Annotated in this window: 44 protein-coding genes (1 of these 44 only partly in view); 13 read left to right on the top strand and 31 right to left on the bottom strand. The window is 40.1% G+C overall.

Annotation, left to right across the window (positions count from 1 at the left end):
* Window positions 1-12 precede the first annotated feature (12 nt).
* The 6 genes from atpH to HUW51_RS06570 all read left to right on the top strand — a co-directional run bounded on the left by atpH (window position 13) and on the right by HUW51_RS06570 (window position 6771).
* The gene (gene atpH, locus HUW51_RS06595; RefSeq protein WP_185273193.1) at window positions 13-573 is read left to right on the top strand and encodes an ATP synthase F1 subunit delta; all 561 of its coding nucleotides are present in this window, start codon (window positions 13-15) and stop codon (window positions 571-573) included.
* Between the two features lie 2 nt (window positions 574-575).
* Window positions 576-2156: a F0F1 ATP synthase subunit alpha gene (gene atpA / locus HUW51_RS06590; RefSeq protein ID WP_185273192.1), complete on the top strand. Its 1581-nt coding sequence runs from the start codon at window positions 576-578 to the stop codon at window positions 2154-2156.
* A 117-nt stretch (window positions 2157-2273) separates the two neighbouring features.
* Window positions 2274-3170: an ATP synthase F1 subunit gamma gene (gene atpG / locus HUW51_RS06585; RefSeq protein WP_185273191.1), complete on the top strand. Its 897-nt coding sequence runs from the start codon at window positions 2274-2276 to the stop codon at window positions 3168-3170.
* Between the two features lie 200 nt (window positions 3171-3370).
* Window positions 3371-5053, top strand: a complete 1683-nt coding sequence (gene pafA, locus HUW51_RS06580; RefSeq protein WP_228466945.1) for an alkaline phosphatase PafA — start codon at window positions 3371-3373, stop codon at window positions 5051-5053.
* Between the two features lie 97 nt (window positions 5054-5150).
* The gene (locus HUW51_RS06575; protein ID WP_185273190.1) at window positions 5151-5714 is read left to right on the top strand and encodes an inorganic diphosphatase; all 564 of its coding nucleotides are present in this window, start codon (window positions 5151-5153) and stop codon (window positions 5712-5714) included.
* Between the two features lie 193 nt (window positions 5715-5907).
* On the top strand, window positions 5908-6771 hold the full coding sequence (locus tag HUW51_RS06570; RefSeq protein WP_185273189.1) for a UbiA prenyltransferase family protein: 864 nt from the start codon (window positions 5908-5910) through the stop codon (window positions 6769-6771).
* Window positions 6772-6808: 37 nt separating this feature from the next.
* Here the strand turns inward: HUW51_RS06570 and HUW51_RS06565 are convergent, their stop codons facing one another.
* The 5 genes from HUW51_RS06565 to HUW51_RS06545 form a co-directional block, all read right to left on the bottom strand.
* Window positions 6809-8329, bottom strand: coding sequence for an NAD(P)H-hydrate dehydratase (locus tag HUW51_RS06565; RefSeq protein ID WP_185273188.1), 1521 nt, complete (start codon window positions 8327-8329; stop codon window positions 6809-6811).
* A 92-nt stretch (window positions 8330-8421) separates the two neighbouring features.
* Window positions 8422-9624 (bottom strand): NADH-quinone oxidoreductase subunit D, encoded by a 1203-nt coding sequence (locus tag HUW51_RS06560; protein ID WP_185273187.1) that lies wholly within the window; start codon window positions 9622-9624, stop codon window positions 8422-8424.
* An 87-nt stretch (window positions 9625-9711) separates the two neighbouring features.
* Window positions 9712-10263 carry an NADH-quinone oxidoreductase subunit C gene (locus HUW51_RS06555; RefSeq protein ID WP_185273186.1) on the bottom strand — a complete coding sequence of 184 codons (552 nt, stop codon included), beginning with the start codon at window positions 10261-10263 and terminating at the stop codon, window positions 9712-9714.
* A 60-nt stretch (window positions 10264-10323) separates the two neighbouring features.
* Window positions 10324-10890, bottom strand: coding sequence for an NADH-quinone oxidoreductase subunit B (locus HUW51_RS06550; RefSeq protein ID WP_185273185.1), 567 nt, complete (start codon window positions 10888-10890; stop codon window positions 10324-10326).
* A 32-nt stretch (window positions 10891-10922) separates the two neighbouring features.
* Entirely contained in the window at window positions 10923-11429 is a 507-nt protein-coding gene (locus HUW51_RS06545) for an NADH-quinone oxidoreductase subunit A (RefSeq protein WP_185273184.1), read from the bottom strand.
* A gap of 222 nt (window positions 11430-11651) precedes the next feature.
* On the opposite strand from HUW51_RS06545, the gene HUW51_RS06540 reads away from it, so the two are divergent.
* Window positions 11652-13094, top strand: a complete 1443-nt coding sequence (locus HUW51_RS06540; RefSeq protein ID WP_185273183.1) for a thioredoxin-like domain-containing protein — start codon at window positions 11652-11654, stop codon at window positions 13092-13094.
* A gap of 142 nt (window positions 13095-13236) precedes the next feature.
* Here HUW51_RS06540 and HUW51_RS06535 read toward each other — a convergent pair whose 3' ends face one another.
* From HUW51_RS06535 to HUW51_RS06465, 15 genes are all read right to left on the bottom strand, one after another.
* The gene (locus HUW51_RS06535) at window positions 13237-13776 is read right to left on the bottom strand and encodes a PglD-related sugar-binding protein (RefSeq protein WP_228466944.1); all 540 of its coding nucleotides are present in this window, start codon (window positions 13774-13776) and stop codon (window positions 13237-13239) included.
* The gene (locus tag HUW51_RS06530; RefSeq protein WP_185273182.1) at window positions 13773-14726 is read right to left on the bottom strand and encodes an MraY family glycosyltransferase; all 954 of its coding nucleotides are present in this window, start codon (window positions 14724-14726) and stop codon (window positions 13773-13775) included. The genes HUW51_RS06535 and HUW51_RS06530 overlap by 4 nt, the downstream gene beginning before the upstream one ends.
* A complete protein-coding gene (locus tag HUW51_RS06525) occupies window positions 14723-15628 on the bottom strand; it encodes an NAD-dependent epimerase/dehydratase family protein (protein ID WP_185273181.1) in 906 nt (301 codons plus the stop codon). Before HUW51_RS06525 ends, HUW51_RS06530 begins: the two co-directional genes overlap by 4 nt.
* Before the next feature lies 1 nt (window position 15629).
* On the bottom strand, window positions 15630-16838 hold the full coding sequence (locus HUW51_RS06520) for a glycosyltransferase family 4 protein (protein ID WP_185273180.1): 1209 nt from the start codon (window positions 16836-16838) through the stop codon (window positions 15630-15632).
* A 160-nt stretch (window positions 16839-16998) separates the two neighbouring features.
* The gene (locus HUW51_RS06515) at window positions 16999-18102 is read right to left on the bottom strand and encodes a glycosyltransferase (RefSeq protein WP_185273179.1); all 1104 of its coding nucleotides are present in this window, start codon (window positions 18100-18102) and stop codon (window positions 16999-17001) included.
* Window positions 18103-18550: 448 nt separating this feature from the next.
* Window positions 18551-19774, bottom strand: a complete 1224-nt coding sequence (locus HUW51_RS06510) for an alginate lyase family protein (protein ID WP_185273178.1) — start codon at window positions 19772-19774, stop codon at window positions 18551-18553.
* A 171-nt stretch (window positions 19775-19945) separates the two neighbouring features.
* Window positions 19946-21241 carry an O-antigen ligase family protein gene (locus HUW51_RS06505; RefSeq protein WP_185273177.1) on the bottom strand — a complete coding sequence of 432 codons (1296 nt, stop codon included), beginning with the start codon at window positions 21239-21241 and terminating at the stop codon, window positions 19946-19948.
* A gap of 114 nt (window positions 21242-21355) precedes the next feature.
* A complete protein-coding gene (locus tag HUW51_RS06500; protein WP_185273176.1) occupies window positions 21356-22276 on the bottom strand; it encodes a glycosyltransferase family 2 protein in 921 nt (306 codons plus the stop codon).
* A gap of 123 nt (window positions 22277-22399) precedes the next feature.
* Window positions 22400-23287: a glycosyltransferase gene (locus HUW51_RS06495; protein ID WP_185273175.1), complete on the bottom strand. Its 888-nt coding sequence runs from the start codon at window positions 23285-23287 to the stop codon at window positions 22400-22402.
* Between the two features lie 212 nt (window positions 23288-23499).
* On the bottom strand, window positions 23500-24960 hold the full coding sequence (locus tag HUW51_RS06490) for a lipopolysaccharide biosynthesis protein (RefSeq protein WP_185273174.1): 1461 nt from the start codon (window positions 24958-24960) through the stop codon (window positions 23500-23502).
* A gap of 278 nt (window positions 24961-25238) precedes the next feature.
* Window positions 25239-27581, bottom strand: coding sequence for a GumC family protein (locus HUW51_RS06485; protein WP_185273173.1), 2343 nt, complete (start codon window positions 27579-27581; stop codon window positions 25239-25241).
* 15 nt (window positions 27582-27596) lie between these two features.
* Window positions 27597-28376, bottom strand: coding sequence for a polysaccharide biosynthesis/export family protein (locus HUW51_RS06480; protein ID WP_185273172.1), 780 nt, complete (start codon window positions 28374-28376; stop codon window positions 27597-27599).
* Between the two features lie 1490 nt (window positions 28377-29866).
* Window positions 29867-31117, bottom strand: a complete 1251-nt coding sequence (locus tag HUW51_RS06475) for a TCR/Tet family MFS transporter (RefSeq protein ID WP_185273171.1) — start codon at window positions 31115-31117, stop codon at window positions 29867-29869.
* 303 nt (window positions 31118-31420) lie between these two features.
* Entirely contained in the window at window positions 31421-31789 is a 369-nt protein-coding gene (locus HUW51_RS06470; RefSeq protein WP_185273170.1) for a hypothetical protein, read from the bottom strand.
* Between the two features lie 245 nt (window positions 31790-32034).
* Entirely contained in the window at window positions 32035-41709 is a 9675-nt protein-coding gene (locus HUW51_RS06465; protein ID WP_185273169.1) for a malectin domain-containing carbohydrate-binding protein, read from the bottom strand.
* An 877-nt stretch (window positions 41710-42586) separates the two neighbouring features.
* Between HUW51_RS06465 and HUW51_RS06460 the strand changes: the two genes are divergently transcribed.
* The 3 genes from HUW51_RS06460 to lysS all read left to right on the top strand — a co-directional run bounded on the left by HUW51_RS06460 (window position 42587) and on the right by lysS (window position 45919).
* Window positions 42587-43300 (top strand): hypothetical protein, encoded by a 714-nt coding sequence (locus tag HUW51_RS06460; RefSeq protein WP_185273168.1) that lies wholly within the window; start codon window positions 42587-42589, stop codon window positions 43298-43300.
* 155 nt (window positions 43301-43455) lie between these two features.
* A complete protein-coding gene (locus HUW51_RS06455) occupies window positions 43456-43827 on the top strand; it encodes a VOC family protein (protein WP_185273167.1) in 372 nt (123 codons plus the stop codon).
* Window positions 43828-44380: 553 nt separating this feature from the next.
* Window positions 44381-45919, top strand: coding sequence for a lysine--tRNA ligase (gene lysS, locus HUW51_RS06450; protein WP_185273166.1), 1539 nt, complete (start codon window positions 44381-44383; stop codon window positions 45917-45919).
* 267 nt (window positions 45920-46186) lie between these two features.
* On the opposite strand, the gene HUW51_RS24540 is transcribed toward lysS, so the two are convergent.
* Together HUW51_RS24540 and HUW51_RS24855 are read right to left on the bottom strand one after the other, a co-directional pair.
* Window positions 46187-46543 carry a YtxH domain-containing protein gene (locus HUW51_RS24540; protein ID WP_228466943.1) on the bottom strand — a complete coding sequence of 119 codons (357 nt, stop codon included), beginning with the start codon at window positions 46541-46543 and terminating at the stop codon, window positions 46187-46189.
* 154 nt (window positions 46544-46697) lie between these two features.
* Entirely contained in the window at window positions 46698-47099 is a 402-nt protein-coding gene (locus HUW51_RS24855) for a YtxH domain-containing protein (protein WP_185273165.1), read from the bottom strand.
* Window positions 47100-47373: 274 nt separating this feature from the next.
* Here HUW51_RS24855 and HUW51_RS06435 point away from each other — a divergent pair, with 274 nt between their 5' ends.
* Together HUW51_RS06435 and HUW51_RS06430 are read left to right on the top strand one after the other, a co-directional pair.
* Window positions 47374-47595 carry a Kazal-type serine protease inhibitor domain-containing protein gene (locus HUW51_RS06435; RefSeq protein ID WP_185273164.1) on the top strand — a complete coding sequence of 74 codons (222 nt, stop codon included), beginning with the start codon at window positions 47374-47376 and terminating at the stop codon, window positions 47593-47595.
* 58 nt (window positions 47596-47653) lie between these two features.
* Window positions 47654-48022 carry a cupin domain-containing protein gene (locus tag HUW51_RS06430; RefSeq protein ID WP_185273163.1) on the top strand — a complete coding sequence of 123 codons (369 nt, stop codon included), beginning with the start codon at window positions 47654-47656 and terminating at the stop codon, window positions 48020-48022.
* Between the two features lie 107 nt (window positions 48023-48129).
* On the opposite strand, the gene HUW51_RS06425 is transcribed toward HUW51_RS06430, so the two are convergent.
* From HUW51_RS06425 to HUW51_RS06390, 9 genes are all read right to left on the bottom strand, one after another.
* Window positions 48130-48942, bottom strand: a complete 813-nt coding sequence (locus HUW51_RS06425; protein ID WP_185273162.1) for an enoyl-ACP reductase FabI — start codon at window positions 48940-48942, stop codon at window positions 48130-48132.
* 267 nt (window positions 48943-49209) lie between these two features.
* A complete protein-coding gene (gene recN / locus HUW51_RS06420; protein ID WP_185273161.1) occupies window positions 49210-50862 on the bottom strand; it encodes a DNA repair protein RecN in 1653 nt (550 codons plus the stop codon).
* Window positions 50863-50865: 3 nt separating this feature from the next.
* Complete coding sequence (locus HUW51_RS06415) at window positions 50866-51093, bottom strand: hypothetical protein (protein ID WP_185273160.1); 228 nt, start codon at window positions 51091-51093, stop codon at window positions 50866-50868.
* Window positions 51094-51330: 237 nt separating this feature from the next.
* Window positions 51331-52239: a type IX secretion system protein PorD gene (gene porD, locus HUW51_RS06410; RefSeq protein WP_185273159.1), complete on the bottom strand. Its 909-nt coding sequence runs from the start codon at window positions 52237-52239 to the stop codon at window positions 51331-51333.
* Window positions 52232-52888, bottom strand: coding sequence for a phosphopantothenoylcysteine decarboxylase (locus tag HUW51_RS24850; RefSeq protein ID WP_317175619.1), 657 nt, complete (start codon window positions 52886-52888; stop codon window positions 52232-52234). Before HUW51_RS24850 ends, porD begins: the two co-directional genes overlap by 8 nt.
* Window positions 52875-53435 carry a flavoprotein gene (locus HUW51_RS24845; protein ID WP_317175618.1) on the bottom strand — a complete coding sequence of 187 codons (561 nt, stop codon included), beginning with the start codon at window positions 53433-53435 and terminating at the stop codon, window positions 52875-52877. The genes HUW51_RS24850 and HUW51_RS24845 overlap by 14 nt, the downstream gene beginning before the upstream one ends.
* 8 nt (window positions 53436-53443) lie before the next feature.
* Complete coding sequence (locus HUW51_RS06400; protein WP_185273158.1) at window positions 53444-53767, bottom strand: DNA-directed RNA polymerase subunit omega; 324 nt, start codon at window positions 53765-53767, stop codon at window positions 53444-53446.
* 213 nt (window positions 53768-53980) lie between these two features.
* Window positions 53981-54817, bottom strand: a complete 837-nt coding sequence (locus HUW51_RS06395; RefSeq protein WP_185273157.1) for an outer membrane protein assembly factor BamD — start codon at window positions 54815-54817, stop codon at window positions 53981-53983.
* 77 nt (window positions 54818-54894) lie between these two features.
* On the bottom strand, window positions 54895-56529 hold the full coding sequence (locus tag HUW51_RS06390; protein WP_185273156.1) for an OstA-like protein: 1635 nt from the start codon (window positions 56527-56529) through the stop codon (window positions 54895-54897).
* 51 nt (window positions 56530-56580) lie between these two features.
* Here HUW51_RS06390 and tilS point away from each other — a divergent pair, with 51 nt between their 5' ends.
* Window positions 56581-57671, top strand: partial view of a tRNA lysidine(34) synthetase TilS gene (gene tilS / locus HUW51_RS06385; RefSeq protein WP_185273155.1) — the 5' portion only. 232 nt of this gene lie beyond the right edge of the window; the window shows 1091 of its 1323 coding nt (coding positions 1-1091); it begins with the start codon at window positions 56581-56583; its stop codon lies off the right edge, out of view.

The following is a 57671-nucleotide window of genomic DNA, read 5'->3' as shown; positions in this document are numbered from 1 at the left end:
AATCAATAATATATGTCCAACGTTAGAGTTGCTTCCCGCTATGCTAAATCGCTTATTGAATTAGCGGAGGAAAGAGGTATTCTGGAGAATGTTTATCAGGATATGTTGCTTTTTAACCAAACTGTAACCGCTAGCCGCGATTTAAGTTTAATGCTCCGTAATCCTATTGTAAAGCACAATAAGAAGCTGGCAGTATTAAAAGCAATATTTACCGGTAAAGTAAACGATCTAACTTTATCATTCTTTACCATTATAACAGAAAAAAACCGGGAAGCTGTACTTGGCAGCGTCGCTACGGAATTTTTAACTCAGTACAATTTGTTGAAAAAAGTACAAAAAGCCCAGGTTACTACGGCCACTCCGCTTACTCCAGCTTTACGGGCTGAGTTTAACCAGTTGGTGATAAACCGCACTGGCATGAGCACAGTAGTTCTGGAAGAAGTAGTAGATCCAAGCTTAATTGGGGGCTTTGTTTTACGTATTGGCGATGTGCAAATTGATGATTCGATTAGTACCAGCTTACTACGTTTAAAAAATAAATTAAAAGATAATTCTTACACTAGTCAATTATAATCATGGCAGAAGTTAGACCTGATGAAGTATCAGCGATATTAAGAGAACAGTTATCCAATTTTCGAACCGAAGCCGAGTTAGAAGAAGTAGGTACTGTATTGCAGGTAGGGGATGGGGTAGCTCGTATCTACGGCCTGTCTAAAGCCCAGTCCGGTGAGTTATTAGAATTTGAGAATGGCCTGCAAGCTCTCGTTCTGAACTTAGAAGAAGATAATGTAGGAGCCGTAATGCTCGGCGACTACAGTGATATAAAAGAAGGTGCCACTGTAAAACGGACCAACAAAATTGCCAGCATCCAGGTAGGTGATGCCATGGTAGGCCGAGTAGTTAATACCTTAGGTCAGCCCATTGATGGTAAAGGCCCGATTGCCGGTCCTTTGTACGATATGCCTTTGGAAAGAAAAGCGCCCGGCGTAATCTTCCGTCAGCCGGTAAATGAGCCAATGCAAACGGGCATCAAAGCAATTGACTCCATGATTCCAATCGGACGGGGTCAGCGGGAGTTAATTATCGGTGACCGCCAGACTGGTAAATCAGCCGTTGCTATTGATACCATCATCAATCAAAAAGAATTCTATCAGCGGGGCGAGCCAGTTTATTGTATTTACGTAGCCGTAGGTCAGAAAGCCTCTACGGTAGCGCAGGTAGTAAACGCGCTTACGCAAGGTGGAGCCATGGATTACACTATCGTGGTTTCTGCTTCAGCATCTGACCCAGCGCCAATGCAATTCTTTGCTCCTTTTACCGGTGCAGCTATTGGTGAGTTCTTCCGCGATACAGGCCGTCCGGCACTAGTAGTATACGACGATTTATCAAAGCAAGCCGTAGCTTACCGCGAAGTATCTTTGTTATTACGTCGTCCGCCAGGACGGGAAGCGTACCCAGGTGACGTATTTTATCTGCACTCTCGTTTATTAGAGCGGGCGGCTAAAATAAACGCTTCTGACGAAATCGCACGTAATATGAACGATTTGCCGGATTCTATCAAACCTTTGGTAAAAGGAGGTGGATCGTTAACAGCTTTACCAATTATTGAAACCCAAGCAGGTGACGTTTCGGCTTATATTCCGACTAACGTAATTTCCATTACTGATGGTCAGATATTCCTGGAAACCAACTTATTTAACTCGGGTATCCGTCCGGCTATTAACGTGGGTATTTCGGTTTCGCGGGTAGGAGGTAATGCCCAGATTAAGCCTATGAAAAAGGTAGCGGGTACTTTAAAGCTGGATCAAGCCCAGTTCCGGGAGTTAGAGGCTTTTGCTAAATTTGGTTCAGACTTAGATGCCTCTACTAAATTAACCATTGAACGTGGCCGTCGGAATTTGGAAGTTTTAAAGCAACCACAATTCTCGCCAGTGCCAGTTGCACAGCAAGTTGCTATTATCTATTGCTGTACCAATGGTTTAATGGATGATGTGCCTGTAAACGAAGTTCGGCATTTTGAGCAAGAGTTTCTGCGCAGCATGGAACTGAACCACAAAGAAGCATTGAATCAACTACGTGCCGGTAAATTAGAAGACGTGGCAATCACGGCTATTAAACAAGTAGCTAAAGAGGTTTCTGCGAAATACAAGAAATAAAAAAGATTAGCACTTACAATTTTAAATTTTAAAAAAGTAATTGCTTTATAAATAGCTTAGAGTCAAAAAGGAAAGTACGCTCCAGTTACTTTCCTTTTACATATCTATAAACAATAAATGGCCAGTTTAAAAGAAGTACGAAGTCGGATCATTTCGGTAACCTCCACCCAGCAAATCACTAAAGCGATGAAAATGGTGGCGGCCGCCAAATTACGGCGGGCTCAGGATAATATTATCCGGATGCGACCTTATGCGCAACGGTTAAGCAGCATCTTAACTAATTTATCCCGCCTTACAACTGATTCTACCCCTAATTTGTACGCCGAACGCCGGGAGATTAATCGTGTATTGGTTGTAGTAATTACTTCGGACCGGGGCTTAGCGGGCGCTTTTAACAGCAACGTAATAAAAGCAGTAAATAACCTGGTTAATGAACGTTACAGCCGCCAAGCAGCAGCGGGCAACGTAGAATATTTGGCAATTGGCAGAAGAGGACACGATTTTTTTGCTAAACGCAACGCAAAGCTGGCAGGAAATTATACGCACATATTTTCGCAATTGTCGTTTGATACGGTAAGAGTAGCAGCCGAGTACGCTATGGATGCTTTCCGGGCCGGTGATTACGACCAGGTAGATATTGTGTACAATGAATTTAAAAACGTAGCTACTCAAATAATTCGTACCGAGCAGTTTTTGCCAATTCAGGAACAGGAACCAGCAGTAGCTAACGCGAGCATAGGCACAAATACCGATTATATTTTTGAGCCGTCGAAAGAGCGAATTGTGGAGGAGCTAATACCCAAATCGTTAAAAATACAGTTTTATAAAGCTGTTTTAGAGTCCAACGCTTCAGAACATGGTGCCCGTATGACGGCCATGGATAAAGCAACAGATAATGCAGGCGAACTGCTAAAACAGTTAAAGTTAACCTATAACCGGTCGCGGCAAGCTGCTATTACCACCGAAATTTTAGAAATTGTAGGTGGCGCAGAAGCATTGGCCGCAGGTAGCTAATGTGTAATATTACATGGCAACAACAACTAATAAGCAAAAAGGCTCTTTATACAAGAGCCTTTTTGCTTATTAGTTGTTTACTATAATCTAGATAAAAAGTCTGTTTATTAGAATATAGACAAGGTTTTAAGGAGGTATTATTACCAAATAGCAACTAATTTAGCATCCATAAAATTTAGGAACATTTAATTTAAATATTCGTGAAAAAACACGCCTCTTCTCTCCTCATTATTCTTTTTGCCAGTCTTATGTTTTCTCCAACCAGTTTGATGGCTCAAAAGAAAGCTAAGAAAGCAACAGTAAGTGTACTGGAAAGACCAAAACTAGTGGTTGGGATAGTTGTAGACCAAATGCGTTATGATTATTTATACCGTTACTGTAATAAGTACAGCGATGGGGGTTTTAAAAGATTAATGCAGCAAGGGTTTAATTATAGAAATACGCATTATAATTACGTGCCTACCGCCACTGCCCCGGGCCATGCATCCGTTTATACTGGAACAACGCCAGCTCGCCACGGTATAATCGGTAATAACTGGTACGTTCGGGAAACCGGAAAATCTATTTACTGTACCGACGATTTAACGGTACAAGGTGTGGGTACTACTTCGGATGCAGGAAAAATGTCGCCGGCTAATATGTTGGCCACTACTATTACAGATGAGTTGAAAATAGCTACCAACCAAGAAGCCAAAGTTATTGGGGTTAGCCTGAAAGACCGTGGCTCTATTTTACCCGCCGGCCATGCCGCTGATGCTGCATATTGGTTTGATTCTGCGGTAAAGGGTTTTATTACCAGTACTTTTTACATGAAGCAATTACCAGCTTGGGTGCAGCAGTTTAATAGCCGCAATTTACCAGACTCTTATGTGAAAAACCCGTGGACTACGCTGTTGCCAATAGCGCAATACACCGAGAGTACTCCGGACGATAATAATTTTGAAAATACATTTTCTGGGCAAGCACGGCCGGTTTTTCCGCATAACTTACCAGAATTGCTGGCAAAAAATCCGGATATTCTCCGGACTACTCCTTTTGGTAACACGCTTACCAAAGAGTTTGCTATAGAAACAATAAAAGCAGAAAAAATGGGGCAAGGTAAAACTACCGATTTTTTGGCTCTTAGCTTTTCTAGTACCGATTACGTTGGTCACCATTTTGGCCCTAACTCAATAGAGGTAGAAGATACTTATTTGCGCTTAGATCAGGATTTAGCCGATTTTCTTAAATTTTTAGATTCCCAGGTGGGCAAAGATAATGTCCTGATTTTTTTAACAGCCGACCATGCCGCAGCTAACAACGTTGGTTACTTAAATTCTTTAAGAATACCCTCCAATAGTGAATCTCCGCGTGTGATGCAGGACTCTTTAAAACAATATTTAAACAAACAGTATGGTGTAGGCAATTGGGTAGAATCGTACAGTAACCAGCAGGTTTATCTCAACCGGAAACTGATACAAAGCAAAAAAGTTAATTTATCAGAAATTCAGCAAAAAGTTGCCGATTATCTTCTCCAATTTAACGGCATTCAACGTACAACCACTGCTACAACCATATTGCAAGCTAACTGGACGAGTGGATTACTGGGCTTTGTTTTAAATGGCTATTCCCCGAAACGATCCGGCGATGTAATTGTAACCCTGCAACCCGGCTGGATAGAAGGAAATTCCGGCAAGTTGTCGAAGGGTACAACCCACGGCACTTCGGCCAGTTATGATACGCATGTGCCTTTGCTTTGGTACGGCTGGAAAGTAAAACCCGGTGAATCGGCTCACCTGGCTAGTATTACGGATATTGCCCCTACAGTGGCTTACGCACTTTCTATTCAGGAGCCTAATGCGTGCACCGGACAGCCGTTGCAAGAAGTGTTACGCTTTCAATAACACGGGGGCAAATACATGTGGTTATAAGCAGGTAAGTACGGCTGTTCCGGATAGATCGTGTTTTAAAAATTTTTAAAAATTTTATTTTTTAATATAAATGACTAGAAAAAATAATCCCTGGCATAGCGTAAAATACGGTGAAAACGCGCCAGAAGTAGTTACCGGTATTATTGAAATACCCAAAGGTTCTAAAGCTAAATATGAATTAGATAAAGAAAGCGGCTTATTAAAATTAGACCGGGTTTTATTTTCGTCGGTTCATTATCCGGCAAATTACGGCTTTATACCGCAAACCTACTGTGATGATAGCGACCCGTTGGATATTTTGGTGATTTGCTCTATTGATGTGCACCCCATGTGTATTATCGAAGCCAAAGTTATTGGCGTAATGCAAATGATTGATAACAACGAAGAAGATGACAAGATCATTGCGGTGGCTAAAAATGACATGTCGGTAAATCACGTAAGCGATATTTCGGAGCTGCCGCCACATACTTTATTAGAGATTCGCCGCTTTTTTGAAGATTATAAAAAGCTGGAAAACAAAGAAGTAGTAGTGGAACAGTTTTTAGGAAGAGAGCAGGCGTACGAAATTATCAATAAGAGTATTGAATTGTACAACAATACTTTCCGGAATAAACCTGAATTTAGCGAAAAATAGTTCAAGCCAAAGCAGGCAACCGCTTCCGATGTAATTAAAAATTCAAAAACCGGCTATTTTAAAATAAGCCGGTTTTTTTTTGTTAAATCAATACACGTTTAAATACTTTGCTAGTTAAAAGGATATAGGCTAGCTAAGAAAAAGCTGGTTTAGTTTATCGGATTTTTTAAAAAATTATCATTATCACACCCACTTGAGTATACTTGCTAGTTTCCGGAGTATAGGTAAAGGCATTTTGTTTAGCAATGTGTTTATTGCAACCTGTGCTTTTGGGTTGGTTTGTCAAACGTATTTATTATTAAATCTGCCTATTAGGTACTGGCAAGCAAGTTTAGCCTTTCTTGCTACCTTTTTTATTTACAATTTAGATGGCTTGCTGCCTTATAAATTTAATCAGAACGTAGTTGTTTCGGAGCGGAAAATTTGGGTAATCCATTACCGGCAAAAGCTACTTTTTTGTATAGGTTTAGCGGGTGCTATCGCTTTGTTTTTGTTTATTAATTATGGGCAACCCCGGTATTTATGGCTTATTGCGCATCTAGTAATAATTTCAATGCTGTATTCCTGGCGGATAATCCCCCAAAAGAATGGCGATCTAATTCCGTTACGCAACATTCCTTTGTTAAAAATATTTTTAATAGCCTATGTCTGGAGTTGCGTTACTGTTATTTTACCGCTCTTAGCCACCAATAAGCTAAGTATTTCTGTTGATATTGGGTTATTATTCCTGCGGCGGTTTACTTATTTGTTTGCGCTAACTTTATTATTCGATATCCGGGATTATAAAAAAGATAAGATTACGCATACGCTTACTTTCCCGGGCTTAGTGGGGGTATTATTTACTAAAATACTGGCTACTATATTGCTGCTGGTATTTGCTGTAGCTACCTGGCTTTCAGAAGTGGGACCAGCCTTATTGAGTTTAGAAGTATCTGCCGTAATTGCCTTAGCGGTAGTGTGGCTGAGCCACGAAAAACGAAGCGAGTATTATTATTTAATTTTCGCTGACGGCATGATGCTCGTACAATCGCTGCTGGTATTTATGGCTACGTACTAAAAAGTTAGGTCAGAAAACAGAATTTAAAAAAACAGCTTTAATTCAGTTTATGGGCGTTTAAAGTTAAGAAAGCCTGCCCTAAGTACGATACAATATCCGAAGCAAGTAGTGCTTGTTCGCCTAAATTTGCTTTAGCTAAATCACCAGCTAAACCGTGCAGGTATACTCCTAAAATGCAAGCCTCCAGGGGGGAGTATTGCTGCGCCACTAAAGCCGTAATAATGCCGGTAAGTACATCGCCGGTACCGCCGGTAGCCATTCCTGGGTTGCCGGTACTGTTAAAATAATACGTGCCCTCCGGAGTACCAATGCACGTATGCGCGCCTTTTAAAACTACGTAGCAGTTATGTTGCTGGCAAAAATCTTTTAATAAAGTTAAGCGATAATAATCGTTTTGAGCTTTACCGGCTAAACGTTCAAATTCTTTGGGGTGCGGCGTTAAAATACTGCCTTCCGGAATCGATTTTTTAAAATTTTCATTTTCCGAAATAATATTTAAAGCATCCGCATCTATCACTAAAGGCACTTTGGTAGTTTCTAGTAGTTTGCTTACTAACTCCCGAGTAGCTGCTTCTTTCCCGAGGCCGGGGCCGATGCCAATGGCATTGTAAGTAGTTATATCGGGTAATTGCGAGGTGTAATTATCTTCCGGGTCGGTGAGTGTCATGGCTTCGGGTACAGCCGTTTGCAAAATATTGTACCCCACAGCCGGGCAGTAAACTGTGAGCAAACCTACTCCGCTCCGTAAACAAGCCCGCGAAGAAAGTACGGTAGCCCCCATCTTACCATAACTACCGCTTATAAGTAAAGCATGACCAAACGAACCTTTGTGCCCGTATTTTGGCCGGATTTTTAAAATTTTAGCTGGTACCTCCGGCGAAATATAAAAGTGAGTAGAAGGCGATTGGGAAATAAAATCAGCATTTAAGCCAATGGGTACTACCGTCCATTCGCCTACGTATTGGGCGGTGCCGGGCAAAAGAAAAGCTAGCTTCGGTAGCTCAAAAGATAAAGTATAGTCTGCTTCAATAATGGCATCAGTGGGCGCATTGGGAACATCGGCGAATAAACCGGCCGGCATATCCACCGCCACGACCATAGCGGAGCTTTGGTTAATATGTCTCACTAAATCGGTAATTAAACCGGTTAGTGGGCGATTTAAACCAGTGCCAAACAAGGCGTCCAACACCATGGCATTATCCGGAATTTGAGGAAAATCGCTTATTTGGTTTAGATATTGAGGAATTATGGCTTCAGGCAGGCGGTTTAAATTAGCGGTAAAATCCGGAGCATACTTATTATTGCTAGCTAAAATATATACCTGAACTACATATTGGTGCTGATGCAATAACCGGGCTATGGCTAAACCATCGCCGCCGTTATTACCCGGTCCACAAAATATCAAAACAGGTTTTTTTACTCTGTTCGAAAACTTATTTAGATACCAGTTTACAAAAGCGCTTACGGCACGCTCCATCAATTCCAGCGAAGGAATGTTTTCCTGTTCTGCGGTGTACGCATCTGCTGCGCGTGTTTGAGCGGCCGTTAAAATTTTCATTTATCTATTTATCTTAAAATTTAAATCTGGCAAGGAAATACCAGCATCCGGAACAAATAGTTTTTTTAAAATTTATTTTGTTTGTAGCTTTTCTACCGGTCTAGTTCTCCCAATACAATATCTACGGAACCCACAATGGCAATTAAATCGGCAACCATGCAACCTTTGGCAATTTCGGGTAAAACCGATAAGTTAGAAAAACAAGGCGAACGCCCTTTGCACCGAAACGGGATATCTGATTTGCCGGTTGCTCTAAAATAATAGCCCAATTCGCCCCGCGGCGTTTCTGCCCTAAAATAGAAATCTTGTTCTTTGGGTCTTATTTTCTTGGGGCACATGGCCTGCGGATCAAAGTCAGGCGAACGTTTGTAATCGGTAGTTAAGCGGTGTAAGCATTGGCGGATAATCTTTAATGATTCCCGCATTTCCTGCGCCCGCACGTAATTCCGGTCCCAGCAATCGCCGGTAGTGCCCACTAAACCTTGACCAATGGGAATGTCAAATTCTATTTCGGGGTAAACTGAATACCCATCTACCCGGCGTAAATCAAATTTTAAACCCGAAGAACGCAGCATAGGTCCAGAGCAGCCATAATTAATAGCTACATCCAGCGGCAATACGCCTACGTGGGCCGTTCGGTCGATAAATATTTTGTTATTAATTAAAATCTGATCCAGCTCATCGAGCTTCGGTAAAAAGTAATCAATAAATTCCCGGCAGCGCTCTTCAAACCCGATGGGCAAATCGTAATACAAGCCGCCAATCCAGATATAATTATACAACATCCGGGAGCCGGAAGTCCATTCGAGTAAACGTTGGATGTGTTCGCGATCGCGGAGTAACCATAAAAACGGCGTGAAAGCGCCTATATCAATGGCGTAAGTGCCAATAGCCACTAAGTGCGAAGCAATCCGGTTTAGTTCGGCTACCAGCACCCGGATGTACTCCACCCGTTTAGGTAATTGACCGGTAAGCCCGAGCATTTTTTCTACGCCCATGCACCAAACATGTTCGGAGTTCATGGCTGCCAGGTAATCCATGCGGTCAACGTAAGGCAGGGTTTGATTATACGCCAACGACTCGGCATGTTTCTCGAAGCAGCGGTGCAGGTAGCCAATGTGCGGCACCACATCCACTACTATTTCGCCGTCGGTGATTAACTCCAGCCGTAATACGCCGTGCGTAGCAGGGTGCTGCGGCCCCATGTTTAAAAGCATTTCGCCGGCTTTTAAATCCGATACCTCAAATTTGTTGGGTTCGGCTTGCAGTAAATATTCCGTGTAGCGGCTAGTCATTTTATTTTAAAAATCTAAGGTTTATTAACCAAAGATCAATTTTTTAAATTTTAGCTCTATTGCTAGAGCACAATCTTGAAAAGGAAATTAATTATTACGCCAGTTTTCTCCTTTAAACCCATTCTGGCGGTTATGTTCGTCGAAAGCTACCCGGATGCCATGGTAATATTCCTGGGCTTCGTAATCTTTCCGTAAAGGGTAACCTTCCCAATCGGCGGCACACAAGATCCGGCGCATATCCGGGTGACCGGAAAAGCGGATACCCACTAAATCAAAAATTTCGCGTTCGTGCCAATCGGCCGTGCGCCAGATATGGCTAACGGTAGGAACAACCGGTAATGACTCTTCTGCTGCGTTGCGAGGAATTACTACTTTTAGGCATAAATGATGATTGTAGGGGATAGAATATAAGTTATAAGCAACTTCTAAAGTACCTGCCTCTGGCCCGTTATCAATACCTGTTTGGCAAGATAATACATCAAAGTATAATTGCTCGTTGGCGTGTAATGCGGCGCATACCGCTGCTATTTTATCTGTTTGAATAACCAGGTAAGGCATTAAATCCTGCGGCTGTTCGCGTACGATTACAGAATCACCAAATTCCTGTACTATAATATTCTGTATTTCCTCAAAAGACATGCTCGTGTTAATTAAACCGCAGCAAGTAATAACTTACCAGATTTTTTAATTTTTAAATTTTTAAACAGAAACTTCCGTTTGATTCGCGGTAGGAGTAAGTTCCGGGTTAGCGTTCATCAAACGTTGTACTGCTTTGGGAGGAGCCAGTAAGGTTTCTTGGCGGATTTTTTCTTGTAGCTGTAAAAATCCGCCAATTAAAGCTTCAGGTCGGGGCGGGCAACCAGGTACGTAAACATCCACGGGAATAATCCGGTCTACGCCTTTTACCACGTGATAACCGTGTTCCCAATACGGTCCGCCGCAGTTAGAACAAGAACCCATCGAAATAACATAACGCGGCTCCGGCATTTGTTCGTAAAGCCGCCGGATGCGATCGGCCATTTTAAAAGTAACTGTTCCGGCAATAATAATAACATCTGATTGCCGGGGAGAAGCCCGCGGAATAACGCCCATCCGGTCGATGTCGTAAGCCGATGACCAGGCTCCCATCATTTCAATGGCGCAACAAGCCAAGCCAAATTGCATGGGCCATAACGCCGATAGCCGCGCGTAACTTAAAAAATCGTCTAACTTACCAATAATAATACTGCCTTCTCCGGTTTTCTCTCTGCCTGGTAGTGGGTTCATTTTATTTAATTTCGTCTTTTTTACAAGACGATTTACTTTGTTTCTACTAAATCTTGTTTTACTTGGTAATGTTGCGCGTTTATTTTAGCGTAAGCCGAGAGCGGTACTTTAGAAATACTTTGCGGAATGATCGGTTTTTGTTTTACCCAATCTAAATGGCCTTTCGCCCAAGCGTAAGCTAAGCCAAGTGCCAGAATGCCAATAAAGATAAACATTTCGGTAAGGGCAAACCAGCCCCACAAACCATTAGTTTCTTCTATTAACGACCGTTGCCCAAAAACTACTGCCCACGGAAATAGAAAGGCCAGCTCTACATCAAAAATTATAAAAATAAGGGCGATAACATAGAACCGCGGATTAAACTGTACCCATGAGCTGCCCTGCGCTTCTTCACCACATTCGTACGACGCTAACTTTTCTGCGTTTGGCTTATCTGGCCGAATCAAACGGGCGGTTACTAAACCAATTAAGATAAAAAGCCCTCCTCCAATCAGAAAAAGTAAGATGGTGCCGAAATCAGATAAATAAAGTTGGTTCATAGGGGCAAAATTACAAATTTTTAAAATTTTGATTTTAGTTGGCACAAACTGCAATATGCCAGCTATATCTCGCAATTCAAAAGTTTACTATTGTTATTGGCTTAAGTTGAAGATTTTAAAACTTTAAAGGTATTCTGTAACTTTTAACATTACCAGCCGGTTCAACTACCAGCTTGCTTTTTCGTACTTCAACTTTTCATTCATTCTGCTAAGCTTATAACCATGCTAACTGGCCGCGTAAATGCTCCTGAAATCAATACCAAGTACGGGTGGCTCAATACCAACGGGAAATCGTATTCTATTAACGATTTTAAAGGTAAAATTGTATTGCTTGATTTCTGGACATTAGGCTGCATTAATTGCCAGCATATTATACCGGATTTACAGCGTTTAGAGGCCGAGTTTCCAGAAGAATTAGTAGTAATAGGCGTACACTCGGCCAAATTCGACAACGAGAAAGTTCACAATGCCATCCGGAAGGCTATTCTTAAATTTGGAATAAAACACCCAGTAGTAAATGACGCCGGGTTTGAAGTATGGAAACATTATGCTGTAAATGCCTGGCCCACCATCGTATTAATTGATCCGGATGGTAAAGTGATTGGGCAACGCGCCGGCGAAGGCATTTACGATATTGTGAAGCCAAATCTTGCTTTATTAATCGAAAATTTTAAAAATAAACTTAACCGCACCATTTTTTCATTCCAGGCAGAAGAGCAACTGCCAGGCATTTTGCAATTCCCATCGAAGTTACTGGTTAACGTCGCCGGGGAAATATATTTATCGGATAGCGGCCATCATCGAATTTTAAAAATTAACCAGGACGGAAAAATTTTGCAGATAATTGGCAGCGGCGACCGCGGGTTTACTAACGGTGCCAGCCACGAAGCAACTTTTAATGAGCCACATGGCCTGGCATTACATAGCAATTACTTATACGTAGCCGACGCGAAAAATAATGCTATTCGCAAAGTAGATGTAGAAACCGGCTGGGTAACCACCGTAGCCGGAACCGGCGAATTGAGTTATTACTTTTTTGAAGACAGCTTAAACGAGCCGGTAAACCCCAACAGCCCCTGGGATTTAGCCGTAGCCAACGATATTTTATACATTGCCAGTGCGGGTAACCACCAAATTTTAAAAATGGACTTAAATACCGAACAGGTTTGGCGATTTGCCGGTACCGGTCGCGAAGCTTTAGCAGATGGCTCATTGCTGGAAGCTGCTTTTAATCAGCCCAGTGGTTTAGTTTTGCAGAACCAAATGTTGTACGTTGCCGATGCCGAAGCCAGTGCTATTCGGGTAATAGATTTAGATAATAAACAAGTAAATACCTTAATTGGTACCGGCTTATTTGATTTCGGCGATGTAGATGACGACTTAAATGGCGCTCAGTTGCAGCATGCCATGGGCATAACCTATTACCAAAATCAACTTTACATTGCTGATACTTACAACGGAAAAATAAAAGCTGTGGACTTGGAGAATGATCGCATAACTACTTTACTAGCGGGTTTAGACGAACCGAACGATGTAGAGATTATTGCTGGAAAGCTATGGGTTACTGACACCAACCATCACCAGCTTATAAAAGTAGATCTTACTACCGGCGAAAAGTTTCTGGTCTCGGTAACAGAGAATATGGATATTTTTAAAAAAGATTAAAACTTTATATCCCTACTAATTAAAAAGCAGTGCTTCACTATTAGAGAACTAAAGTTTAATTATAGCCATTTTGTTATTGCAGCCAGCAGAGCGATTTTTAAAAAATTACAATGACAGCTGGTTGTTGCAGCCGAAATAAAGCTTATCTATAAACGCTCAAAGGCGGTATCTCTGAGCCGGCCAGTACAATAGCGCCTCTGGTGATAACAGCTCCCGCATTAACTAACACGCCTTTTTCCAAGGTTGCGCCGCCGCCAACGTAAGCATTTGGGTAGGTTAAAACAAAATCATCTACTATGGCATCATGGTCAATGCAAACGCCCGCATTGATGATAACATGCTTCCCGATTTTTGCATTAGTTTGTATCACCGCATTGGCCAGAACAACGGTGCCTTCGCCCAATTCCACGCCTTCGGCCACATAAGCTGTTGGATGAATTAATGTGCCAAACGAATGACTTACTTTATTCGCGATCTTTTCCCGGATGCTATTGTTGCCGATCCCAATTATCATTTTTGCTCCGGGGTATAGATCTTCTGCGTACGGTTTGGCTAAACCGATTGGCGTTGTTTTCGGCTGATCGTCGAAAAAAGCTTCTACTGTACCTCCTGTTAATTTTATTAAATCTGCTACTACGGCAGCATGGCCGCCGGCTCCGTAAATAACAAAAGATGTTATCATGAGAGTACGCGTTTGGGCATTAAAAGGGGCTTTACAATTATGTAAATCATAACCAAAGGCAAGGCCACCAGAACAAAAATGTAAATAAAATCAAGGGACGAGAACAGCACCAGGCCGTTTACTAGTAATTGCACCAGCGCATACAAGCCCGAAACAACTAAATGCGGTACTTTACGCTCGTTTGCCAATATTTGGTAAAAGTGTAACCGGTGCGGTTCAAAAATATTTTGCCTTAAAATAAGCCGGTGGATGATAGTGAGTACCGTGTCAACGCCATAAACTGCCAGGAAGAGGATATACGTTAAGGATTCTGTTTTAAGAATTAACATCAGCAATAGCGTAAGAATCCAAAAACCAATACTTACACTGCCTACATCACCGGCGAAACATTTTGCTTTTTTACGAAAATTAAAAAATAGAAAAACGAGTGAAGCTAAAATCGGACAAATAATAAAATCTGAGTCAGCAAAGGCAACAACGTACTCGTTCACGTACAGGAGTGAGCATAAAATGGTTAAGCTGTATAAACCAGTAATTCCATTAATGCCATCCATAAAGTTATAGGCATTAATAATACCTATAATAAATACGTATACTATCGGAATAAGCCAGATGGGCAACAACTGGAAGGCATTTACCGACCAAAGTAAAGCTGTAACAGCTAATAAATGAACAATTATCCGAACCCGACTGGGTAAACTGCTGATGTCATCCCAGAAGCTGATTAAACTAATGAGCAGCATGCCAAGAAGTAAGTAGGCCGATACATCGTGAAAAAAGACAGCATACAAAACCATGGCAAAAGGATATACAATCCCCCCGCCCCGAATTGTTATAGCCGTATGGGAGCTTCGATTATTAGGCTTATCAATAATGTTAAAGCGGTCGGCAATCCGGAAATACCCGAGTAAAAGACCAAAAAGTAATAAAGTAATTAATGCGTAAATCATACGATCATGGGCAAGTTTTGTAAAACAGACGTTGGATGCCAATCCAATTTTTCTTTTGCTCTTGAATCATCAAAAGTTAAGGTCGACATCATTTTATGCAGCTTGGAAGTAGTTATGGGTGATTTTGAGCCAAGTAAATTGCCAAACAAAGCAATAGATTTAGCAACTGGTACTGGAATATGCCTAGGTTGCTTTTTACCGGTGGCAGCAGCAATGCCATCTTCCAATTCTTTAAAACTGGGATGGTAGCCATCGGTTAAATTATAAGTGCCGCCTACTTCTGCTACTTTCGGAATAATGGTTGCTACATCTTCGGCCCAAACTACGCTTTTACGGGCATCGGACTTACCAACACCTAAATACCGGCCGGTATGAATGCCTTTAATCATGGCCCCTAAGTTACCGGGTGGATTAGGGCCGGCAATTAACGGCAATCGTAATATACCTAGTGTAATGTTATTTTCCTTAGCCCACTTTTTTAACCAAGCTTCGGCTAAAATTTTTGATTTGGCATAAGGGGTTTCTCCTTTAAGGGGTTGCTTTTCCGGAATAAGCTGTCCTTCTTCTAAGCCATAAACGGCTACTGTACTGATAAAAATAAAACTCTTTACCGGCTTATCTAATTGTAAAAGAGCCTGGCACAAGTTCTTTGTTCCTTCAAAATTAACCTGAAAGAATTCCTTGCTTTCCGCTTCGGTTCTGGGCACAACATGCGCTTTGCCGGCCGCATGTACTACTATATCTACCGACGTATTTATAACCGGAACACCTGTTTGCAAGTCGGCTTTAATGTTATTGCTGCTGGCCCTGCCTAAGGTTATAACGTTATAGTTTTGGTTTGATAAGCTCGATTGTAATACTTTACCTAAAAAGCCCGATGATCCCGTTAATAAAACATTCATTTTATCTTTGCTTAGTATGTAACAAAACCATGGCATTTAAAAAATCGCTGGCCAACTTGTTCCGGTTGAAATAGTTTTGAGCTAAACTTAGGCTATTAGCCGCCATTTGGTTTCGGGCCGCCGGATTATTAACCAGGTATTCAATTGCATCAGCAAAGGTGGCGGGTTCATCCGGTAAAACAGTAATGCCGGCATTATGCCTTTGCAACGTTTGCTTAATCCATCCTTGGGTAGATTGCACAATAGGTACTCCGGCCGCAAACGCATCAAACATTTTGTTAGGAGAGCTTGTTTGCAAAACTTCTAAATTTTTAAAAACTACAAATGCAGCGTAGGCTTTTTGCAACCAGCCAATAACTTGGGTTTTAGGAATAAGGCCTAAGAAATGAACGTTATCCAGGGCATATTTAACGCATAAATCCTGTAGCTGCTTTTTCTCGGCTCCTTCCCCAATCATTACGATTTTAACCTGGTTATTGCCTCTTTTCTTAAGCTCTAATGCGGCCATAATTATTTGCTGGCAATCGTCCATGAGCCCCAAAGAACCGGTATACACAAACACGCATTTCCCTTGAGTCCATTCGGGCAACGTTAAATTAATGGGTTGCTGAAATAACTCTACATCACTTGCGTTTGGAATTACCAGCACGTTTGTTTCCGGATATCTGGTTTTAATAGAATCGCGCATGCCATCAGAACAAGCAACAATTAAACTAGAAGCCCGGTAGCACATTTTCTCAAAACCATAAGCAATGCTCTTCATCCAATTGCTTTTCATAAAGCCTAATTGAATAGCACCTTCCGGCCACAGGTCCCTTACTTCAAAAACCAGCTTTTTCCCTCTTAAATAACGAGCTGTTAAACCCGGTAAACCAATAGTAATAGGCCCCGAAGAGGCGATTACTACGTCGCACTTTAACTTAAGGCTATAGAAGATGGATATTAACGAGAAAGCGCAAAAGGTGAAAAGTCTTTTAAGTACGTGGTGTTTATTTGATTGCAACAGGTTAATAGCAATTACCTGAATTCCTTCAAAATCATATTTAGAAATTAATCCTTTTCCTACTGGCAAATCAGACTTATCGTAAGGCGATGTAACTACCGTAACCTCGTGGCCAGCAGCAACCCATCTTTTGGTCATTTCATATACCCGCGTACTCCAGCCTCCTTTCGGAGTGCCAAAATACTGGTAAAAGTAAACTATTTTCATCCTCTATTAATACCTAAGTTTAAGTGAGCCGTGTGCTAAGCATCAAATGGTTAAGGCTGCGCTAGCTTTAAAACACACATTGTTATTATTTTTTGCTGTTGTATAAACTTGAAAAGCTTGTAAATAAATAATCAATACCTTGGAACAGCGTAGCTTTTAGCTAAAGATTGTTGTTGATGTTGTTGATGTAGTTCTTAATTAAATGATCCCACTCAAAGTTCTGGCTGATTTTTGTTGTGTTTTGAGTTAAGGAGCTATAATTAGCTACAACTAAATCCAGCTTTTCTTTTAACTCATCCATAGATTCATTACTGCAGGAATAACCAACTTCTCCTTCTTTAAAGTATCCATCTACACCGTCGCCTCTGGTATAAATAATAGGTAGTCCTTGCGATAGGGCTTCAATATAAACAACGCCGAAAGTTTCGCGGTAAGACAGCAATATAAAAACATCGTTGTTTTTGTAAATTTCCAGTAATTTATTCCTGTCTTTTACTTCCCCAATGTAATTAATAACATTTCCATTATTAACAGATTTGGATATTTGATTAAAATTCAGGTTTAATGAATTTTTTCCTACAATATTTAAAACATACTTCCTGTCGTTGTACTTTTTTACAAAATCAATTAGCAGGTCAAGCTTTTTTCTTTTAATTATTTGGCCTACAAACAAGATGTTTACTGTTTTTAAATCTTCGGTAGTCTTGTTTTTAGTGTGTTGGTTTTTAAGCCAGAAATCATCTATCCCGTTAGGTAACGGAAAGTACTTTTTATTGTCTATGTGCGGGAATATGTTTATGACTTTTTCTTTATAAGCTGGAGATACAAAGAAGACCATATTGGCCGCGGTAAGTATTTTATTAGCAATAAAGCGAAATAAACCACTTTTTTTCATGTAAACATCTACATCCGCGCTTCTAACAGTTATAGCCAGCTTTTTCTTGGTAATCCTGCTTAGTAAATAAGCTGGTATGCCATCGCTTATCAACGTATGGGCATGAATGTAGGTGTAACCTTCCGTAAGTTTTTTCTTGTACGCTAACTTAATTACTTTTAAGGCTTTAGTAAAAAAGAAGATTTTGTCTGTTTTGTCAAAGATGTAGTCTACATCTAATCCGTCAATGTGTTTCTCGGCTTTAAAGCTTTTGTAAACGGGAATTAAAAAGATGTCAGGCCGATACTTTAGAACAGCATTCCTAAGGTTATAATGAATTTTATTATCTAGAAAATAGCTATTTATATGTAGGGCATTCTTAACGGACATGTGGCTTTAGTTTAAGCTAAACGCTATCAAAGAAAAAGATTATATTAAAATAAATTAATGCAATTGGGGCTTTACAAATATTCAGCCAATTTTATATTTACTTAAACTATTTCGTAAAGTAATGTAAATTGTTAAGTCTGTAAAATATTCATAAAGCTAATCCAATGGTACTAAAGATTAGTTTTATGATTTTTAATAATATTGCTGCAAAAGTAAATATTTTAATTTGTATTTGCTTTTTTTGTTAAAAATTTTAAAATAATAAACGTTTATATGTAAAAGCGTAGCTTATAATAATGCTCCTTTTATAAAAGCAGCTTTGCAGAAATATAGTAAGCTATTTGCGTGTTAATGGAAATAACAGAGGGTTGGTTAAAGAAAAGACAATGGTTTGTACGCTGCCTTTTCATTAACCAGCCCTCTATCGTTTTTTAATAATTAAAAAATATTAGTAGTAGCGTGAGGTTAAGAGTTCCATGTACGAACCAGATACAAATTGAGCATGGTTTTCTGCTAATATTGATTGGACATTTACATCTTTATATACAGCAGAACCAGTTCTGGCAATCATTGTAAAATATTCTATCTTTAAGTCCCCAATTTGATCAAAGGTCCAAGATTTATCACCTGCGCCGTAAGGTACCATCCACTGAAATGCTTTTTTTAAACTTTTATCTGTAGGTGAGGTATAATGCCATAAATTTATTCCTAGAATCTCTGCGGCACTGGCTATATCAAACCAACCTTTTAAATTTTTATTGCAATAGGTCCAGGAATTGGTGCGGGCAAGTTCCAGCTTCTGCTCACCAGTTGGGGAGAACTGATTCTCTAGTAAATCATATACTTGCTTTTCGATAATCGATTTTGCTAAGGCTTTATCCTCTACAAACAAAGCGTATGTAATTACCTGAAGATTATAGTAAGTGCTAATGTTATTGGGCTGTGTTGCCCCATCTTTACCAATTGCGCTGGTTAATAACCAGTTTAAGTATTGTTTAAACCAATTTTGTAAGGCAGCATGGTTTTCTTTAGTCCAGGAACGGGAGCCTGCTAATAATTGAACGCCATCTATTAATTGCGTAAAATGCTCGGTATCTACTGTGCCTACACCACTTTCAGTCATGACTCCCCTTCTAATTTGGCAGAAATTTAAATTTGGATTCATGCGCGTAGCGCTGTTTAGAAAAAATACTTTTAAGAGTTCCGTTGCTTTCTTTGCGTATTTTTCATCATTTGTAAAATAATAAGAAAGGCCTAACAGGCGAATATCTTTACTTAAATCTCTTATGTAAGTATTGTCCTTAATAGTACTACCTTCCGGATTTGATTGCCCATCTTTCCGGATGTACGGTAATCCATCGGGCGAATTAGGATCGGGCCACCAGTAAGGCGCTAAACTCATATAATCGTGTTTGTCACCACTAGGAGGAGCAATTGTTTTTTTTACTATGGTGTAAGGGGTTCTGGCGAGTGATGGGGCAGTTGTTGAAAGTAGTACTTTTAAGGCTGCTAAACATTGTTCATTACCTGTATTAATCTTAAATCTATTTTGCATTAGGAGATCGGCATTCATTATAAAAGTCTTGGGTCGCACCTGCGCCCCACCTTTAAATGAAAGAGTTAGGAAAAAGAAAACAAACAGGATGGAGATATATGGTGTAAATGCCTTCATATTTTAAACAATATAATGACTATTATGCAAAAATAGAAAAGAAGCACCAAGCATAAAGCTATGCAAACAAGTAGGATTGTCTTAAACTTTTAATAGAGAGAACTTTATTATTATACCTAAAATAAAATAATTTGCTTGCTTAAACAATATAAGAAATTCTTAAAAAAGCTTCTATATTGTTAATTCTTTTTGCGTTACTACTTGTTGGTACAACATCCGGCTTTTTCGATACATAATGGAACTATAAGCCAATAAAAGTCCATACCATAACCAGAAACTACCCTCAACCAAAATAGTACTGGGACCTATTGCCATAATTGGAAAAACAACTACAGTTGCTTTAAACATAGCTGGTAAGGCATTGTTAATAACAGTTTGATATAAGCCTAATTTTTTAGCAGATGCAACTAAAAAGTAAAGGATACCAATCAGGATAACAATACCATACTCCATCAGAATATGCAGAAAAAAGTTATGCGGCGGTAAGCCATCCAAAGGAAAAATGGATGAACCTGGCCCCATACCAAATCCTAAGTGGTCTAGGGCAAAATTAAGGCAAGTGGTATAAAGATCAACCCGGGTATCATTAGATGAAGATGAGGTTTCGTTTTTTTCAATAACTAAATTTAGCTTGTTAGTTACAGCATCAAGAATAGAAGGATTAACTATCAAAAGGCATATAAATAAAATTACAACGCCAAAAATAATTTTAACCAGGTTTTGCTTGTAATGATTATGAGAAAAAAAGCTAAAAAGAAAGAATAAAGCTACACCTAATCCAAACGCGGCAATACCTGCTCTGGAGTAACAACAAATTAAAACATATAAACTTATGGCAAAGCTAAGCCAATTTAAAACATACCATTTTAACGGACGATATTGTTTGATTAATCTGCCTAATAACAACAGAGATGTTAGAGCATTAAAAAAAGCGAAATTGTTTTGGTTGGCAAATATAGCCCTGGGTGCCAGAAAGCCTAAACGTACTGCAAGCCTCTCATTTTTACCACCAACTTCGGCGGCAATTATGTATTTCTGAGCAAAAATTTCATATAACCCAATACCATTCACAAACAGAGCTCCTATTATCCAAATATTTAAAGCCGTATTAACTCTTTCTTCTGTATTAATATATCTTACAACCAACCAGGTTAGAGCTATTCCGGTTTGTAAAATTCCAAATTCTTTAATTGCCAAAGTGGTATCAGGAGCCCAGATTATACTGACTAAACCTAGAATTAAGAAAAATAAACTAAACTTGTAATAAAGCTCCAGAAAAGGGTCGCCCCAACCAACTCTGGATAAAATAAGAAAAAAGCCTATAAAACCGAATAGCCTTAAAGGGTATAATTGAAAAAAGCCAACATCCAGTTTAACTAAAGGTGAGCCTAAAAAAACGGTTGCTATCGAAAAATAAGTAATTATTAGTCCCCAGTCCCAAGTAGTAGCTTTACTATTTCTCATCATCTTGCCTTTTTCGTATAAGCACCTGTTTCATTATTTATCAGGTATGATTTATTAAATTTAATATGATAAACACGAAGAATTTATTTAACAGGTAATCTTGATTTAATTGCTTCATTAATTTTTAAAGGCATGTCTTAGGTTATTAATATGCAGCTTTAAATAAAGCCATAAACCTTGTTTATTCAGGTTCATCTTTTTTAATAAGCTATAATTAATTCCTTTACCTTGGTATACACTTCCGTTTATATCAATGTAGATATATCTGTTTTGATAACATTTAATGGCCTCTTTTAGATTCTTATCGTTACTTGTTTGTAATAAATTCTGTAGAAAAGGCGAAAAAATAAATCCTGTTTCCCGGTTTACTTTTTGAGTAACCATGTTCACAGAATCAATGTAGTAGTAGGACATGGTTTTATTAAGCCAGACGCTTTTTTTACTTTGCCAAAGGCATCGGGTCCAGGTATCCATATCGCCGCCGCGTCTAAAGTTTTTTTCCGGAAATTTACCTGCCTTTAACAATACCTCTCTTTTCATTGCAACTGCCCCGGTCCAGATAGGCTGCGGGCCATTTAGAAAATCAATTAAATTAAAGGTTCTGCTTTGAACAGCTTTGTTGGCAATAGAAAAATGGTCGAGCCTTTTTTCATTTCCTTTTGTCCAGTACCAGCCCCAGCTTATTATCTCTACTTCTTTGTCTGCCTTAATTGTTTCTGCTAAAGTTTCCAGTAAGTATGGTTCCCAGGCATCATCGGCATCTAAGAAACAAATCCAATCGTATTTTGCATTTTCAATGCCAACATTCCGGGCAGCATATCCGCCTGGTCCAGGGGTATCTCGCCGGAATCTGCTTATTCTGTTATCTTTAAATTCAGCTAATTTTTCAGAAGATCCATCCGAAGAAGCATCATCTACCAAAAGAATTTCGAAGTTAGGATAGGTTTGCGCTAAAACCGAATCTACCGATCTATCGAGATGCGGCAGTTTATTATGAACAGGAATAACAACAGAAAAAAAAGGATGGGCACTCATCATGTTTTCAGTACAGGTATGGAAGCAAAATGCTTGGTGTTGGTAATTAGCAAATATTTACTTTTTAAATATTAATAAAACTGCAGGGTGCTTTTTTACAGATAATAAAAGGAATACTAGGCTTTGCTAGGCATCATACATGGGTTTGGCACCATGGGCTAAGCGTAACTCCTCGTAAGCCCGGGTAACTTTTATATTATACCTGGTGAAAAACACCAGTAGCTTTAATCGGGTATTTAGTTGTTTCCCTCTGGAAAAAATGTGTTTAAATTCTTTTAAAGGGGGGCGCATTTCGTAAAAAAAGTTTATATACTTCTCAAGGGTACTTTTTTTAACCATCTCTGCTTTCCCAGAAACTACCCGGCGTGCTTTTTTAATTATTTGCTTTATTTCTTTTCTAGCCGGATGCTTAATGATTACATCGGGAGCATAGCCAATGTTAAAACCACTTCCTGAAGCCCTTTCTCCCCACTCAAAATCACCACCAGAATACATGCCTTGATTAAAAGGACCGATTGCATCCAGAACCTCTTTTTTAGTAATCATATTGGCCGTAACCGATCTTCCCTTTTTTACATTTTCATCCTGACGGAACGCATATACAATTTCGTAAGCTTCTGCTAGCGTGTATTGCGAACTAGAAAAAAACAACTCTACTTTTCCACCAATCCGGTCATACTCCGGATGTTTTTTAAAAAACTGTACCGCATTGGTTAGCCAGTTAACATCAGGTATGCAGTCTGAATCGGTAAATGCAAATATTTCTCCTTTGGCTAAACTTATACCTTTATTTCGGGCCGCATAAGAGCCAGAAGCTCTTTCGGCTGTAATGGTTATATTGTTGGGCAGGTAATAACCCTTAGGAACTTGATCCTTTGGATCGTTATTCACTATAATTACCTCAAATAATTCTTTAGGATAAGTTTGTTTATCTAATGCTTCAATGCAGTATGATAATCTTTTCCAATCGTGGTAGGTAGGAATTATAACGGAGATAAATGGATTGAGAGGCATTAAAATTACTTTTTAATTAATATGGATAAAGCTGCTTATTATTTTTAAAATTTTGTTCTTATCTACAAAAGCTAATCTGCTTTACAATGGTTCGTGTTACGATTTAAAAGATTAAAAACAGAATAGATTTAGGATTACTACGGTATAAACAGGTTTTTAAATTTGTCTGACAGTTTATTTATTGAAAAGCTTACTTATTGGCTTAACTAATTCTAAATAGCTACTTGTTTCTTGTTCCGGTTTTTAAATTGTTGAATTTGAACGGTAAGTTCAGATTTCATAAAAAGCCAGATTACACCCGCATAACTTGCTGCTAAGCTAAGGGCACAAAGTATAAAATGTACTTTTGCATTAAAAAGCAAATAAGAGATGGCGAATGCTACCATACTCGCAACGATTGGTGCTTTTAGTGCAACCATTAATTCTGTAAAAGAAACATTCAAGAGCTTTTTTAAAAAATACTGCGCAATTATAACCTCTAAGGCTTTATTTACTAAATAAGCCAAAGCAGCACCTATAATGCCATATTTATATATACCTAAGGAGATAAGAGGCGCGTACAAACAGATAGCTTTAAAAAGCTGCATGTTCATTTCTAACTTAGGGCGGCCAAGTCCACGAATTAAGGATCCATGGCTGTTAACCATCATATGAACCATAACTGATAATGCTAATATTTTTAAAGGTAAAATGGTATCGTGCCACTTACTGCCAAAAAAGTTAAGGATAAAGGGTTCACCCAATACAACTAAAAACAACATTATAGGGTAAATTACAATGCTATTATATCTTACCACATTTAGATAGTAACGTTTTAGGGAGAGAGGGTCGTCTTGTTTTTTGCCATATACCGGGTACATTACTTTATTCATAATGTTCATCAGCTGGCTTCTAAAAGTATCAGTAAGTACAAAGGCTAATGTGTACGTGCCTAAAGCTGATGCGCTTAATAGCTTCCCAATAAGTAAATAGTCAATTTTTTGTATCAGATTATTAAATAAGTTGGTTCCAGTGGTGTAAACACCAAAGCCAAATATATCATGAAAGGCTTGTTTGTCCCAGATGAACTTAGGATACCATCCGGTTGCTTTAAAATAGAGAGGCATTGCCACAATAAAAGTGGCAACTGAGTTAAATACCAAGGCCCAAACTCCTAAACCAAAATAAGCTAAAATCAAGGCAAGTACTCCCGAAAAAATGGTAGAAACATTACTTATAAAAGCAAGTTTCTTAAAATTCATTTGTTTCGTTAATTGGGCGTTGTGTACTAAGTTAATCGGACTAGATAGTACCCCAATGCTGAGTATGGGGATGATACTTTTTAAAATAGGTTCTTTATAGAATGTGGCTGCTAACGGAGCCACAACAAAAAAAATCAGAAGATAAATACCTACCGACCATATTACTCCTGTCCAGAAAGAAGTATGATAATGTTCTTCTCTTAATTGCTCTTCTTTTCGTTGTACAAGAGCCGCCCCAATTCCTAAATCATTAAAAACTTGAACAAAACTTGTGAATACGGTAGCCATTCCTACAATCCCAAATTGATTAGGGAATAAAAGCCTGGCCAGAATAAGTTTAATAGCAAAGTCAAAAGATCTATTTATAACAAGCTGAACAACGTTCCAGAAAACGCCTGTTACTACTTTACCTTTCAGGTTTTGAGAATCCATTTTTTAATAAGAGATAAATACTAGATTAGCTTAATCATTATGTAAGCAGATAATAGCTGTGTTATAATGAGCCTGTGATTTTGTGTTGGTGTGATGAAAGCAAAATTGTAGCCATTCCTCTATCTTTCAATTACAAATGAGAAATAATGTTAATTATTTCTATATGAATGACTGGTACTTGTGGTATTCCAGAACTAACCTAACAAGCATTTATTTTTAAATTATTACTTATTAGATTAGTTCTGATTGTATAATTTAAAAAATTTTAATTTTAAAAACTAAACGTTAGCCTTATTCTTATATCTCATTTTCCAAGGAGTTTTTTTCTCCTCAGCATAACCGTAACCGTAGCTGCCATAGCCTTTTAGCTTCTTGGCATCGTTCATCACCATCATTAGATTCTTGAGTTTATTGTTTTTATAAATATCCTCAATAATATTTATCTGATCTTTGAAAGTGTAATTATACCGCATCAAATAAATAGTGGAGTCGATGTACGGAGAGAGGGATAAAGCATCCGCTACCTGTCCAACCGGCGATGTGTCTAATACAATATGATCAAATCTTTCTCTTAATTCCTCAATCATTTCGCTAACTTTATTTGTTAGAATTAATTCTGCCGGATTGTAAGGAATAGGACCTGAACCGATAGCGTAAAGTCCGGAGACAGTCTGTAAAGAAACTATAATGTCATCGATGGATGATACTTCTGAGGCTAGATAGTTACTAATACCTTTCTCATTCGGAATTCCCAGATTTTGAGTTAATCCTGATTTTCTAAGATCAAAATCCAGAACAACTACTTTTTTGCCGGCTAAGGCCAGGCTGGAAGCTAAGTTTAAGCTAAAGAAGGTTTTCCCTTCACCTGCCATACTGGACGTAACCAATATTACTTTGTTGTCCTGACCAAGAGTAGCTAACTGCAGATTGGCTCTGTTATGGCGGAATAACTCTGCTACTAAACTTCTACTTTTATCCGTTACTACCAGGGTTTCTTTGGTATCGTTATGCGAAATTTCGCCAAGCAATGGGGCAGCGGTAACAAGCTCCACATCTTTAAACTCCTGAACTTTTTCGTTAAAGCTGTCTTTAATAAAGACAAAAGCAAAAGGAAGGCCTACCCCAATAATAAATGCTAGAAAGAATATTAATGGTTTTCTAGGTTTTACCGGATCGTCGCCCGCCGCAGGAGCATCAATTACCCTGGAGATTGAAACAGTTGCAGCTAAAGATAAAGCAGATTCTTCCCGTTTTTGTAACAGGTATTGATAAAGCGCTTGTTTTATACCTTGTTGTCTATTGATTTCGAGTAAGTCCCGCTCCATAGACGGCATCTGTTTTATTCTGGAGGCATTCTGATTTAAATTAGAACGTAACTGATTACGAGTGATAACTAAGCCGCCCTTGATATTTTTCAGGTTTTCGAGCATTGTAGTTTGCAAATTGGCTAACTGCTCGTTTATATTCTGCACCAAAGGATTATCTAGCTGAGTAGTGCGTAGCATGCGTTGGCGCTCCAGTTGCAAAGCATTGAATTTAGAGATTAAATCGAGTAAGATAGGATCTTTGATGTTTAAATTACTTGGCGCTAACTCATATCTGCTACGAGGCTTTTTCAAGTAATTTTCCAAAGATGTTAATACATCAATTTGAATACCCCAATCTGTTAACTGCTTGGTATAATCGCTAGCGTTACTGATGGATAACCGGGCGTCGGCTTCTACATCTGTTAATAGTTGCTGGCTTTTATATTTTTCTACGTTTCTTTCAACATCAGACAATTCGCCGGTAAGGTCTTTTAATCGGGCATCAATAAACTGAATAGTATTAGTGGCAATGCTATTTTTATCTTCCATTGCTTCCTTGTTATATACTTCTATCAGTTTGTTAATAATATCTTTTCCTTTTTCCGGAACAGCATCGGTTAAAGTAATAGAAAGTACATTGGTTTCTTTCGTAATTGGAGCAACTTCTAATTTAGAGTTATACGAATTTGCCAGTTTTGTTAAGTTATTAAACTTAACCTCAATGTACTTGACATCGCTAGCTGGAGCAGCAGGATTAGCGTTTACTGTAAAAGTTGCATAAGGCTTGATGATCTCTTGACCTATTTTATAAGCTTTTACCCCAGAAGCATCTTTTAAGGTAAAAGTATTCTTATCTTCTAGACTAATGGCAATCCGTTGGTTGTCGTAAACTAATGGATTAAATTGGCGCACAGCTACTTTAATAGGTAAATAATTAACGTAAACTTCTTTGGCTTTAATGGGGCCTTCTACAAAGTAGCTGGCATCCATAGAAAGTTCAGTTAAGACTCTTTGCATTAAGCTTTTAGCTTTTAGCACTTCTATTTCATTATGAATATTTTTGGTAGAAGCAAATATGTCTAAGTCGTTAAAAGCATCGCTTTTAGCAGCTCCTGGGTCTTTTTTATCATCCTTAATTTGAATGGTACTTACAATACTATACTCCGGAGTAGCATATAGTAAATAAGCGTAGGCAAGGCACAAGCAAAGTACAATAGACGCCGCAAACAAGGGCCAGTACTTTAGATATTTACTTATAACGTTTTTTAGGTTTACTGGCTCTGTCTCAAAAGGGAGAACTTCTCTATTAACCATATATGTATTTACTAATTAAAAGAATCTTGTTATAATAAGAGTAGCAATAGATATAATACCCACTACCACCGAGGTATAAGTTCTATTGGTATTTGCTTGAGCGGCTCTGTACCGGCTCTTATCCGGCTCTACATAAACCACATCGTTCTGCTGCAAATAGAAGTAAGGCGAGTTAAGTGTTTCTTTGTTATTTAAATTAATACGGGTAATCGTACGTTTGCCTTCTTTTTCTCGGATAATTAAAACATTTTCGCGTTTGCCATACACTGTCATGTCGCCAGCCATACCCAAGGCTTCTATAATATTTATTTTTTCGGTGGGTACTGCTAAAGTGGCAGGTCTGTTAACTTCACCAATAACAGTAACCTTAAAGTTTAAATAGCGAATGTTAACAATTGGTTCCCCTTTAATATATCTTTTAAGTTCCGAGATCATTTTCTTCGTAGCTTCTTCTTTAGATAAACCCGCTAACTTAATTTGACCCAAAACCGGAAAACTAATAAAGCCATTTTTATCAACCAGATAGCCTTCTTTAATAGCATTACCGCTTATGTTATTTGGATTATTGATGTTAGGCAACAAAATACCACTATTAAATAAAGCATTTGATTCGGGATTAAGCGTACTTACTGTAATGGAGAGCAAGTCATCGGGTTGTATCTTAGGCTCTATTGTATTTACAATATTGGTACTTTGATCACTATCTGCTTGTAAATCGCTAAAATAAACTAAATTCCGGCCAGGGCGGCATGAGAACGCAACTGTTAAGAGTAATACATAAAATAATTTATACATTCTTCTAGTAAACTTCTCGTTAATTTGGTGCATGTTTTAATAATATAATTACAAAGTAAATAGATAATTCCTAAAAAAAGTATAAAAAATATTAAATATAGGTTAAAAATTTAAAATATTTAGTGAGCTATAATCTGGTATTTTGTTAGATATACCTTCTGATTTAATAATGATTAATTTATAGTAATAGTTAGTTTAATCCTTGTTTTCTTTATAAGCTGGTTTTATCAGCAAATAACTTAAGTTAGAACCAAAGTGTACTTAAAATCAAATACATTTATTTTAAAACAAATATACGATAACAGAATTATATAGTTGTAATAATATATTATATTTATTTAATGTTTATTCACTAATATCTCTTGTCTTGTAAAACTTTTACCGACAATATTTTCAAGCCAAGGGTGGGTGCAAAGATTAAGCCATTCTTAAATTATCAAAGTATTATAACGGGTAAATCCAAGTTAGGTATAATTTATATTACTATTATTTTTAACATTATAACTTTAATCAGTGAACCAAATTGTTAATAATACTTTTTACAATGTAAATTTAGAAATGCAAGCTTTTTAGATGGGTATGCTAACTTATAAATACAAGTAAGTACTTATTTTAAAATCAGCAATGATTCCATGTTAAAGCAAGATAGGTGTTGAAGCGTCATCGCATAAATCTCAATAACATGAAATTTGGAAAAAAGAATTCTGCTTTGCTAATTAGTATTTACTCGTTTATGGCATTGCCATTAGCATCAAGCGGTAAGAAAGGGTTGAAAGCAATTCCCCATAAGTAACCATCGGGGTCGGCTATATAACTGCTATAACCGCCCCAAAAACATTTTCTGGCCTTTTACGATAGTAACACCTTTAGTTTTTAATTCCAGACTAAGTTCGTCTACTTCTTGCTCGCTGCGTACGTTTTATGCAAGACTGAAACCTTTAAAACCACCTCCATTACCAGAAACACCAGTATCGTTTGCTAATTCGTTGTGCAGAAACATCGCTAATTGAATGCCATTTAATTGAAAGAAAATAATACTTTCATTACTTGTCGAAAGCCGTTGCCAGTTAAAAATTTTTTCATAAAAGTGGCCCGAAGCAGTACTATTTGCTGCGCCTAAAGTAATTAATGTAAGACGTGGTTCTATTATACTGGATTATTAAAAAAAATGAATGTTAGCTTGTTAACGTGAGTTCGAAATAAGCAATTCAGCCTCATCTACGTTATTCTAAAAGTATATAATTGGCTACATACTGGTTAAATTCTTTTGGAATTCTTTGAATTCTTCCACGATTACTTAAATGGAAAGAGAAAACTGACACTTACCTAAATACAAGTCACGGAAGTAACTTCCGCGCCATAGTGAAAAGGTAGATGAGTTCTTATCTCGAACTCACGTTTGTTATGTTAGAACAAGTAAATAGTAAATTTTAAAAAATTAGAATTTGATCTATAAATAGCTAAAATTTAAAAAATTGACTTACCAGCATTTACCTGGAAGAAATTGCTTCTTCTGGAGTATTAACCGGAGTCTGATAATTTGCCAGTGAACGTAAGGCAAGAATCAAGCTAATTAATGTAAGTAAAGCCCCCATTAAAAATGGCGCTCCAGGAAAATAAATTGGAACAGCGTTGGAGGTAAAATAAGCGAATAGGTTAGTCATTAATGGTGGGCCCACAATAGAAGTTAAGCTTAGTAAACTGGTTAAAGCTCCTTGTAACTCGCCTTGCTCGTTAGCGGGTACTTGCCCCGATATAATACCTTGTACCGCCGGGCCAGCTATCCCGCCCAAGCAGTAAGGAATTAAAAAAGCAAACATCATCCAGCTTTTAGTGGCAAAAGCAAATAAGACAAAGCCTACACTATATAATGCTAAACCCAGGTATACAGAAAGTTTAGGCCCTAACAACGGATTGATAAACCGGATTAAACCGCCTTGTACTCCAGCCACCAGCACATCAATGGCTCCTAAGGAGTAACCGACCCAAGTTTCATTCCATTTAAATTTTTCCATAGTATAATAAGTCCAGGTACTTTGTGTGGCATGGGCTCCTATGTAAATAAATATCAGGCAGCTTACCAGGCCAATAATCACCGGATAACGCTTTAAGTGTAACAACGAACCAACAGGGTTAGCCCGTTTCCAACTAAATGGCCGGCGATGTGCTGGTGATAAAGACTCTGGAAGAATAAAATAGCCGTATAACCAATTAATTAAAGTAAGAGCGGCGGCAGCCAGAAAAGGAATCCGGGGACCAAATTGCCCTAATACACCCCCAATAACAGGACCAATAATAAAACCTAATCCGAAAGCAGCACCTACTATTCCAAAGTTCTGGGCACGCTTTTCTGGGGTGCTAATGTCAGCAATATAAGCGGTAGCAGTTGTTATGCTGGCACCAGTTACGCCGGCAATTAAACGGCCCACAAAAAGCCAGGCTAGAGTAGGAGCAAAGGCTACGAACAAGTAATCCAAGGCAAAGCCAAACAGGGAAATAAGTAAAATGGGGCGACGACCATAACGATCACTAAGGTTGCCAAGTACCGGGGAAAATAGGAATTGCATTACCGAAAAAGCAAACATCAGCCAGCCGCCATATCGGGAGGCATCGCTCAAATTACCATTAATTAATTGAGTTATTAATTTAGGTATAACCGGTATTATAATGCCAAAGCCGATAACATCAATAAGAAGAGTTACAAAAATAAAGCTTAGGGCTGCTTGTCGGTTACCAATCATAAAGTCGAATAAATCTTAAAAGGTAATTCAAAAACTGACTTGGGAAACATAAAGTACTCCGGAAAACCGGAAGAACTACTCCAGATACTTAAATTTGCTCTGCCTTAGTTATTTATACAGCGAAAGTTATTATGCTTTTGATTTAAATAACGGTACTTCTCAGACCGGCAATTATTTAAAACTAATCTATAGTCTGGTGAACCGTAAAAAATGGGAATGCAAAGTTGCTAAATTGTAAGAATGTAGGAATATAAAATGATGTAAAATTTAAAAAATAAAGGAGCTAAACAGCTCCTTTATTTTTTAAATTTTATGAGAGATATTAGCCTTTCCGGCAAGCTCAAAATTAGTAGCTTGTTTAATAGTTTTTTCTTTGCCGTCAGCATCGGTATAGGTGCGTTCTTCTACTTCTACGGAGAGGGTTTTCCCTTGTAGTTCTTTTGTGTCAACTTCGGTTTTGTCCAGACCCAGTGCTTTAAAGAAACTGGCCAATATTGGCTGGCCTGGTTCACTTAAATAAAAACGCTGATTTATAAAACCTTCCTCATTTTCTAATCGGCAATTTATAAAAGGTACGTTCTTGTTCTCACTGGTACCTTCTTCTATTTCGGTAATCGTTACTACATGACGACCATCTGGTAAGAAAGGCTTTTCATTTACTGTTACTTTCATAGATATATGTTTTACTAAAACTATACGCAGGTTAATGCCTGTAGGTTGTTATAATGCTATTTAAATTAGTAATGTTGTTCAAAGTAGCATAGCCGATTCTGTAGAGTATTAGTATTTTTTAGAATGGGGTTTAGTTAAAAGCAGGTATTAAAACAAAAGCACCCGAAGTCTATGATTTCGGGTGCTTTTACTACTATTTTAAAGAACCTAATAGTACAAACTATTAAGTTCTTCCGGAAGAGGGATTAGCGTACCAGTAGCTTGGCGCTAACTTGTTTCGTTTTACTGGTTGCAATTATAATATATTCTCCTTGAGCTAATTGGTTAGAGAATGCCAGGCTAACTTTATATGAACCATCTGCATCAGCAGTAACAGTTTTCACTTGGATGAGTCGGCCTTGTAAATCCCGTACTGATAAGGTAATATCTTCTTTTGAATTGAAGCTAGTTAAATCAATATTAACTTGGTCTCCCGGATTCGGATTTGGATATAAGTTAACAGTTGCTTTGTTATAAGCACTTAGATTGCTTCCTTCTGAAGAAAGATCATTCCCCGTTGATGTGGAACCATTTACTACTTGTGGTATTACCTCAATAGCAGCCAGGGCAGGCATGTTTACTTTGCCACTGGTGAAATCAATGTTCAACACCCCATCAGTAACTGTTACCTGGAAGGTCTCCTGAACTGCTTTCAGGGCACCTCCTGCTTTCACGAAGATGTCGTAGTTGGTTAACTTACGGGCACCTTCGATATCTACGTTAAACATGCGCTTACCAGATGCGGTGAAGTAAACTTCGGCAAAGTGCAGCACCACATTCATCGTGCCATTTTGCACCGGTATGCTGTAGTTAAAGTTGGTAGCTGACCGGTAATTCTGGTACAGAACATCTTCCTCGGTGTTGGCAATAGCGGCTGTGCTTGGGGTAGCAATCCGGTCTACTCCGCCGTAGTAAGCATCCGCCATAAACGTCCGGTTATCTGAGGTTGTGAAGGCTGCTCCGCCAGCATTTATCCGGATGGCGTCAGCTGTAACAGGAACATTACTTACAGTTACAGTAACTGGTTTTTCATCGCTTAGAGCCGGTGAGCCATTGTCTGTTACTTTTACAGTAAAGTTAAATGTGCCTGCAGTAGCTGGAGTCCAGGTAAACGCACCCGTCGAAGCATTAATTGCTGCACCACTTGGCGCATTTACTAAAGAATACGCTAGGGTTTGGTTCGGGTTAGCATCCGTAGCAGAGGCAGTAAAAGTTATTGCCTGGTTTACTGTACCGGTTTTATTACCAATTACTGCTAATACTGGAGCAACATTTAACTCTGGGGTCTGCCCATTTACCGTGATCGTAATTAGTTCTTCATCCGATAGGGCAGGAGAACCATTATCGGTTACCACAACCGTAAAGGTGTAGGTGCCGGCTTGTGTAGGAGTCCAGGTGAACATACCTGTTGAAGCGTTAATAACTGCGCCAGTAGGAGCGTTTACTAAAGAGTATGCTTTAATCTGATTAGCATCTGCGTCTGTGGCACTGGCTGTAAAGCTGATGGTTTGATTAACCGTAGTTGTTTTATTGCCAATGGTAGCTAATACCGGTGCTTGGTTTACCGGAGTAGTATTTGCCGGTATTACCTCAATAGCAGCCAGGGCAGGCATGTTTACTTTGCCACTGGTGAAATCAATGTTCAACACCCCATCAGTAACTGTTACCTGGAAGGTCTCCTGAACTGCTTTCAGGGCACCTCCTGCTTTCACGAAGATGTCGTAGTCGGTTAACTTACGGGCACCTTCGATATCTACGTTAAACATGCGCTTACCAGATGCGGTGAAGTAAACTTCGGCAAAGTGCAGCACCACATTCATCGTGCCATTTTGCACCGGTATGCTGTAGTTAAAGTTGGTAGCTGACCGGTAATTCTGGTACAGAACATCTTCCTCGGTGTTGGCAATAGCGGCTGTGCTTGGGGTAGCAATCCGGTCTACTCCGCCGTAGTAAGCATCCGCCATAAACGTCCGGTTATCTGAGGTTGTGAAGGCTGTTCCGCCAGCATTTATCCGGATGGCGTCAGCAGTAACATTACAGTTTTGATTGCGGGTAACAGTAAAGTTCTGGGTTTTGCTGCAGCCTGACGCATCTGTTATCGTTACTGTATACACCCCGGGAGTCAGGTTAGTGGCAGTAGTTCCGGTTTGTGCAGGAGTGGTATTCCAGGTAATGGTATAGTTACCTGACCCACCAGTAATATTGCCAATGGTAGCAGTGCCCGTATTTGCTTCGCAGGAAATAACAGGTGCAGTAAGCGTAAAGCTTAAATTATTTTCTTGCGCCGGAATAACAAAAGCTTTTGATGTTTCGCATCCACCAGCTTTATTTTCTTTGGCGTAAAAAGTATAGGTTCCAGCGGCCAAGTTGTTAAATACAGGTGAAGCCTGGTAAGTACCATTCATGCCTAATTTATATAGCAGGTCAGTTGAAGTGGTGTTGGTTGCACTTAAGGTAATAGAACCGTTGTTAGCATTACAACTTGCTCCTGTAATGGTATTCTGGTTAAGAACTAAAGTGCTTTGGCTACCAGATACTGCAAATATTTCGAGACCAGCAAGTGCTACCCGGTTAGCTGTAGGGTTGAATTTTAAATTTAACTGGCCATCGGTTAAGGTTACTTCAAAATCTTTCACTAAGGCAGCTTTATAACCAACTTCCCGGAAAATATCCAGATTAGCGAGACGGGTTTCACCTTCTACGGCAATACTAAATACCCGGCTTCCGCCAGTAGTAAAGTAGTTCTCAACAAAGTGTAGCCGAATCATATAATTTCCATTCGCTAACGGAATTTGATAACGGGTTTCGGCCAGGTTAGCGCTAGCGGAAAGGTAAGTTTGGTATAAAACATCATCTTCGGTGCCAGCTATCGGGGTAACGGCAGGTTTGTCTAATTGTACAGAACCCTGACGGTAGGCTTTATCTGCTTCCCATTGTTTTCCGTTAATGGTTACTACTGCATCGGCACCACCTTTAATCCGTTTTACCACAGTAATAGCCGCACAGTCATTGTCGCCGGTTCCATAAAGTGGAATACGTAATGGCGAGGTCGAGTTATTGTAATGTACCAGCAACGCCGCATTTTTAATGCCTTGGCTAGTTGGCCGGAAGGAAACGTTAACTGTGGCGCCTGCCTGAGCAGCTAAAGTGGATGTAGTTAATCCGGAAACTGTAAAGTCGGAAGCGTTAATACCGCTTATTTCTAAGCTTTTAATAGTAACTGCTGGGTCACTACCCGTTGCATAAACTTTGCCTAAGTTGCTCAGGTTAATGGCTTGGGTTGTAGTTGTGCCTACACGACCAGAACCAAAGTCGTATGCCGATGGAGCAGCAGCTAACTCGGAGTAGTAAGCCGGGCCTTCCGCTGGTTTGATATTGCTTACAAAGTAAACATTGTCCTGGTAGTCGTAATTAGTTACACCTGGGTTATTGATGTAATCGTGGGCAACAATATATGCATTCGGAATTATATTGCCTTTCGGATCTATGGCTTTGTAAACCCGGATACCTATTCTACCTTCTCCGTTACGGGAAAGATCGCTATAAGATGAACTAACTTTAAAGCCAAAAGGAGTAGTAGGAGAGAATGATGCTTCGGCTTGTACTATAGTTGCGCTCTCTTTATAAGGTAACAAGGTTTGACCATCGAGGGCACGGTGTCTTAGTATATTCGTATGCGTAGTTGCACCTTGAGCAAACCACTGAAGTGTTTCTACGGAAGCGCAGCAACCATGGTAAGCAGCCATTTGAATAGCATAGGCCGGCTTAGTGGCATCTGCCCGTACAAAGTATTGTGAAAATATCTCATCCGAGTTGGCAATTATTTTGGTTCCCTCGTTGCCATCTGTTTTGCCAATACCAACATTGGTTTTAAAGCCAAAAGCATTCACTATTTCCTGCAGGTAAGGTTCGTTTGCACCTTCGCCTTTGTATTGCCACAAACCGTGCAGCACAAATTTCTTCTTAGGCTCTAAATCATCGTTCGATAGTATGGATAATGTATCATTAAAGATTTTAATCCGACCACTTGATAATTTAGCAACAAACTGAATGGTCGCCTCAACAGAACCGCCTGGTGCAATAGTAATAGGCAGTTTAGTGGCAGCGTTATACGGCTCATTATTCACAGCAGCAATTTTCCAGGCGCTTGTGTTAGAAAGAACTAAGTTATTTACGCTAAGTGCTCCGGAACCACGGTTACTGATTCTTACTGTTACGCTATCATGGTTTTGGTTGTAGGGCGTAATAGTAGGACTAGTTCTGCGCCACGGCGTTTGGATTAATGAAAAGGTAAGCCGATCGTTAGCAGGAAATTTATTTAAATTTTCTACTATCATTGCCGCATTGCTCGGCTTTGGCGTACCACCAGTCGATTTTACTTCTAAACTTACGGTAAAGGCAGTGGTTGAATAACCCTCTGCCGAAGCTGTAACAGTAGCGGTATAAGTACCTGGACTCAGGTTGGCATCTTGAACATTAAAGGACAGGGTGCCTAAACCAGCATTAGGTATAGTTAACCATTGGCTACCTTCTGATTGTGTAAGGACTACTGTAGGAGTACCGGTGCTAGCGGTTAAAGTAATTGTTTGTGCCGGAGTAGGAGTACCTGTGGTTAAGCTAAAAGCTAAAGATTCGCCGGAGAAAGTAAGCTTTTTGGCAACAACCTGGTTGGCAGGTTTTACGTTGTATACAGCTACCACTATATCCTGGTAATCATAGCCGGAAACATGTTCTTCAGTGGCAATAATATAAGCATTCTCTACTAAGGTACCATCTGCATTTTTAAGCGGATATATCCGTACGTGATGCGGAATGGCACCAGTAAAAGTATTCAGGGCATCTTCGCTATATAAATGCCGGTTTTCAAAATAAGGCCAACGGGAATAGAAACCAAAGCTAACACTGCCCGGATCAAAAGAGAGGTTTCCAGTAGTTTGTACATCAACAGTCTGGTAGCTACTGTTAGCCACAGAAAACAATTCGTTTTTAGCATTAGCATTACCAGAGTTGTACCAGCCAAAAGCAGTTACAATACCACCGGTATGCTGTGGGCCAAACACCGACAATGGCTTAATGGTTACTGGTCCATCTTCAGCCCGGATAAATTGTTGCGCGGCTACTTCTTCGCCCAATAAAGGCGCTTTAAAATTGGTGCTATGAATGATATTGGTAGATTTATTATCGTCTCCCACGTTCACTTTAATGCCGTGTACATCCAGTACCGCTTGCAAAGATGGTTCGTTAGTGCCAGATAAACCGGTTGTGCCTAAACCTTTTAATGTTACTTCTTTAACCGCATTATTATTGCTGGTAACAACTATTTTGGCAGTTTTAACACCAGTAGAAGTAGGATTAAACGCTACGTTAAAAGTAACAGCGCTATTAGGGGCAATAACTACCGGAGAGGCCGTGGTTGGCGTAGGCGCGCCTACTAATTGAAACTGAGATTTATCGACCCCATCCAATACCAAGCCTGTTACCTGTAAAGTGCTGTTACCGGTGTTGGCAACGGTAATAGTATGGTTTTGGCCAGCAGCACCACCTACTACATCGTTATCAATAATTTCAGTTGGGCTTACGGTGGCAATACCTGTTTGTGCGGAAACTGCTGTAGCTTTTAGCAACGTAATTTGAGCAGTTTTGCCGGAGGTATTATTCCAGTTATACTCAATTACGTACAAATTACCGGTTTGAACATCTTCGGTTAGATCCAGCGGGTTAACAAAACCACCTAAACCAGTAATACCGTTAGTGCCGGAGCCAGTTTGCGATTTTACAATATCATATATTTTATCGTTGGCAGTAGCTGAATTAACCGAAGGGTCTTTTACCATGGAGCCGGGCTCCAGCACGATAATATCGCTACCACCACTAAAGCGGCACACTAAAATTCTGCCTTTTAAGGCTCCTCCAAAGTTATTGCTCTTGTATTCAATAACGCCGTTTGGCGATTTGTTTAACTCGAAGTCAAATGCAGCGCCCCGGTAATTTGCGTCTGGCACAATAGTAGAAGGATATTTTGGATTATCTACATAGCCACGGTGTGCCACGTATTCTCCCCGAAGTGGGTTAGGATGACCAAAGAAGCCTACTGGTTTTAATGGGTTAACCCGGAATAACCAGTCTGGTTGTACTTGTATGGAGCTGGTGGCAGGTATGGCTGGGCCGTTATAGAACGTACCATCTGGCCGACGGGTACCGGTTACGGAAGCCGGTGAGTTACCTCCGGCGGCTGAACCGTTAGTAGGTACGTATAACTGACCATTTGAATGCCATAATAAATCGTACGCGTTACGTACTCCAGAAGCGTAGATAGTAAGCGGAGAATTGATAGCATAAGGGTTGTAAGTGCCATCAGACATCCGGATATTGTTAGCCGGAGCGGAGTTAATTACACTTAGGTTAGCGGTGGTTCTAACATCTAAAGGCAAAGTTATGCCAGTTAATTTAGTTAAGTCTAAGCGCAATACGCTACCAGCCAGCAAACTCTCATCACGCTGCCAGGTGCCATCATATCTTCCCATGGAGCTGTTGCTACCTTGGCAAAAATACAAGGCTTTGTCCGGACCAAAAACAATGTTGTTTACCAGGTGGTCTTTTTGAGAACGCGGTAATTTAGTTACAACCAGTTCTTCACTGCCTAAATCGGGGCCAGAAAGCCGGGATAAGTTACCATCAAACTCAGGGGCATTTGTTAAGCCAGCGCTGCAATGTGACACCCAGGCAATTAAGTTAGAGGCCGTAGATGAAGGATCAAAAGTTAAACCAACGGCAGAACGGGCACCGCGTTTTACTACCAGCGAGGTAATTTCAACCAAGCCTGATAACATGCCGGTTTCACGATTTACATTAAAGCGTTCGATTACTCCGTCTAAACGCAGGGCATAAAATCTACCATCCGGGCCAAAGGTTAAGCTGGTATACTTTTTACCGGTAGTTCCGGGGATGGTTTGTTTAGCAAATTCTATAGAATTTGAACCATTTGGCGTTGATACGCTGCCGGTAGTAAAAGTAGCCTGGTAAGGAATAAAGGCAGCGCCGCTGTAAGATTTAACAGCACTGGTAATTACGAATCTATAGGTGGTATTGGGTTCCAGCGCATAGGTTGGAGAAAAGCTGATAGCATCTCCACCACCAGTTCCCTGAATCACTCCTTGTATTTCGGATGTAACGCTGCCAGTTACCTTTAATACTTTTACCGAAGAAGCATTTAAAGTAGAATTATCTACCCCGCCTTTAAAACCGGCAACTTCTGGTACATATAAGTTGTTAGCTGCTATGCTGGAAGTATTCACGCTTACGTTAGTGGCACCGTTAGCTGGCGTAGAAGAAATAACGTAAGGCTGATTGCTGCCAGAAGCTACAACGCTAACTTGCACTGTAGTACTAGCGCTGCTGTAACCAGCTGCAGATGCCAGTATGGTAGCAGAGTAAGTGCCTTCTGGTAGATTTTTAGCCGCGGTATAATCAAAGATTACGTTGGGTTCACTGTTATTGTGTGTGGCGTTAAAACTTAACCAATTGGAAGCGCCTGCATTGTAAGTGGCACTTAAAGAAACCGGTAAATTCTCCTGGGTACCGGAGTTGCTTAAGTCCAGAGAAAAGGTTTTACTAGTGGTGGTGCCTTTCTCAATTACTAAGTTGTGGGAGCTGGTTGACCATAGCAGATACGGTTTGGTATCTACTGGTAAGATATGAACAGAATTTATTTTAGTGTTGGTACCCCCATCGGCGTTAATAGTAAGATAGCCATCGGTAACAGTTACACGAACTTTGTTTGATTTAAACCGGGTGGCGCTGCCTTTTGTTCCGCTTGGTATAAAGCCGCTAATGGCACTTACACCTTCCACATTTAAACTATGGATTTCTGGTACGGGAGGTACGGTGGTGCTTGGTAAAGCATCACCAGCGCTAACGGTAACGTCATACTGGCCGTTTGCTACTTTAACTTCCCAATAACCTTCGGTTTTAGTACCGGTAAATGAGCTGGCAATATCATTAGCCTGCATGTGCATTACCGTAGCTTGCAATACATCAATAGGTTTGCTCAGGCTAGGGTTCCGGTTTCTGCCATTACCCGGTACCGATAGATCTAATTCAGTGCCGTCAGAACGTTTTCTCCAACCATATTCCAGATTGCCGTCTTGGTAAGGACCTGTTTTTAAACCAAATGGTTGGCCATAATCGCGCACCCAACCCGTAGGAGGTACAGTGGTTGCATCTTGGAAATTAACTTTAATTTCCTGTGCAACAGCAGGCGAGGTTACATTTAAATTAATAGTAAGTACCGCTGGCTCGTAACCATCGGCAGTAGCAACAACTTTAGCTTCGTATAAGCCTGGGCTCATGGTAGAGCTAATGTTGTTGGAATTAAAAGTTACGGTACCCAGGGCCGCACTTGGCAAAGTTAACCAACTGGCTGTAGTTGGAGTAAATCTAACACCGGGTTGGTCTTGGTTAGCTGAAAGAACGGTAGATTTAGCAGTTACGGTTCCTCCTTGTACGGCGGTAAAGTCGAGCGCATTTGGCAAAAAGGTTAGCGTTTTAGTAGCCGGGTTGTTTAATGCTTTAATGCTGAAATCATCAAACGAGTAATTAACCGGAGTAGTAGCCAGGCGATGCGAAGCGAATATACCGGCAAATGAAAGGTTTTTGCCTCCTACTTGTTTGCCTGTAATAAAGCTGGCTGGCAGCTCAAAAGTACCCATAGATACTTCCGTGTTGCCATCAACAGTATACCGGCCTTCGATGGTACCGTTGGAGGTAGCAGTTGCCCCGCGTTTAACTATCAACTTTAATTTTACAATGCTTTTACTTAAAACAACAGGAGTAGCAGTAATAATTTTATCTGCTGCACTGGTATTAGAGGATAAGCCGTTAACCTCGCGCCGGAATTCAAAATTGTTTCTGCCGTAAGTAGAAGATACAGCAACTATTTTTACAAAGTTATCTTCGTTTAAACCAAACCATAAACCAGCTTGCTCTGATTTGTTGGTGCCAGCGGCAGGTTGTAACAAAGTGGTTTCTATTTCTATATCTTGCTGACTTGCTTCTACCCCAACACCCAAAGCATTTAACTGGGAGTTAGTAGCACTAGTAGTGGTAGAAGTGCTACCATTGCGTAAGAAAGCGATGCCAGGAGAGGTGGTAATGGTAAGTTTACCGCTACCAGATGGATCGAGCGTTAATCTGCCGGGTTCATAACCGGGTACGGCTGGATTTGTAGGAGTGCCATCAGCTGCTAAACGAGCCGAAGGTGCATCCACCATCGTAAAACCTATTTTGGCCCCGTTCTTATCTGCTAAGCCGCCTTCGCTGCTATTAAAAATCAGCATGTAAGGCAATGATACTCCTATGTCGGAACAAGGTAAAGCACTCAAAGGCGAACAAGCTACTACTGGAGCTTCCTTCTCAACGTTTATTGAAAAAGAAGCACTGATAGAAGCTTGCAATTTATCGGTAGCCGTAATCCGGATTACAGAAAGACCAGCGGTGCTGGGCGCCGTGCCACTAAAGGTTTGCGTAGCCGCATTAAATTGCAACCAGGCTGGTAGTGCTTTCCCATCCGATAAAGTAGCTGTATAAGTTAACTCATCGCCAGCATCCGGATCAGAAAATGTTCCTGTATGAAAAGAAAAAGTTTTGCCGGCAGTAATGGTTTGAGCCTCTGGCGAAGCTATAATAACCGGAGCAGCGTTGACAACAGCATTATTAATGTTCGAAATAATGGTGTTGGCCAGCCCAAACGTATACTTACGGGCCTGATCTAAGGCATTAGATTGCCAACTAAATAATAATCCTGAAGAAAGCAGAATTAGCAATAACCAATAACGCGTACTATTGGGCGTTCGATTTTGAATAAAGGAGTATCCTTTTTTCATGAGTACTTAGTTTTAGGAGAATTTAAATAAAGTGATATTAATTTTTTTATTATTAAATAAAATTTGCCCACAAAGTCTTAATTAAACCGGGTAGGCAGCATAGATTAAATTTTAATATTGGAATTGAGTAAGTAAAAAGTAGCTTAATTTGATAGTAGGAGGCTGTTTAGCATATAAATGCCGATATAATCTTATAGTATGTATTTATTTTCCCATGTGCTATTTAATATTATCTAAAAGTTAACAACCTGTTTTATTTATCGCTTTGAAATTATTCAAGACTATTTTGAAACATTTAAACAAGAATAGTGCTGATTTTATATTTTATATCTAAAATTTTTAATTTTTACTTAAAATTATTTTAATCTGCTTTTTTCTATATTGTAGATCAATCAGTTAGAGGCTGGATTATTTTTATTTTTTTATTGGAACTAACCCTGAAATACCGCTAATTATTTTTATTCAGGAATGATGTTCCTGCTTTTATTGCTTATTTGTTCAAGTGCAAAAGTAATGCAATAAAAATATATAAAAAATAATATATTAAAAATCTTAAATGTTTTAATTGGTTTATTTAAAAAATTGGGCTTCAAGTATCTTGTTCACTTTTAAATAGTTATTAAAATGTGTATAATAAGAACCAAGATTTAGGAAGCCGGTAAAGTAACTGGTGGGGTACTTACAACTAGTACCATAAACGTATTGAACCGTTTGGCATAGCACAATACTTAAAAATTAGTATTCTCGTGTTAGTTCTTAAATAATTGCTAACCCAGAAATTTAAAAGTACTTTAAACAAGAAAGTTGCTGGATAAATCAAACATTTGCTAATCAGCGGTAATTAGAAAACGCTAAACGTACCGGAAGAAACAGAACAATGATAAAAATAAGTTTATTGTTAGGTATGCTACTACTGGGTGCTCCGGTACTTTGTACTCACGCTTTGGGCCAAACAAAGCTAAAGACCGATAATACTGCAATAAAGAAGATTCCCAATGATCAGAAATACCAGTATAATAACTTTCAGCCAGGGCTGGTAACTTATAATAATGGCGCAATGGCTAACGCAGTACTTAACTATAATTTTTTATTAGATGAAATGCAATTTATTAATCCCGGTAATGATACGCTTTCGTTAGCTAATGAATACCTGATAAAACACGTTATAGTAGCCCAAGATACTTTTTACTACCAACCCAAAGTAGGGTATCTGCAACTAGTTGCTTCGTATAAACCGGTTAAGTTAGGGGTAAAGCAAACCATTCAGATGGTACAAAACGAGAAACAGGCAGCATACGATCAATCTTCGGCGGTCTCGGCAATCAGGCAATACAGTTTTTACGTCGACCATAACGGGCAAGTTAAAAAGCTACAAGCTAAAGGCGATGTACTTTTGGTAAAAGAAAACACTTTCTATATTATCGACCAGAATCATAAAGTTTTGCCCGCTTCCAAAGCTGCAATACTAACCGTTTTTCAGAAGTTTAAAGACCAGGTAAATGCGTACCTGAAGGCAAATAAAGTGAACTGGAAGCAAGAGCCGGACCTTAAAAAGTTATTGGAATACTGCCAAGGTTTAACCACCTCGTAAAGCGCTGCCAAAATAGAAATTTTTAAAATTTTGACGAGAAGCGGATATTCTAGGGTTTATTACACGGGTTACGCCTACGGCTACTACGATTAAGCGCACATTATTCCCGATTTTAAAAAATTGAAATACTTTTCCGCAAATAAAACATTAAATCTATGAACCTACCTAGTGGCCACCAAACAGTAATGCCTTATTTAATGCTTGATAACGCTGCCGCCTTTATTGACTTTGTGAAAAAAGCATTTAATGCCGAAGTAACCTTTGAGCGGGAGCGGGCAGATCACAAACTCATGCATGCCGAAGTACGCATTAACGAAAGCACCATTATGTTTTGCGATGCTACGGAAGATTGGAAAGCTCAACCAGCAAATTTATTTGTGTACGTGCCCAACGCCGACGAAACTTACCACAAAGCTGTGCAGGCTGGTGCCCAAACCATTATGCCATTATCAGATCAGGATTACGGCCGTACCTGCGGGGTTACGGACCCTTCCGGCAATGTCTGGTGGATTACATCCGTGAGCTAGTTTAGGAAGTGAGTTAAAAGCCCCGGCTACTTTATAAGAATGGCCGGGTCTTTTTTTAAAATCGAAAAGACTACGAATGTCCGAAAACACCCATAGTCTCTCTCGGGAATATTTTTAAATAATTTACGGCTGGTTTGGTATAAATCTACTTGTAGCTCTTTTGCGAGCCCAGAAATATGTGGCTTAATCGTGTATTATTTAACTGAATTTTCTATTAAAATGTTTTGCCGCGAGCTCTTGAAAACAAAACAAATTTTTTAGAAAAGTTGCTCTAGGTAGCGTACGGGCAATTTCTTTCACAAAAAGCAAAAAATTTAAAAAACAGGAAGTACCACTAAAAATTAATCCTTCGGCTTGTTTTATAACGCACTTAAAACAACTAAATTATCTAACCCAATAGATTATCAATACTTTACAATATAATCAATTCGTAACTTTTATAAAACATAAAAGCAGAATTATTTAACTCATTTCCAGAATTAATATAGATACATGCCAAATTATTTATCAATTTTGCACCTGCTATAAATTTGGAGTATTTAAATTAAGACGCATGCATTTAAGCGAACAAGAAATCCGGCGCCGCCACGAGCGGGAAGAGCTGGAAAAACTAGGCATTAATCCTTATCCTTCGGAGTTATTTGAGGTTAACGCTTATGCAAAAGAAATAAAGGAAAACTACAGCCCCGAGCAAAATAATTACCAGGAGGTTGCCTTAGCCGGCCGGTTAATGAGCCGCCGGGTAATGGGCAAAGCTTCTTTTGCCGAACTGATGGATTCATCCGGGCGCATTCAGATCTACGTGTCGCGCGACGATATTGCCCCCGGCGAAAATAAAGATTTATACAATACAGTTTTTAAAAAAATGCTCGATATCGGCGACTTTATCGGCATTAAAGGCTACGTGTTTACCACCCAGGTAGGCGAAATTTCGGTGCACGTTACCGAGTTAAAATTACTTAGCAAATCGCTGAAACCGCTGCCAATTGTTAAAGAAGTGGTAGATGAGCAAGGCAATAAAACTACATACGACGCCTTAACCGATCCGGAATTCCGGTACCGCCAACGCTACGTAGATTTAGTGGTAAACCCGGAAGTGCGCGCCACCTTTGTAAAACGCACGCAGCTTACCAATTCCATGCGCAATTACCTCAATGGCCGCGGGTACCTGGAAGTAGAAACGCCTATTTTGCAGCCTTTGTACGGTGGTGCAGCGGCGCGGCCATTTAAAACCCACCACAACACCCTCGACATGACGCTTTATCTGCGCATTGCGAACGAGCTTTACCTGAAGCGTTTGATTGTAGGCGGTTTTGATGGGGTATACGAGTTCTCTAAAGATTTCCGGAACGAAGGCATGAGCCGTTTCCACAACCCGGAGTTTACCCAGATGGAGCTGTACGTGGCCTACAAAGACTACTATTGGATGATGGACTTGGTAGAAGAAATGGTAGAAAAAATTGCGCTGGATTTACACGGCACCACGCAGGTGCAGGTTGGGGAACATACCATTGATTTTAAACGGCCGTGGAAGCGTTTTACCATGTTCGAAGCCATCGAGCATTTTACGAAGATTGATATTTCGGTGATGGAAGAGCCGGAGCTGCGCGATACCGCTGCCAGCTTAAACATCCACTTAAACCCAAACTTGGGTAAGGGTAAAATTATTGATGAAATTTTTGGCGAAATGTGCGAGCCGCACCTAATTCAGCCTACTTTTATCACGGATTATCCCGTAGAAATGTCGCCGTTGGCTAAAAAGCACCGTTCTAAAACAGGTTTGGTAGAGCGGTTTGAGGCTATTTGTAACGGCAAAGAAATCTGCAATGCTTTCTCGGAGTTAAATGACCCCATTGACCAGCGGGCCCGGTTTGAAGAACAACTGGAATTAGGCAAACGCGGCGATACCGAAGCCATGGTGCTCGACGAAGATTTTTTAAGAGCTCTAGAATATGGTATGCCCCCAACTGCTGGTTTAGGCATCGGCATCGATCGGTTGAGTATGATTATGACTAATTCTAAATCCATTCAGGATGTATTGTTCTTCCCGCAAATGAAACCGGAGAAAACCGAAGAGCAATCAGAAGAATAAAGAATTTTTAAATTTTACAGTTTTAGTTTAAGCGTAAAATTTAAAAATAAAAACAAAAGGCCTTCCTGTTTTAAGGGAAGGCCTTTTTTATTGATTAAATAATCTTCTGTTACAATCTATGATGCGACGTTTTAGGTCAGTATTCAGAGCTAATAATTCTTTTTAAAACTAATAACTTATTTGAATGTCATCTTTTTACCTCAACCACCTGCTATTTAATCAATCTTTCTTTTTTATCCGGGATAATTCCCCGGGGAGCTTATATGATTAAGAATGGCCTTGTTCGCCTGCTGCTGAGCCTCCCGCACCTTCGGCGCCGGCTCCACTGCCAGGAGTATTTGCACCTGCTTTTTTGCCGCCGCCAGCCGCTGAGCCACTAGCTGCACCTTCGTCGGCGCCACCTTTATTACCTAACCCAATAGAGCTTAATAAAGCGCTGGTATCAATTTTAGATAAGCTCTCTTGGAAAGTTTTTTCTAAGTCTTTGCTTAATTTACCGGCATAGTTTTTTAAATTTTCTCTGGAAACAGTACCGCTATCCGGCGCCATTAATAAACCAGCTACTATACCTGCACTTGCCCCAGCTAATAAGGCCAAAATAATTTTACCGCTATTGTCTTTCATAGTGTTTTAGAGTTTAATGTTTAGGTTTTAAGTTACAAAAAGGTTAATTACCGTTGCTTAAAGCATTACTAACGATAATACGTACATAATGTTTTATCTATATGTATCGGAACCAAATAATTGTGCTAAGATAGATTAGCAGCGCGTTTACAAATTAAATTTCTTCGATTATCCGGCGAAGTTCTTTTTTGCCTTTACCAAGCTTAAATTCTAAATTACCTAAAAAGTGATCTTCTTGTCCTTCTACGTAAGCTAAGTCGTCGTCGGTTAAGTTGCTGTATCTGGTTTTCAGGCGGCCTTTTACTTCATCCCAGGTGCCCTGCATTTTCAGGCTGCTGCCGGTACCGGTTATATTTTTTCCTTCTAATTGCCGCATTAATTTACGGGCCATTTGGTCTAATTGGTCGCCGTAATCTAAAGCTTTGTTTTTTAAACTTTTTCTGGTACCCCTGCCCGATTCGGGAGCCATTAATAAGCCAGCAATTATTCCGGCGCTTAAGCCAGCTAAACCGGCCAGTATAATTTTACCACTTTTGTCTTTTACATGCAACATCATAGTTCTATCAATTATAGGTTAAAATTTTAAAAAATTAAAAATCTGTTACAGATTACAAGAAAGAATCTGGTTAATTTTTTTAAAAATTACGTATTGCAATCTCTATACGCTACAACCCTTTAATAGTTAAGAAACTAAGGCCGATGTGCGTAAATGAAGCAGAATTTTATAAATTACTTGGCTAATAAATACGCGTTTTAGGCCAGCTCTTTATATATTAACGCTTAAAACAAAGTGCTGTTTACTTTTTCTAATCTCACTTACCCGCTTATAAATGGTTGCGCATAAATTGTTACTGATTGGGGGTTTGTTAATAATGAGTTGTAAAACCTCTTCTACTACTTGTATTGATGTTACTAAAATCCGGACGGATGGAATATGTACCCAGCAATACGAGCCGGTTTGCGGTTGCGATGGTAAAACCTACGGTAATGCCTGTGTAGCCGAAAATGCCGGTTTAGTTAGCTTTACACAAGGCGAATGCCCGGGTAAGTAATTATTTAACCGGACTTTTAAAGCTAACGTACTCAGTTTATATTTAAAAAATTTAAAAAATGGAGCCAAAATATTACAAACAAACCAAGCCCTTTCGGGTGCCCACAATGGATAATAAATTAATTGAGGAACATTTTGGCTTGGCTTCTACCCGGACAAGTGCGTTTAGCGTGGCTCACATGATTGCACCGCCTAACTGGAGCGAACCGCACCAAAAACCAGCTTTCGACGAAATTACCATTGTAATCCGGGGGCGTAAACAAATTGAAGTGGATGGGGAAGTTATAGAACTAGCGGCCGGAGAAACTTTATTGGTAAAAGCCGGTGCCCGGGTAAAATATTCTAATCCGTTTAACGAAGAAACAGAATATTGGTCGCTGTGCGTACCGGCCTTTGATATAAACACCGTTAACCGCGAAGGCGAGTAGAAGTTAGAAGTTGCAGGTTTTTTGTTAAAGATTATTTAAAAAAGCTATTAAATAAAAAAGAGCGGCAAATATGATTTTGCCGCTCTTTTTATTTTTAGGAGGTGAGTCTATTTGCTCATTTGTGCTACAATTTCTTCCGAAATACCTACGCTGGAGAAACCGCCATCGTGCAATAAATTTTGCATAGTAACCATCCGGGTTAAATCCGAGAACAAGGTAAGGCAGTAATTTGCGCAATCTTCGGCGCTGGCGTTACCCAACGGCGACATTTTATCGGCATAGTCATAGAAAGCATCAAAGCCACCTACACCGGTACCGGCCGTTGTTTTAGTGGGTGATTGCGAAATGGTGTTTACCCGTACTTTTTTTAGTTTAGCAAACCGCTGACCGTAGGAGCGGGCAATAGATTCCAGCATGGCTTTGGCCTGAGCCATGTCGGTATAATCCGGGAAAACGCGTTGTGCCGCAATGTACGATAAAGCCAGAATAGAGCCCCATTCGTTCATGGCATCTAGCTTTTCGGCCACGTGCATTACTTTATGAAACGACAAAGCTGATACATCCAAAGTTTTCTGGAACCACTCGTAATTTAAGTCGCCGTAGCTTTTTCCTTTCCGGATGTTGGGACTCATGCCGATTGAATGCAGCACAAAGTCGATTTTACCACCCAAAATCTCTTGCGACTGGGTAAATAAGTTGGTTAAATCTTCTACGGAGGTAGCATCGGCCGGAATAATCTGGGCCTGGCATTCTTCGGCTAATTTTTTAATTTCGCCCATGCGCATGGCTAAGGGAGCGTTGGTTAACACAAATTCAGCTCCTTCTTCGCGGGCGCGTTGCGCTACTTTCCAGGCAATCGATTTTTCATCGAGCGCGCCAAATATAATACCTTTTTTACCTTGCAGTAGGTTATACGCCATAGTTCTATTTTTTAAATTTTATCTATTTTATTACTCTACTTTTAAAGAGTATCCCTTGCAATATTACCAAATCTTGGCCAACCAGTAACTACTTAAGCAAATTTTTAAAAATTCAGAAGTTTAGAACGCGGATTCTTTAGATTAACCAGATTCAACTCTAAGCAGAATGACCAGGTGCGGTGCTATTTTAAAAATAAGAAAATTTTAAAAAATCCTGAATGCTATACGGCATCTGCGTAATCCGAAGAATCTGGATAAATCCGTGATTTACAGAGCCAGTAACTCGCGGGCACTCTGGAATGCGTGCGTGCTGGGGTTGGCGCCGGCAATCATGGTGGCAATTTCTTTTACCCGTTCTTCGGTTCCTAGTTGCCGGATGCGGCTAATGGTACGGTCGGCCCGGTCTTCTTTGTAAACAAAGTAATGCGCATCGCCTTGCGCAGCCATTTGCGGTAAATGCGATATGGCAATTAACTGGTGCTTTTTGGCCATTTGCTGCATCATTTTACCCACTTTAACGGCAATCTCACCCGAAATACCCGTATCAATTTCGTCGAAGATAATGGTGGGCAAAGATGTTTTATCGGCTAGCAAATATTTAACGCACAACATTAACCGCGAAAACTCCCCACCCGAAGCCGCTTTGCTTAAGGTTTGCGGCGCCGAACCTTTATTGGCACTAAACAAAATACTGATCACATCAATACCCGTAGCGGTAGGCGTACCTGTAACGTGCTGAAAAACAATGCGGGCATTGGGCATACCTAATTCGGCCAGCAAGCTATGAATCTCGTCCTGAAAATGGGTAAATACCGCTTGCCGCGATTCAGACAGCTGACCTGCTAAAGCCGTTACCTGGTCGTAGGCCGCATCCATTTGTTTTTTGGTACGGCTAATAGCTTCGTCTAAGTTTAAAACGCTGCTTACTTTTTGCTGCAGATCAGCTTGTATTTGCAATAACTCCGCGTTATCGCGTGCTTGATGCTTGCGCTGTAAATTATAAATCAGGGTTAAGCGTTCGGAAGTTTGCTCGGCTTTTTCCGGATCGGCTTCGGTTTTCCGTTCGGCGGTTTCTACTTCAGCAGCAATATCATTTATCTCGATTAAACAGGAATCGATGCGGTCTTTTAAAGCTTGAAAATGGTCGCCGTAAGCCGAAACTTGGTTAAGCAAGTAAGCGGCATCTTTTAACGAAACTGCTACGTTGTACTCCGACTCCGACAAATACTGTAAGGCCTGGCTTAATTTTAATTTTATTTCTTCGGCGTGTTCCAGTTGCTTCAGCAAGCTCTCTAATTCTTCCTGCTCTTCTTCCTGCAGATTGGCTTCTTCTAGTTCGTTGAGCAAAAAGGTATTGTAATCCAGTTCTTTTTGCGCCTGGGCTAGCTGGTTTTCCAGTTTTTTGTAATCGTTTTCCAGCTTTTTATACTGCCGGTAAGTCTCCTGATATTGATTTTTTAAATTTTGATTGCCTGCGTAGAGATCTACAATATTTAATTGAAAAGCAGTATCGCCCAGCATTAAAGTATCGTGCTGCGAATGAATATCCATGAGGTTGGCCCCAATGGTACGCAAGGCATCGAGGGTTACGGGCGTATCGTTGATGAAGGCCCGGCTTTTACCTGTTGGCGTAATCTCGCGACGCAATATGCATTGGGTATCATAATCAATATCTTCCTGCGTAAATAAATCTTCCAGTTGATACGACGAAATATCAAATATACCTTCTACCACACACTTTTCAGCGGTGTTAAAAAGCACTTTGGTGTCGGCCCGGTTACCCAGCAACAAGCCAATGGCTCCCAGCATAATAGATTTACCCGCCCCGGTTTCGCCGGTAATAATGTTTAACAACGGCGAAGGCTGTAGCTCTAACTGCTCAATTAAAGCGTAATTTTTTATTCTTAAATTAACCAGCATTCTTTAGTATAATGTTTCTTGGTCGTACACCACCTCCCTTACGTGGTCCGGTGAAATACGGTGCAAATTAAAACGGGCATCCTGAACTAATAATTCCGTTGCGGATAAATCTTGTATCACCCCGGTAATTACCCGGTTTTCTTCCAATATAACCTGTACCTTTTGCCCCTGCAAATCGCCGGCTTTGCTGATTAAATCTTTCTGACTTACCCGAAATTGCCGTTTGCCCACGGTTTTTTAAGTTAAGAGTTATAAGTTTAAAGTTATGAGTTGTTAGCGGTGCAAATATCGGATTTAAAAGTAAAAGATTTACTTCTATGTTGCATCTAAGCGCACGTTTAAAATATACCAGAAAGGTAAAGGTATTTTGGCAAATTAACATCTGTTTCGCCAATTGACTTGCAGGGGAAATTATCAAAAGAAAAGTACCTGGTAAGTTATTTTACGAATTAAAAAATTAACTCATAACTATCTTTGGAGTAGCCCTTGGTATTTATTGATGTTGGTAGGATCCAGTTCTGATAAAATGGCGTAGATTGTTTGCTTTTCGGAAGAATTGCCCCCTTTAAATACCGAAAATATTTCATCGGCTTTGGCATCGAAGAAGGAGCGGATAATAGCGGTGCCGGGGCGGCGTTGGGCTACTTGCTGAATGCCTTTAATGGCATTTAAAATGTTAGTGCGGGCATCGGCAGGTTTGGTAGCAAAAATATCCATGCCTTGCCGGAAATAATTGTAAACGGCAACCCGGAAGGGCTCGATTTGCGGGTCGCGCAAATTGGTTAACAACCAATAGCGATTGCGGGTATCTTCAAAAGCTTGCCAGCCCGGCGCTCCGGTATTTTGGGAAGTAACGTTATTAAGCACGTTGGTTGCCCGGTCGTACATAGCGGAGCCGCCCAAGCGCGCGAAGCTATCGTTATCCAGGCCAATAATTAAATAAGCGTAAAAAGTAAGCAATGACGCTAGCTGCGAGGTATACGAGTTTTCAGAGAATTGCAGCGGTTGGGCATCATTGTACTCAAATACCCAGTCTTTATCGAAAAAAGAAAGCACCGACGTTTCGTAGCCGGTACCATACACGGGTCTGGCCGAAAGTACCTGCACCGTAGCCGTATAGTTACCGATGCTGGGCACACTGGTAATAGTAATTAACATCCGGGCCTGAATTCTTTCTTCGTTCTTATATAAAGTAGAAGTCCAGCGCTGGTTATTCATAAAATTAAAAATATCGCGCTGCATATTCTGGAATACGCGTTTATCGGTAACCGTAACCTGGTCGTCGTTAATTAAAACCTCGCATTGCAACTCCTGCGCAAAAGCGCTGCTGCACGCTATAAACAAACTAAACGAAACCGCTAATAAATATTTAAACATGTACTTTCTCCCCTATGTACCGCACTATATCGCGGGCTACTTCTTGCTTGGGTTTTAAATCAAATGTAATAATTTTATCTTTCTCGATAATCGAAATCTTATTGGTGTCGTGGCGGAATCCGGCCCCGGAATCGTTTAACGAATTAAGAATAATTAAATCGAAATTTTTCTTAAGCAGCTTAGCTTGTGCATTTTCTGTTTCCTGATCTGTTTCTAAAGCAAAACCTACGGAAAGTTGTTCTGGTTTTTTAAATTTTCCTAAAGCCGCTGCTATATCAACGTTTTTAACCAGTTCAATTGTTAAAGTAGCCTCCTTTTTTTTAATTTTTTTATCCGAAACTACTTTAGGCCGGTAATCGGCTACCGCCGCCGCGAAAATCCAGATATCCGACCGAACGGCTAATGGCAGGCATTGCTCGTACATTTGCTCCGCCGATACTACCGGAAAAGTGGTAATGTTAGCATGTTGGGCTTGTAAAGCAGTAGGCCCAGTTACTAAAAGCACCGTAGCGCCGTCTTCGGCGAGGCACTCGGCTAAAGCATAGCCCATTTTGCCCGATGAATGATTACTGATAAAGCGAACAGGATCAATGGCTTCCTGCGTGGGACCGGCAGTAAGCAATACGGTTTTACCTTTAAGCGAATGCACTTACCTCGAAATGTTTTTGGAGAACAGCTACAATTTCTTCGGGTTCAGCCAGCCGGCCTTGTCCTTCTAAACCACTGGCTAACTCGCCGTGGGTAGCATCAATAATTATGTTGCCGTAGGAGCGCAACTTAGCCAGATTGTTTTGGACGGCCGGGTGCGCGTACATATCTAAATCCATGGCGGGCGCAAAAAATACCGGACAACGCGCCGATAAATAAGTAGCCGAAAGCAGATTATCACAAAAGCCGTTGGCGGATTTGGCAATGGTGTTGGCGCTGGCCGGGGCTATTACCAAGGCATCGGCCCATAAGCCCAAAGCTACATGGTTTGTCCATTCACCGGTGGATTCGTCTTTTATAAAATTAGAAAATACCGGGCGTTTAGAAAGCGTAGCCAAGGTTAAAGGCGTAATAAAAGAAGAAGCAGAAGCCGTGAGTATTACCTGTACTTCGGCTTCTGCTTTTATTAATAAACGGGTGAGTAGTGCCGCTTTATAGGCTGCAATACTACCGCAAACTCCTAAAATAATTTTTTTGTGCCGCAGCATGCAGCTAATTATAAACCAGAAGTTTCTTCTTCGGCATCCGGACGACGGAAAAATACTTTGCCTTCTAAAAATTCTTCGATGGCTAAGTTGGTCGGCTTTGGCATGCGCTCGTAGTATTTCGAAATTTCGATTTGCTCCCGGTTCTCAAAAATCTCTTCCAGGTTATCTACGGTAGTAGCAAACTCTGCTAATTTAGAATTTAACTCTTCTTTAATTTTAACGGAGATTTGATTCGCTCTTTTAGAAATAATTGCTACCGACTCGTATACGTTGCCCGTTTCGTTGGCGAAATCGGCCATGTTGCGGGTAATGATTGAAGATGAAACTGCCATATTGTTAGTTGTAAAGTTAAAAAGTTAAAAGGTTAAAAGGTTGCACGTTATAGGTTACAAGTTGAGAAAAGTTACTTGCAGCAAACCAGATAATGTATTACAACAATTTAGCCCGTTATAATTTAAAATTTTTAAAATTTCTATTTTTGATTAAAAGAATATAAGGAGTTTACCTAAACTTACTACTTATAATCTTTACTTATTACTCAAAATCTACTTACTGGCTGTACTGGGGCCTTTGGTAGTATCTTTTAATCTTTCGAGTTGCTTGGTACTTTTATCAAAAAAGCCTTCGGCATCTTTTAAGTATTTGCTTTTCGGGTATTTATCTACTAAATCCTGATAATACGCAATGGTTTCTAAATAACGTTCCCGCTGTTTTTCCGTTACACTGCGTTCGGCTAAGTTAAACTGCGCTTCTAATTTTAAGTAAGAAGCTTCTTCGTTAAAATTAGAAGAAGGAAAGTTGCGTTGAAAATTATTAAAGGCCGTTACTGCTGCCTGGTAATACCGCATAGAAGCATAAATACGGGCACTTTCAAAAGCCTTCCGTTCTACTTTAGCCGATAGTTCCTGGTACATTTTATCGGCCTCTTCCTTCATTTTACTTTCTGGGAACCGGTTCAGGAAATCCTGAATGGCTTCAATGGCGGTATAAGTGCTGGTTTGGTCGAGGTTAAAAGTAGGCGAATCGCGGTATAATGATTTAGCGTGCATAAAAAGCGCCTCTTCGGCGTACTCGCTTCGCGGATACGTATCGTAAAATGATTTAAAATGGAACGCACTTAAAGAATAAGAGCGCTGGTAAAACTGGGTATAAGCAAAGTAAAACTGGGCTTTTTCGGCTTCTGGCCGCCCTTTTAATACCGGAATTAACTCTTCCAATAGAGTACTTGCCCGGTAATAATCTTGCTTTTCGTAATATTTTAAAGCAGCCTGGTATTTTGTATCGGCGTTGGTGCTCTTCAGGATTTTGTTGTAATCACTGCAGGCACTCAGCACCAAGATAAAAAATGCCGATATAACTGTTATATAAGAGGTTCTGGTCATGGATTGGCAAAATTAGAAAAATCTATTTCCATATGCAAACGCTTTTCGGTATCAGCGTGGTACTCGGAAACTTAGCTTTACTTTGGTTTTTTATTATTTCTCTTAAACAGCGCCTTCTTAGGGCTTGGTTCCGTTTTTAAAGCAGATGCTTTTTCCGGTGTTTTGGTTGCCTGCTTCGGTGTTCGTTTAGCTAAAACTAATTCTTTGGTAGGTTGTTCCGTAATGCGCCAATTAAAACCTTTTAAGCGTTTGTCCGGCTCTTTTAACTCGTGCGGTGGAATAAAGCTGGCTTCCGGGTTAGTAAGCAAAGATACGGTATTTACCTTGCCTTCTTTAAACCGCAAAATTAAGTCGCTGGAAATACTGCGGTTCATACCCGTGGTAGCGGTATCACCTTCTAAAGCAAAATAAATGCTTTCGCCGTTGCCGTTCACGTTTACTTTGGCTATTTGGCCGGCTTTAAAAAAAGCTTCCATGTTGCGGCCTTTTACCTGGTTCAGGTTCTTGAGGGTGTCTTCCGAAATTATAAAGGCATTGTTGTACATGTACATTTTATCTAAGGCTTTATTCCGGATAAACATATTCATGCTATCGGCTACCAACTGGCTTTTCTCGCTCCACACCACCGGGTCGCGGCGCAGGTGCATTACCGAATCGGTTACGTTGTAGGTTAAAGAATCGCATTTGCCTTGTAGGTCAGATTTAAAAATACGCACATCATAGTAGGCATACACAAAATCCTTCAGCTTCGGATCTTTTTCTTTTGCTACTTTATCGTGGTTAACGGCTACTAATGTATCGCCGGAAATATAGAGCGTATCGTTCGAAACTAGGGATCGCATAACCGGGCTCCCATAAATTTTAGATTTTCCCGTACTCTTCCAACTTTGCAAAGTATTACCGGTAATTACAGTTTTATTATCCGGATCTTTGGAGGTGAGCTTTACTTTACCGTTGGCGTACAAATACTCGGCCGCACGGTTATAAACCGAATAATCGGCGTCTACGATGTAATCCGGAGTTTCTACGCGGGAGCCTTGAAAAATAGATTCTTTGGTAACGGTGTTGTAGGTACCACCTTTAGCGGTTAACAGGCCGTCTTCGTTTTTAATTTTAGTAGGAGCCACAAAGAACACCAGTTTGCTAATGGTATTGTACTGCAGCGTATCCGAAGTAATATCGGCATCCGGACTCACTAAATGCACGTTGCCTTTAAATGCCAGTAACTTGGTATTTACATTATAGTTACCAAACTGACTGGTAAGATTAGTGTTTTCTTCCACAATAGTTCCGCCTTCGGTGTAGCGTGAGGTGCGCGCCACCATGTCGTAGGAAAGCGACGGCGTGGTTAAAGTCATTTTTTCGTCGCGCAAAGTTACGTTGCCTTTAAATACGGCTTTTTGTTGGTTGCCATTATAAACGCCCGTATTGCTGGTAATAATTAAAGTGCCTTGCGTAACGCGTACTCTACTATAAACTTCTACGGTATTGCTTTCACGATATAGATGCGCCGAATCGCAGTACAAATCGGTTTCTTTTTGCTTTAAATGTACGTTATCTATCAATCGGGTAAAACTTACCCCGTTTTTATTACCCGCTTGTAAAGAGCCGGCTTTTACCAACTGAATTTGTTCCTGAGCTTGCTGGGCAAAGAGGGAAATAGAGGTTATCAAGAAAAAGATAAGAGAAAGAAATATCTTTGTGCTTTTCATTCAAGAAATTAATAATCACCACAAAATTAATAAAATTACCTTGGGTATTTTATGATTCAGAAAGTTTTAGCCTTTGCGCAACAACACCAGCTTTTTACGCCCGACCACCAAATTATTGCGGCCGTTAGCGGCGGCATTGATTCGGTAGTACTCTGCGACTTACTTGCCGAATTAAATTTAAAATTTGCCATTGCGCACGCTAACTTTGGCTTACGCGGCGAAGAATCCGATGCCGACGAACTCTTCGTCAAAAAATTAGCCAAGAAATACAACGTTCCGGTTTACACCGAACATTTTAATACCAAAGCTTTTGCCACGCAGGAAAAAATATCGACGCAAATGGCCGCCCGCACCTTGCGGTATACCTGGTTCGAAAACTTACGCCAGCAATTAAGTTACGATTCTATTGCCGTAGCCCACCACCAAAGCGATACCGTAGAAACTATTTTGCTAAACCTGACCCGCGGTACCGGTTTACCCGGCTTGCACGGCATTGCACCCAAAAATGGTAACATAATCCGGCCCTTGCTTTGTTTGCGCAAAGACGATATCTACGACTACGTTACCAGCAAACAGCTTATCTGGCGCGAAGATTCCTCGAACGAAACTACCTTGTACCAACGCAACAAAATCCGCCACGAGGTTATTCCGGTACTCAAACAACTTAATCCTAACCTGGAACAAACCGTGCAACAAACCGCCGCTAAAATTAGTGCGGCCGAAATACTGGTTAACGAGTACGTGCAAAGAGTACGCGAGCAAGTTCTGCGCCTTGAAAACGGAATTACTTACCTGGATATTGCCGGTCTTCCCCAATCGGCGGCGTTGCCGCTTGTTTTATTTGAATTGCTTCAGTTTTATGGATTTACGTTTGAAGTTACGCAATCGATTATAGTCGCTCTGGAAGGCGAGTCCGGTAAACTTTTTGAATCCGCAACGCATACCTTGGCAAAAGACCGGGAACAATTGGTAATTACCGCTAAAAACTTACAAGCCTTTGGTAGTTACGAGATTTTGCCGGAGCAAACCGAATTACAAGTTCCGGATTTACAATTAAGCCTGAAGCATCTCTCCGCTGCTAATTATAAAATTAATACAGGTAAGAAAGTAGCGGCCCTGGATAGTGGTTTGCTGCAGTTTCC

This window comes from Adhaeribacter swui (genome assembly GCF_014217805.1).
GTDB lineage: Bacteria > Bacteroidota > Bacteroidia > Cytophagales > Hymenobacteraceae > Adhaeribacter > Adhaeribacter swui.
Note: the sequence above shows the minus strand (reverse complement) of the source record. Positions and strands in the feature narration are given on the sequence as shown.

Excerpts from the sequence above, each read along its gene's own strand:
- atpH (WP_185273193.1), top strand. The coding sequence starts at position 13 with ATGTCCAACGTTAGAGTTGCTTCCCGCTATGCTAAATCGCTTATTGAA.
- atpA (WP_185273192.1), top strand. The coding sequence starts at position 576 with ATGGCAGAAGTTAGACCTGATGAAGTATCAGCGATATTAAGAGAACAG.
- atpG (WP_185273191.1), top strand. The coding sequence starts at position 2,274 with ATGGCCAGTTTAAAAGAAGTACGAAGTCGGATCATTTCGGTAACCTCC.
- HUW51_RS06575 (WP_185273190.1), top strand. The coding sequence starts at position 5,151 with ATGACTAGAAAAAATAATCCCTGGCATAGCGTAAAATACGGTGAAAAC.
- HUW51_RS06565 (WP_185273188.1), bottom strand. The coding sequence starts at position 8,329 with ATGAAAATTTTAACGGCCGCTCAAACACGCGCAGCAGATGCGTACACC.
- HUW51_RS06560 (WP_185273187.1), bottom strand. The coding sequence starts at position 9,624 with ATGACTAGCCGCTACACGGAATATTTACTGCAAGCCGAACCCAACAAA.
- HUW51_RS06555 (WP_185273186.1), bottom strand. The coding sequence starts at position 10,263 with ATGTCTTTTGAGGAAATACAGAATATTATAGTACAGGAATTTGGTGAT.
- HUW51_RS06550 (WP_185273185.1), bottom strand. The coding sequence starts at position 10,890 with ATGAACCCACTACCAGGCAGAGAGAAAACCGGAGAAGGCAGTATTATT.
- HUW51_RS06545 (WP_185273184.1), bottom strand. The coding sequence starts at position 11,429 with ATGAACCAACTTTATTTATCTGATTTCGGCACCATCTTACTTTTTCTG.
- HUW51_RS06540 (WP_185273183.1), top strand. The coding sequence starts at position 11,652 with ATGCTAACTGGCCGCGTAAATGCTCCTGAAATCAATACCAAGTACGGG.
- HUW51_RS06535 (WP_228466944.1), bottom strand. The coding sequence starts at position 13,776 with ATGATAACATCTTTTGTTATTTACGGAGCCGGCGGCCATGCTGCCGTA.
- HUW51_RS06530 (WP_185273182.1), bottom strand. The coding sequence starts at position 14,726 with ATGATTTACGCATTAATTACTTTATTACTTTTTGGTCTTTTACTCGGG.
- HUW51_RS06525 (WP_185273181.1), bottom strand. The coding sequence starts at position 15,628 with ATGAATGTTTTATTAACGGGATCATCGGGCTTTTTAGGTAAAGTATTA.
- HUW51_RS06520 (WP_185273180.1), bottom strand. The coding sequence starts at position 16,838 with ATGAAAATAGTTTACTTTTACCAGTATTTTGGCACTCCGAAAGGAGGC.
- HUW51_RS06515 (WP_185273179.1), bottom strand. The coding sequence starts at position 18,102 with ATGTCCGTTAAGAATGCCCTACATATAAATAGCTATTTTCTAGATAAT.
- HUW51_RS06510 (WP_185273178.1), bottom strand. The coding sequence starts at position 19,774 with ATGAAGGCATTTACACCATATATCTCCATCCTGTTTGTTTTCTTTTTC.
- HUW51_RS06505 (WP_185273177.1), bottom strand. The coding sequence starts at position 21,241 with ATGATGAGAAATAGTAAAGCTACTACTTGGGACTGGGGACTAATAATT.
- HUW51_RS06500 (WP_185273176.1), bottom strand. The coding sequence starts at position 22,276 with ATGATGAGTGCCCATCCTTTTTTTTCTGTTGTTATTCCTGTTCATAAT.
- HUW51_RS06495 (WP_185273175.1), bottom strand. The coding sequence starts at position 23,287 with ATGCCTCTCAATCCATTTATCTCCGTTATAATTCCTACCTACCACGAT.
- HUW51_RS06490 (WP_185273174.1), bottom strand. The coding sequence starts at position 24,960 with ATGGATTCTCAAAACCTGAAAGGTAAAGTAGTAACAGGCGTTTTCTGG.
- HUW51_RS06485 (WP_185273173.1), bottom strand. The coding sequence starts at position 27,581 with ATGGTTAATAGAGAAGTTCTCCCTTTTGAGACAGAGCCAGTAAACCTA.
- HUW51_RS06480 (WP_185273172.1), bottom strand. The coding sequence starts at position 28,376 with ATGTATAAATTATTTTATGTATTACTCTTAACAGTTGCGTTCTCATGC.
- HUW51_RS06475 (WP_185273171.1), bottom strand. The coding sequence starts at position 31,117 with ATGATTGGTAACCGACAAGCAGCCCTAAGCTTTATTTTTGTAACTCTT.
- HUW51_RS06470 (WP_185273170.1), bottom strand. The coding sequence starts at position 31,789 with ATGAAAGTAACAGTAAATGAAAAGCCTTTCTTACCAGATGGTCGTCAT.
- HUW51_RS06465 (WP_185273169.1), bottom strand. The coding sequence starts at position 41,709 with ATGAAAAAAGGATACTCCTTTATTCAAAATCGAACGCCCAATAGTACG.
- HUW51_RS06460 (WP_185273168.1), top strand. The coding sequence starts at position 42,587 with ATGATAAAAATAAGTTTATTGTTAGGTATGCTACTACTGGGTGCTCCG.
- HUW51_RS06455 (WP_185273167.1), top strand. The coding sequence starts at position 43,456 with ATGAACCTACCTAGTGGCCACCAAACAGTAATGCCTTATTTAATGCTT.
- lysS (WP_185273166.1), top strand. The coding sequence starts at position 44,381 with ATGCATTTAAGCGAACAAGAAATCCGGCGCCGCCACGAGCGGGAAGAG.
- HUW51_RS24540 (WP_228466943.1), bottom strand. The coding sequence starts at position 46,543 with ATGAAAGACAATAGCGGTAAAATTATTTTGGCCTTATTAGCTGGGGCA.
- HUW51_RS24855 (WP_185273165.1), bottom strand. The coding sequence starts at position 47,099 with ATGATGTTGCATGTAAAAGACAAAAGTGGTAAAATTATACTGGCCGGT.
- HUW51_RS06435 (WP_185273164.1), top strand. The coding sequence starts at position 47,374 with ATGGTTGCGCATAAATTGTTACTGATTGGGGGTTTGTTAATAATGAGT.
- HUW51_RS06430 (WP_185273163.1), top strand. The coding sequence starts at position 47,654 with ATGGAGCCAAAATATTACAAACAAACCAAGCCCTTTCGGGTGCCCACA.
- HUW51_RS06425 (WP_185273162.1), bottom strand. The coding sequence starts at position 48,942 with ATGGCGTATAACCTACTGCAAGGTAAAAAAGGTATTATATTTGGCGCG.
- recN (WP_185273161.1), bottom strand. The coding sequence starts at position 50,862 with ATGCTGGTTAATTTAAGAATAAAAAATTACGCTTTAATTGAGCAGTTA.
- porD (WP_185273159.1), bottom strand. The coding sequence starts at position 52,239 with ATGTTTAAATATTTATTAGCGGTTTCGTTTAGTTTGTTTATAGCGTGC.
- HUW51_RS24845 (WP_317175618.1), bottom strand. The coding sequence starts at position 53,435 with ATGCTGCGGCACAAAAAAATTATTTTAGGAGTTTGCGGTAGTATTGCA.
- HUW51_RS06400 (WP_185273158.1), bottom strand. The coding sequence starts at position 53,767 with ATGGCAGTTTCATCTTCAATCATTACCCGCAACATGGCCGATTTCGCC.
- HUW51_RS06395 (WP_185273157.1), bottom strand. The coding sequence starts at position 54,817 with ATGACCAGAACCTCTTATATAACAGTTATATCGGCATTTTTTATCTTG.
- HUW51_RS06390 (WP_185273156.1), bottom strand. The coding sequence starts at position 56,529 with ATGAAAAGCACAAAGATATTTCTTTCTCTTATCTTTTTCTTGATAACC.